The organism is Photobacterium sp. TLY01, assembly GCF_021432065.1.
Lineage (GTDB): Bacteria > Pseudomonadota > Gammaproteobacteria > Enterobacterales > Vibrionaceae > Photobacterium > Photobacterium halotolerans_A.
The window spans coordinates 576,716-634,386 of sequence record NZ_CP090365.1; the positions used below are offsets into that span (position 1 = coordinate 576,716).

Sequence of the window (57,671 nt, forward strand, 5' to 3'; positions counted from 1 at the left end):
ACAATATGGTTTCAAGTGGCACAACATTACCAGATGTATCGATCAGTTCGTTAAGTACTATCTCGGAAATAGTACCTTCGCCAATCATGTGATTGATATTGTTTTTTATTAATTCGATATCCATCAAATTTGTCCGTAAAGAAGTAGTATCCTGATTTTTTTATGATATTAAATGACTAAGAAGGTATGGGTCAACCCCGCCGCGTTTTAGTAATTGTTGTGAAGTGTGGTGGCTAATCGACTTTGTCTACTTATTTTGAGGCTTTGCAATACCTAACTTAATCCGTTATGTACTAATTTAGCAATGGTACTGACATGTTTCTGTCCAAAAGCGAGTTTGCTAGCACTTACACTACTCTAGGGAAAAATTCATGGATGAATTTTTAGGTTGTCGGCGCCGGGAGCGCCTACAACCGGCCCGGACAAGATCAACGGACAAACAGGCATTTCTGGGCACTCTTTGAGCCAGCAAAGAGTGTCTGGCGCGCGTCACACCGTGGCGAGGGAAGCACTAAACTCAAGCGCGACATACCTTCAAGCCTCACGCAAACCTCCAGCCACAGCACCCCAAAAATTACAAGAAACCCACTTCTCTAGGGAATCATTTGGTTTGAAACTCGTTATTGCACCGAAACGAGTTAGGGCAATTACTCGTCATCAAATATACGGTCAGGTTTTCTCTTATTTTTGCGAATGCTAACACTGTCTGGATGACAGAACTGACCATGCAGTTATATACAGTTATGATAAACCCTTGCCTTGCGTGATTTCCGTCACAAACCAATAGTTGTAGTAAATCTGCCAGATGTATCTTGCATTTTCACTGTGTTCCCCTTCATTTTGTCATCTGCCTAATATCCCATCAAAATGCTATTTTTATGCCTTGTTTCTACGTGGTTTTTATCCCTGTTAGGTGTTGCTGCTGTCAAGGGCAGTAATAGAAGAGGCGATGAGTATGCGCTATGAGTTAATTGAATCACACAGGTTATCGCTGAGTGATTTACATCGGGTTCTCAGCCCAGACAGTGCGATGTGGCACATTCGGGGCGAATTCGGTATTCAGGTTAAAGGTGTCGATGGGCTGCCGTTGCAAGACGGAAAATCACGTGATGACATCCTTCGCAAAATTCAGAGTGGAGATCTGCTTGTGCTGGGGGACAGAGGCGACTTGTATGATGCTTCAGGTAATCTGAAATCGCATTTACCTTTCGGATTTTCCAGTCGAATTCGGTCTTTGCAGAGAACTGCACGGACAACCCGGCATGTTAAGGCGAATTACGCTCCCTTCGACCCAGATACAAATATTTACGAGGCGGTATCTGAGGTCGCCTCGCGTGCTGTGGGCGCCGGTAAGCAGTTCGTAAACGACTTTGTCAGGCACCAGGCTGCCCAATTAGGCGAACACCTGGCTGATGAAGGTGTCATTGTTGCCACCAGCACGGAAACTGGGGAAGTATTGAGTCCAAAGGAGGTCTCACAAGTTTATATCGACAGTGCTCATAAGGCGGTTCAAATTGATGGGGAACTGGAGCAGGAGGGGGCTGATTTCCTGAAGCGGCATGAGAGCTATCATGCCATAGTTCCCATTTTTAGTCTGGCCGCGAGTGGCGGGAAAGGGGTTTTCAAATTAGCAACCAATCCGGGGATGCTGAAAGATCTCGTCACGGCGGCGATCCGCGATGCCCGGAGTGTGGAAGAAGCAATTGGCCAGTTGGGTATGGAACATGCTAAACAACGGCTTGGTATTACCAACCACCCGGATTATATCAACCGGTATCACGGGCCAGATTGTATTGGCCTGGATAAAGACTGCATGTTGGTAGAAATCGAAAGTAAGGCAACCTCTGGCCCTAGCAAGGCTGTAGCAGTCAATACGAGTAATATGAAGCAAGGGTCTTCGGCTAAAAATAGACTTCGTGGTAGCACCATAAAAAGAAAGCGAAGAAAAGTTGGCATTCCATCCAATCGACAAGGTGGCCCATACACCCAATCTGAAATCGGCTTATGGGCTGAAATTGAAGATCTCGAAGGCAATAAGCGGCATTTAGTTGTTAATACAGATATCACATCTGGGAATGTTCGTGTTTATGAACAGGATGCCATGGGCAACATAGTTGATACAATTGATAATTTCCAGATTGAACATTACGACGAATCTCGGGAAATGATCAAGGAAAGCTTTAGGAACCGATAACATGAAACAACCAACAATCGAATCGATTAATGACTGGATAGAAGATAGCTATGAGTCATTAGCACGCAAAGACCGTCTTGCACAGGAAGGGTTCCGGGAAAAACATAATCTTCCTTTGGAGGGTTTGTACAGAACAAAGGGAGAATATTATCAAGATATCGCTATATGTCAGGCACTGCTCGGCGACAAAGACAAAGCCCGTGAAGCACTCTATCTGTCCGTAGAATACGGCATCGTTCCATACCGTATGGCATATGACGAACATTGCGACTTGCGACATCAAACAGCGAAGCCAGGGCAAAATCATTATATGAGTCTGCCAGAAACAACGGCTCAACTTTATGCGATGGCAGCTTTGGATGATGAAGGATTCAATAAAGACAATTTACGCTTCGTACGTCTGATGGAATCAATTGAAAATGATACCGAATCTTTAGAAATGGTTCAGACAGTCCGGGCGCTATGCTTCATGATGGATGAAGACAAAGATGCTGCTGCTGAAGCAGTCTTGAAAATTGCTCTTGACCACAGTCAAGTCCACCCAGTGAAAGGTGGCTGGCGGGCAAGAACTTATGTCATTAATCTGGGACTTTGGGGTATCGTCCGGAAAGAACAAAATACCTTTGATGAAGCTTTGGGTCTGCTGTTGAAAAATTATGAAAAGGAATCAAAAGGTGAAATGCGTGATATGCCTGGGGCTTATGTATGCCTGATTGCTGTAGGCCTAATTAAATTGGCCCGTCGCTATGGCTTGACGTATGAAGACAAACATCCTCTGATTCCATCAGCTTTGCTTTGAGGTGTTTATTGCTTAGCTTGAGCTTTTTTGTCTGTAGTGGCAAAGATAATTTGACCACTCTGGATGCTCTATGATTCGTAACTCGACAATGTCCAAAAACCAGTTTCGAAACCAAAGAAACCCACATCCCCAGGGAAAAATTCAGGACGAATTTTCAGGTTGTCGGCGCCGGGAGCGCCTACAACCGGCCCGGACAACAGCAATTGACAAACAGGCATTTCTGGGCACTCTTTGTGCCCGCAAAGAGTGTCTGGCGCGCATACTAAAATGCTGAAATTGGCACGGAACGTAAGCGCGACATACCTTCAAGCCTCACGCAAACCTCCAGCCACAGCACCTCAACAATCACAAGAAACCCACTCCCCCAGGGAAAAATTCAGGACGAATTTTTAGGTTGTCGGCGCTGGGAGCGCCTACAACCGGCCCGGGCAACAGCAACGGACAAACAGGCATTTCTGGGCACTCTTTGAGCCAGCAAAGAGTGTCTGGCGCGCATACTAATATGCTGAAATTGGCACGGAACGTAAGCGCGACATACCTTCATGTCTTACTTAAAGCACCAACCACAGCCCCCAGAAATCACATAAAACCATTTCCCCAGGGAAAAATTCAGGACGAATTTTTAGGTTGTCGGCGCCGGGAGCGCCTACAACCGTCCCGGACAACAGCAACGGACAAACAGGCATTTCTGGGCACTCTTTGAGCCAGCAAAGAGTGTCTGGCGCGCGCCACACCATGGCGAGGGAAGCACTGAACCCAAGCGCGACATACCAGACAGACTTTAAAGAGAACACACCCCACTTCCCGAACCTAATATTGATCACCCAGAATGATCCGTATAACCTGAACTGAAACAACACTCTAAGAATCATTATGAGCACAAGTAAGCCCATTACCCGAAAAGAAAAAGGCTCGACGATTGAGCGTGTCTTACGGATTTTATCCTTTATTTCCGAGCACGAAGGCCAGTACGATCAGAATGAACTGGCTGAGGCGATGGATCTCCCCAAACTGGCGACTGCGAAACTGCTGGCCCAGTTAAAGGATCTTGGCATTCTGCGCGAAAACATGCTGAGAAAAGTCATTGCCGGACCCGAGTTCAGACAAATGGCGCTGGCCGTGCTGCGCAACAAGGTGTTTGAGTCACAGCGCCTGAAAGTGCTGGAAAGGCTCTCGGCGCTGATTGGCGAAACCTGTGGCATCTCTGTGCCGAACGGCATCGAAATGCTGTACTTTGAGCGGGTTCAGACCAACTGGCCTTTGCAGATCAGCCTGCCGGTCGGCAGCTCAGTGCCGCTGGCGGCGACAGCGTCCGGCAAATTGTATCTGGCGACCTTGCCCGACAGTGTGCGCCGGGTGATTCTGGATAACATTGCGCTGGAAGTCTTCACCGAGCATACCCTGGTTGATAAAGCACAGCTTGAGCATGAGCTGGCTGTTATCCGTGAACTGGATTATGGCCGGGATAATGGCGAATTCATTGATGGTATGGCTGCGGTTTCCGTGCCGATTGCCCGCGATGGCTTGCTGCTGGGGTTCCTGTTCTGTCACAGCCCGGTTGTCCGTCACTCCCTGCTGGATCTGGAAACCTTTGTGCCGCTGATGCAAGAAGCTGCAGATGAGATTATGGCGATGATGCTGACCGGCGATTAGCCGGCAGCAGCCTGAGCTGTGATCAGGTCAGTTCGCGAATATAGCCCTGCAACTGATCCCGGGTCCGTTCGAGATCCGGCAAATACGTCAGTAACTGGTCCAGAGATTTGCGTGTTTTCGGGCAGTGGCAAAACAGGGATGCCAGAAATTTGCCGTCGGCAGATTTGACCGGAATCGCCACCGCCACCAGTCCGTCGATAAATTCTTCGTTATCCACACTCACCTGACGTCCGCGGATGACTTTTAATTCCTGCTCCAGGGCATCGTGGTCGGTATGGGTATTCTTGGCCAGCTTGGTCATCTCCAGCTGGCCGATAATGCGTTCTCGCTGCGTCTTGGGCAGCGAGCTCAGAAACAACTTACCGCTGGCGGTTGCCCAGATCGGGGTTTTCATCCCGATGGGGAGGACAATCTGCAGCGGCCAGTTGGTCTGAATCCGTTCGTGGTACACCATGTCATGGCCGTCCGGAATCGCAATCCCACAGGTTTCTTTCACGCGCCGCGACAAGCCGTGCAATATTGCCTGAAGTTGTGCTTTCCGCTCATTGTTACTGTTCAGGTTGAGGGCAATACGCTTGAGTTCGGCACCGGGGTACACGTTGCCGCGTTCATCGGCCGTCAGAAACGTTTCGTCATCGAGTTGCTGAACCAGACGGTGATAGGTGGGTTTTGGGATCTCAGAATGGAAAATCAGCTCCGGCAGCGGAACCGGCTGTTCCTGTCTGGCGCTTTGGGTAATGATTTCCACAATGCGACTGACGGCGTTGGCTTTGTTTTCCATGAGCTGAATCCTGTTTCTGCTGTTTTCAGCGATTATAGCGGGTATGCGCATACGCTAAAAGTTTGATTTTACAGCGAGCCAGAGAAAAAGCTGTCTGCTTTGCCGCTGAACGGAGCGGGCAGCACAAAGGTGCAGCCAGAAAGTGGTTGCTCACTTCTGTCTTGCTCCGACATGCCATACCAGCCCGTGGTGACAAACAGCATGTCGAGCCTGTCTCCGCCAAAGGTGCACCGGGTCGCGTGTTTAACCGGCAATTCTTCCAGGTGAATGCAATGGCCTTGCGGGTTGTAGACACTGACCGCGCCTTTGTTCCAGTGGCACACATAAAGGTTCCCGTGTGCATCTGTGGTCAGTCCGTCGGGCAGGCCTTCTTGTTCCGGCAACTGAATCAAGACACGTTTATTCAGCACAGCAGTCCAGTCATCACTCATCTGCAGCTCAATTACCTGCCCGCGGAACATGTTGGCCACGTAGGCGCGTTTCAATGTGGCGTTAAACGCGATGCCATTGGCCACGGCATAGTCGCTATCGATCTGGCTGATGCGATGGGTGCCTGCCTCATACCGGTACAGACAGCCATCGGCTTGCTCCAAATGGGCTTCATTCATCGAGCCAAACCAGAGATCGCCGTTCGGGCAGTTGACTGCATCGTTCAGCCGGATGCCGGGCAGCCCTTCGGTCGGGTCGGCGATAAACTCAAAGCCAGTGAAATCTGCCTGGCAGCGGTATAAACCGGTTTTGGTGGCGGCGAGCCAGCCCGAGCGCGCTGGGGCAATGGCCGTGACTGCAACCGGCACTTCGGTGGCGCGATGGGTTTTTGTTGCCAGAGAATACTGGTGGATGCGGTGATCTTCGGTATCGACCCAGAACAGGGTCTGCGCTGAAGCCAGCCAGATTGGCGACTCGCCAATTTCGCAAGGGATGTGACAGAGGGTTTGAATGAAGGGATTGTTCATGATTAATCTCTCATAATGATATTTTATGTATCAATATAGATTAATTGTTGCGCATGTGAACAGATGGTGTTGCAAAAACAAAACCCTGCTCACAGAGCAGGGTTTGGGTGGTCATGTTGCGTTTGAACGCATTACCAGCGGTAATTCAGGGTGGCAATCACACTGCGCTCTTCACCGTAGTAACAGTAGTAGTCACAGCTGGACACATAGGTTTCGTCAAACAGGTTGTTGACGTTCAGCTGAGCCTGCCATTGGTTGTTGATGTTATAGCGCGCAACGGCATCTACCAGGGTATAGGACGGCACGGTTCGATTGCTGCTGGCCGGGTTGTCGACGGTTTCACCGTTATAACGAACACCACCGCCCAGCGTCAGGCCTTGTAACAGCTCTGTGGTGAAGTCATAGTCCAGCCAGGCTGATGCGGCGTGACGCGGTATCAGAGCGGCTCGCTGTTCTTTGCCTTTACCATAGGTTTCGTCGGTCCGTGCATCGGTATAGGTGTAGCTGGCAGTCAGTTTCAGGTTATCTGTCAGGTAACCAATACCTTCGACTTCCACACCCTGCGAGGTCGCCTCACCGGTTTGGGTTTTTACATAGGTAGCCGGATTCGTCACCAGCGCGTTTTTCTGTGTAATGTCGAACAAGGCAAGGTTCAGATAACCATCAATAAATTCTGGTGTGTATTTTACACCCACTTCGGTTTGCTGACCTTCAAGCGGTTTGTAAAGTTTGCCAGTCGCAGGATCCACTGTGGTCAGGACTTCAAATGATTCTGAGTAACTGACGTAAGGCGCGAAACCATTGCTGGCCAGATACATCAGACCGCCGTTCAGAGAGAGCTGGCTATCATCCCGCTTCTCTTTTGTACCGGACGTTTTATTGTTGTTCTCGGTTTTCACATAATCGTAGCGTCCGCCAAGCAGCATGACCCACTGTCCATCAAGCTTGATTTGGTGTTGTGCGTACAGACCCGCCTGCTCTTTACCAATGGTGCGTGAAGTCAGCGTACTTGGATCCACTGGCGTGAAGTTACCCGGTGTGTGATTGAAAATATCAATCGGACCACCAAAGGCGTAATCGTCTTTTTCTTTACCTTCGTTTTTATGGGTTTGGAGATCAAGACCCAGCAACAGTGTTTGTTCGGTACGGTCGGTGTAGAAGCGGCCGACAGTTTGTGTATCCAGACTGAAGCTGTCAACAGAGCCATCACGGTAGACCAAGCCTCGGTTATAAACGTTCGGGTCTATGATATTTCCATTCGAGTCAACTGCAGGTGCTGAGAAGACATAAGAACTGCGAAGCAGCATATCAATATGCCCGTAATTGGCATTTTGTTTCAGTGTCCAGGTATCGTTGAACTCGTGTTCAAGGGCATATCCAAGCGAGAATTGCGTTTTTTCATTGATGTCGTAACCGGGCTCACCCAAATTCGTGCTTGGATCCAGTTTGCCTTGCGGGGTATCGATCAGGCTACCATAAGCAGGGAAGAAGCCGTTGGTTGGCACGCCTTCATCGTCAATGATACTGGCTAATAAGGTCAGCGTGGTTCGGTCAGACAGATCCAGCGCTAAGCTGGGAGCCAGGTAATAACGTTGGTTGTATGTACCATCCAGCACCCCATCGCGCTCGTTGGCCATAGCGACAATCCGGTAACGCGCATCACCGTTTTCGTTGGCATAGTCAGAAATATCAATCCCGATTTGTTTGTGCGAGCGATTGCCAACCTGCAGATCGATTTCGCCTTGTGGCGTGTCGGTCGGACGCTTGCTGACCGCATTGATAACACCGCCCGGAGGTGCTTCACCGTACAGAATCGAAGCCGGGCCTTTGAGTACCTCGACACGCTCTATGCCGAAAGGTTCGAGCATCCAGCCGTAATAACCATCTTTAAACAAACGGTTACCATCGAGATAAGTGGCAGCATCAAAGCCACGCACTTTAATCCAGTCTGTGTCGTTGTCTGCGCCATAGGGTTGTGATGTCACACCAGCTCGGTAACGCAGGGCTTCGTCAACTTTCTGAACCTGACGAATTTCCAGTTCATCGCGGTCAACAACAGCTGCTGAACGCGGTGTTTCTTCTAAAGGTGTTTCCACTTTCAGTGCTGAAGCAGTCACCACCATGGTCTCAGGCTCAACATCCTGTACGCCGTTTGTTGTTTCATCGGCGAATGCCGGTAGGGCAACAGCAAATAAGGAAATCGGCAGAATACTTTTGTGGCAGATCTGTTTGATTGCCAGCCCAAGCGCACTTGGACTCGGCTTGAATAATTGTGTCATAACGCGGATACCCAAACGAATGTAAAACAAATACGAAGTAATAATTATTGTTATTTGCAATTATACTTACCGACTTCCCAGGGTATGTGATCTTAATCACCTTTTTGATGCGATGAGACAATTCTGCAGAATAAAAAAACATCCAGTATCATATTTTTGCTACAAAATACTGGACTTGATGCATAGGGAAATTGATGAGTTGCCGGAGGGATATTCCAGTTAATTAAACGACATAATTATTCAATTAGTTTAACTTGGTGTGCATTTTTGGGGTGTTTACCACATGTAATGCTGAAAAAATTCATACTTTGATGACAAAGTGTTCACAATTGGTATCGCTATCATTATATTGGTCCGACATACGAAGTAAACGGACTTGTCAGTTATGAATTTATCCATTGCAAGGAAGCTCAGAGTCAGCTTTTTCTTGTTGACTGCATTATTTTTAGCCGCAGCAATTATTCTTTATTTCCAGATCAATAAAGTGGAAAGCCATGCTTATTCACTCTTGAATGTGGATATTCCCACTGTGGATGCCAGCCGTTCAATCCAGCAAAATGCCGAATTCTCCTTGTCCAGTCTCCGGGCTTATATGCTGGCGGCAGATGAAGCGCGGCAGGAACGTTACCGTCAACAACTTGACGATGCGTTTACCAAAGTAGATGAAGAAGTCGCCCGTTTACAAGCGCATCTGAGTGAAGCGCAATTTCAGTTAGTGCAAGCCGACTGGGAAGCGCTGAAAGCCAGTGAAACAGCGGTGGCCGCCATGAGCCACACACCGGAAAACCTGCCCGCGCATACGTTATTGCAATCGGAAGCGGCGCCGCTGGCTGAAGTAGCGCTCGATCAGCTGCAGGGCATGCTGAACGAAGAAGAAAGTAATCCTGCTGGTGACGATCGCAAGCGGCTGATGAAGCTGCTGACAGATGCTTATTCGTCGCTATCTAACGGTCTGGGTGAATTGCGTGCGTTTTTGATCAGCGCCGATCAGGACAATCTGGACAAGTTCGAAGAGTACCTGCGGCATCATAACCGGGCGGTTTCTGAAATTAACCGCAAGCAGGACAGCCTGAGCGACAGCCAGAAAAGTCTCTGGTCGCTGTTTAAAGAAATGCAGAATATGTATTTGCCGATGGCGACAGACGTTGTGATGCACCGCCAGGCGCAGGACTGGAATAAAGCCAATTACCAGATGGAAACAGAAACCCTGCTTGCTGTCGAACAGCTGGCGCAAACCATTGAAACAGTGGTTCGCGAACAGCAGGTGATTGCGGCCGAAAGTGGGGATGCGATTCGCAGCAGCGTGCAGAAAGTGGTGGTGTTGCTGATTGCCACCAGTGTGATTGCCAGCTTAAGTTCTTTGTTTATTGCCACCTGGTTGGGGCGGGATATTGGTTCGCGCTTAAGCCGTGTCGTGACACGTGCGGAGGAAATATCGCACGGTAATTTCTCAGGTAAAGCGCTGGTAAACAAAGGCGCTGATGAAATCGCCGCGTTGATTGATGCGGTGAACCGCATGTCCGTTGCTTTGTCTGGCTTAGTCACCGGGGTGTCGACCAAAGCGAACGCAGTGAATGCCAGCATGGATCAGTTGCTCGCTACCAATGCCGATACGGCAGGGGAAGTGAGCGATCAGGCGTCGCGCATTAACTCTGTAGCGACAGCGATCGAAGAAATGTCCGCCACGGCCCATGAAACAGCCCAGAATACTCAGGCTGCCTCAGACGATCTGGCTCACTCGGCTTCTCTGCTGGTGAACGGTGAGCAGGCACTGGATCAAAACCAGCAGACAGTGACAGAGCTGAATACCCTGGTGGCGCAGGCCAGCGACATGGTTCAGCAACTTAGGGCTGACAGTGATCGCATTGAACATGTGACAGAAGTGATTCAGGGGGTTGCCGAGCAAACCAACCTGCTGGCGCTGAATGCGGCGATAGAAGCGGCCCGTGCCGGTGAGTTAGGCCGCGGCTTTGCGGTTGTTGCCGATGAAGTCCGCCTGCTGGCCCAGCGTACCACTGAGTCGACCACAGAGATTAACGCGATTGTTGAAGCCCTGCAGGCGTCTACCCACCAGGTGGTCCAGGTGATTGAACAGAGTCAGTCTCTGGTTCAGGTGGGCACAGAGCATACGGCAACAGCCAATGAGATGCTCAAAGATACGGTTCGCTACATGGAGGTGGTGTCGCAGAAGGTGAGTGATATTGCGGTTGCGACTGAACAACAGTCGAATGTGTCGCAGTCTGTTGCTGAGCTGGTGCACCAGCTGTCTTCTTCTGCCGACGATGTGTCGGGCAATTGCAAGAATGCCAATCAGACCTCTCAGTCCATCAAATCCCAGGTGGATGAACTCAACAGCGCCATGCAAAAATTTGTGGTGTAGTCATTTCAGTGTTGAGTAAACGAAACCCGGCAACAGCCGGGTTTTTTAACCTTTGAAATCATCAGCGTGACATTTTTTTCTGCGAAGGAGAGTCTATCCGGGTCAGTCGCCGTCTATTCACGACGAGCACACAAACCACGCTTTGGCACTGGCCGTGATATAGGCTTCTTCGTGCCAGTCTAAGCGCTCTAAGGTTGGCGCGGTCCGGATATCACCTTTGTATTTTTCGGTCACCAGGACTCTGACTTTGCCATCAGTCGCATTCCGGACCGTGCCACGATAGGTGTAACCCAGCGTGCTGTTTCGCGGCCTTTCATACAGACAGACATTTTCACCCACACTGGTATAGATATGTTCGCTTTCTTCTGTCCAGGCCCCATTGGCTGCCGGTGCTTTGGTGGGCTCAATCAGTACAGTTGCTTCGGCGGGCGAATCAAACAGCTTACGTTCGGCAGTATACGGCTGATAACCCAGTACAATGGCCGAGTTCAACCATTCGTCATCCGGCGCGCCATCATTCTCGATCACTTTCAGCGTGACGAACGGACCGTCGAGACACAGATCTGCCCATTGATCTGTGCTGCTGATACTGGCTGAGAAGAAAGGAAATTCCTCGGCGGTATTGGTGTTGACGACGCACCAGGTGCCTGTCTCCTGATGATTCAATTGTCCCTCATTGAGATCACAGACCTGCCGGGCCAGATTCTGGAACTGTGCGATATCTTCCGCGGCCTGCTCAGGGCTGTTACTGCAATACCGATAGGTATAAGAGAAGGCGCTTTTCGGGTAATACTGCCCTTTGTCAACGACGGCACCGTTGGCGCGAACTTCATTTTCGTCAATGAAATCCTGTGCCGTGTCGTACATGCTGTAGTCACTGCTGAAACCCAGCGAAGATAAACTGCTGCATCCCGACAGCAATACAATGCCTGTAAAAGCGAAACACGCGCGTGAAAAGTGCTTTTGCATATCACCAACACCTATAACCCAAATACATAATTTTATGAAGTTAAGTATAGGTATGTACTCGAAAAAGTGAAGGAATACAGAGGCTAACAATGACGCGGTATCTTGAATAAGAAAGATGCCGCGTCAGTGGTGACCTGATGGGTGCGGAAGGGCTATTTAGCCAGCGCCTGATTCAGCCATTGATCGAAATGTGATTTCGGCAATGCGCCATTGAGGGTATCAACCAGTTTGCCTTCTCTGAACAGCATAATGGTCGGGATACTGCGAATGCGATATTGTGCCGCCAGCGCTTGTTGCGCTTCGGTATCAATTTTTACAAAACGCACCTGCCCGGTTCGTTCTGCCGCAACATCTTCGAAAATTGGCGCAAAACCCACGCATGGGTTACACCAGGGGGCCCAGAAATCAACCACAACGGGCTGTTCACTTTGCAGCACAGCCTGGAAGTTATCGGCGGTGCCTTCAAAGGGTTTTCCGTCGAGCAGTGCGTCTTTACATGCACCACAGACGGCTTTGTCATTCATGCGTTCTACGGGAATACGGTTCAGGCCCTGGCAATGCGGGCAGCGGGTCGTGATCGTTGACATCATCAATTTCCATCTGTCTCAATATGGGCTCAATGTACTGATTTTATGCCGCTCAGAAAAGAGGGAACAGGGCAATTATTGCAATAGATAAAAACGATGGTGAGATGATGAGAGGCTGGCAGTGCATGGCTAATGCAAGACAGCACATTAGCCATGATGAGATCGGTAGCATGTATTGTGGGCGCTTAGTGTAACAAACCCAGCTCTTTGGCTTCCTCAATGGTTAATCCGCATTCACGGATGTCACGCAGCATTTCAATACGGCGGCGTGCGGCAGCTTGTTGACGTTTATTAGCAGAAACTTTAGCAGATGATGCGGATTCGTCCTGCTGATCCCACTTGTTAGTGGCGTCAGCCATTTCCAGATATTCAAGTGAGTTGATAGACACAATTACCTCCTGAAAGCACTATGCGTCGAGATCAGGCATATCTTTATCAGAGCTTTCAGACAGCGTCAAAGCAAAGAAATTGCGCTTTGTGACCAAAGGCGAATTTGTGAGATGAAGTCGCGGGCAGGATAAAATACTGCTTTGACAGCGTCGATTTTCAGAGTATCTTTCGCCGTTCGAGCCGGTAAAAACACTGGCTGAATCATGCGCCATCCAAGTGCTAAAAAGCCAGTCCGGAGACTGGCTTTTGCATTTCTCAATCAGCCATAATCAGCGCAGTTGGTCAACGACTACGCGGACTGCGGCTAACATGTCCTGACCAAATGCCAGACTGCGTTCCGGCGACCAGCCATAAAAGGCATCCGGTTGCAGGTTGTGATCTTTAAACGGCATTTCAACGGTATACGCCAGACATTTAAATTGCTCACCAACCCAGGCTGTGCCCATGCTCAGATTGGCTTCGCCCGGTGCATCTTTGTCATAGCCATAGTCATCCTGAAATTCCGGTGTAATCGTCAGCAAGGCTTGTTTAAAGTTGTGTTCCAGCGTGGCGTGACGCTCGTCATAGGAAGGAATGCCTTCACAGCCAGCGACAAAATTGTATGGGATGGCTTCATCACCATGAATATCGAGGAACATATCAACGCCGGTTTCCAGCATGCGCTCCCGCACCAGGAAAACCTCCGGACTTTTCTCCATGCTGGGGGTCAGCCATTCACGGTTCAGGTTGATGCCGGCGGCATTGGTGCGCAGGTGGCCTCTGATGCTGCCATCCGGGTTCATGTTCGGCACAATGTAAAAGACGGCACGCTCTAGCAGCGCACGGCCGACAGTGTCGGTTTCATCCAGCAAGCGCTGCAGCAGCCCTTCCATGAACCACTCCGCCATGGTCTCGCCCGGATGCTGGCGCGCAATGATCCAGATCTTCTTCTTGCCTTCACCTGGCTCGCCGACCGTCAGCAGGCTGATGTCATTGTTATCGAGCGTGCTGCCCAGGGTTTCCAGTTCGCAGTTGAAGTTCATCTGAGCCTGATGCAGCAAATCCAGATGCCTGTCGTAGCTGTACGGGGCAAAGTAGGCGAAATACATGGAACGCTGTTCAGGAATCACCTTAAAGCGCAGGGTGTCACCGTCAAATTCAGCCGGAATGCGGAACCACTCTTCACGGTCATAAGATGCCACGACATCGTAATCTTTCCAGCCTTCCGGGTAGGCAGATTTCGCTAAATCCTGTAATTCGAAACCATGTTCAACCTGCGCCTGAGTTTCCAGACGAAAGTGAAACCACTGGTAAAAATCAGATTGGTTGTCTTTTTTGATTCGCAGCTGAATATCACCAGGCTGATCGGCTTTTACAACATCAATATTGCCGCTTTCGAAGTTACTGAAAATGTTCATCTCTCTAAACCTTGTAAGGTAAATGAAGGCAGAAGGTTAGCACAACTATAGCAAGAGCATAACCAGCCTGCTGTTTGCCGTGCTATTGTCAGACCGTTAAGCTAGGTGCACAGTAAAGTAACCACAGAGGTGGCAAGGTTGGGATTACATTATTCATCCCGGGCACTGATCGAAGTGCAGGGAAAAGTACTTCTGGTCAAACGGGTTGGGGAGGTATTCACGTTTCTTCCTGGCGGTCATGTTGATGCCGGAGAAGCGGCAGCACAGGCGGTTGCGAGAGAAATTCGGGAAGAAACCGGGCTCACCGCAGAGATCGGCGATCTGATCGGGATCGCTGAAAACGACTGGCAGGAAAATGGTCAGCATCAAACGGAAATCGCGCTGGTTTTTCGTGCCCGCATTGTCGGGATGGACGCGCCGGCAGCCATTGTTTCAAAAGAGCCCCATCTTGAATTTATCTGGGCAGACAAGTTACAACTGGACGCACATCAGCTTCACCCCGTTGCTCTGCGCGATATCATCTGTAATGACACGCGTCAGTATCAGGGATTTGTGGCGTCTGACTTAGCTTAAGCGGTGTTTATGACGCAAAAAGAGGGTTAAGTCACCAATAACCATTCCGCCTGGCGGCTTATTGAGCACTTGAACTTTTTTTACTTTACAGCACCGTCATCCCCACGTATGATTCGCCGCACTTACGGAGAGATGGCTGAGTGGTTGAAAGCACCGGTCTTGAAAACCGGCATACGTTAATAGCGTATCTAGGGTTCAAATCCCTATCTCTCCGCCACATTCGAAGAAACCGCTGAATTATCAGCGGTTTTTTTTCGCCTGAACTTTGGCAAGATGAGATAGGGTGAAGAAGCCTAGAAGGGGCGGACGGCGAGTCTTCAGCCGAGCGAAGCGAGACCACGTTGCCTTTAGGCAACGCCCGAAGGGGCGCGAGCTTGCTAGTGATAAATCCCCCCATGCCTTGTTTTGGCTCCGCCACATTCGAAAGCCTCGTCATCAGACGGGGACGCCTAGTCGGGGCTTTTTTTATTGGATTTCAGCTGATGTTTTCCGGGATTTGAAAATCCCTCTATACCTCATTCTGGCTCCACCACATTCGAAGAAACCGCTGAACTGTCAGCGGTTTTTTTTCGCCTGAACCTTGGCAAGATGAGACAGCAAGATGAGACAGCAAGATGAGATAGGGGTAAAGAAACCTGGACGAGATCTGCTCAGCGTTTCAGGCAGAGCCGAACCCCGATTCTCTAATCCTGTACTTCGTCTCAATAAGGGACAACGCCGACACCTGCGAATGGGTTTTACTCTATAGACAAGTCGATTTGATGACACGGGGTCCGGTCCGGGCCGCCGTGGTACGCCTGCGCCATAAACACTTGACGGATGAGTGAGTCGTCTGTGCATGTGGTTCAGGTCATGAATAACGCGGAGGCGGGTATGAGCCAGCTAGAGGCTGCATCCATTGATAAATTCAGGGTGCATTTTCAGGGGAAGGTGATCGTCCCCAAAGATGATGAATATGATGAGGTTCGGCAGATCTGGAACGCGATGATTGACCGTAAACCAGCGCTTATCGCGCGCTGTGTTTCGGCAGAATGTGTGCTTCAGGCGGTGAATTTTGCCCGTGAGCATGACCTGCTGCTGTCTGTGCGCGGCGGTGGACACAATATTGCAGGTAACGCGGTTTGTGATGGCGGGATCATGATTGACCTGTCATTGATGAAGGGTGTGCATGTGAACCCGAATACCCGAAAGGTGATGGTGGAGCCGGGCTGTACGCTGGGCGATGTGGATGCCGCGGTACAGAAATACGGCCTTGCGACTCCGTTCGGCATCAATTCAACCACGGGTGTGTCAGGCTTGACCCTGGGCGGTGGCTTTGGATGGTTAAGCCGTTTATACGGCATGACGATCGATAATTTACTTTCCGCCCATGTTGTCACTGCCAAAGGCACGCAGGTGAAAGCCAGCGAGACTGAAAACGCCGATTTATTCTGGGGCTTGCGAGGTGGTGGCGGTAACTTCGGCATTGTCACCAGTTTCGAGTTTCAGCTTCACCCGGTTGGACCGGATGTGTTGAGCGGGCTGATCGTCTTTCCGTTTGAGCAGGCCAAGTCCGTTCTGACGCAATTTGCCCGGTTTACCGAATCTATGCCAGAAGCGCTGAATGTCTGGATGGTGACCCGTAAAGCGCCGCCTTTGCCATTTTTGCCGGAAACGGTTCATGGTCGCGAGATGATCGCGCTGGCATTGTGTTATTTTGGCGACCCGGATGAGGGCGAGAAACTGATTGCGCCGCTGCGCAGTTTCGGAACACCCTACGGTGAGCACATCGGCGTACAGCCCTATGTGGCATGGCAACAGGCATTTGATCCTTTGCTTGCCCCGGGAGCAAGAAATTACTGGAAGTCGCACAACTTTACCCATTTATCGGATGATGTCCTGGAGGTGCTGATCGAGTTCGCCGGCAAGTTGCCCTCACCGCATTGCGAGATATTTATTGGCACCATTGGTGGTCAGACAGAAAAAGTCTCACCCGATGCCATGGCATACGCCAGTCGTGATGCACGCTATGTCATGAATGTTCACGGACGCTGGGAGACGGCGGCGGAAGATGAAGCCTGCATCGCCTGGGCACGGGAATTCTTCACCCAGTCACAACCATTCGCCAGTGCCGGGGCATACATTAATTTTCTGACTCAGGACGAAAGTGATCGGATTGCCTTCGCGTACGGTGAAGCCTACAAGCGTCTGGTGGCACTGAAAGCGAAATACGATCCCCACAATCTGTTCAGAATGAATCAGAATATCAAACCCGAGTAAACCAACGTTGCTGCAAGAAGAAGCATGAAGCCTGTCTGCGAGACCGCCCGAAGCGGTCTCGTTTGTCTCTTTCAGGCTCGTTTGCATCGTCTGATGAAAATTAAATCAGCATCACCAGCCCATGCAGGACAATCACCCCAGCAGTCAGTCTGCCACGTAAGGTCTGATATCCTTTAGGGTTCACTTCACCTTCTGTTTGCCGGATGAGCTTCTCGGCAAACCAGACGGCAACATAACCCAGCGCCAGTAAACCTATCGCGATAAGTGCATGTTTGTGGCCTTGCAGGATGGCCGCCCAGGCCAGCAGCACAAACAGATTACTCAATATCAGTGCGTTGCGGCTGAGTGTATGGGAGATATGGTCAATGGCATTGCCCCAGAGTATTCCGGAGAGAAAGCTCAGGATAACGGCACTGTAAGCAATGAACATCTGTTGCCCGGACAAGTTAAACAGGGGGATGTCAGCAACAGCAAGCAAGGCGGTGACGACAAACGGGATCAGCCCTAAATACCCGAGTTCTTTCATGATGGTGTTGGATTCTTGCATGAGCCAATCCTATATAACAAGCATGAGGTAAGCGCTTACCTTGTTGTATTGACTATAGCTTCTGGAAATATCTCTCGCCAAAAGCAGTGGTGTCTTTTGGCGAGAGAGCCTGAGCAGAATATGCTCAGTATTTGATTTTCGAATACTTGCCAGTGAATCATTTAATTTCAGAGTACTCAGAACAATACGTATAGTGTCGGTTTATCCTGAGTAATGATTCCCGAAATCGTCACACGTAAGTAAAAGGCGCAGTATGAATCCATTTTTATCGCAAGCTATCTTATTGGCAGAGAAGAACGTGAAAGAAGGCGGACGGCCCTTTGGCGCGGTCGTTGTCAAAGACCAACAAGTGATTGCGACAGGGGTAAACCGGATGCAGGCCGAGTGTGATCCGACGGCTCACGCGGAGCTGCTGGCGCTGCGTGAGGCGGGTAAAGCGCTCAAATCCCCCCGGCTGGATGGTTGTCAAGTATATGCCAGCGGTCAGCCCTGCCCCATGTGCTTAGCCGCGATGCGCATGTCCGGCGTGACAGAGATAGTGTTTGCTTACTCTAATGAACAGGCGGAACCCTTTGGCTTATCGACCGCCGCGATTGCCCGTGAGTTGTCTGCGCCTGTTGAACAGCAAAACTGGGCGGTGATCACGCATCAACCTGACCCGGCTGCCGTTGAAGCTGAGCACCATCTGTATCACCAGTGGCAGGCAGCTGACTCACTTCCTGATACACAGCCATGATACCGGCTGCCAGATATTCCCAGCTTCGTTCAGGCTGGATAATACTCGTACTGATTGTCTTAATCGGGCTGAACCTCAGACCCTTCCTGGTGGCTCCCGGTCCCATTCTGAACACCATTATGTCTGAGTTGGGCATGACGGTATATTCAGCGTCGCTACTGACCCTGTTACCTATGCTGCTGATGGGCGTTGGTGCATTTGTTTCTCCCGGACTTCAGGCTGCCTGGGGAACCCGGAAAGGGATGTGCATTGCCCTGATGCTCCTGTTCCTCGGAAGCTTGTTACGGACTTGGGTCCAGGACGGCGTGACGCTCATCTTCACGGCTGTGTTGTGCGGCGCGGGCGTGGCATTTGTACAGTCAGCCATGCCCGGCTTGATTAAATCCTCGTTTCCCCGTCAGGTGGCGCCCATTACAGGTGTGTATTCGGCTTGTCTGATGGTGGGTGGTGCACTGGGTGCTTACAGCATCCCGCATCTCATGGAAACTGGATTGAGCTGGCGTCAATCGTTAGGGCTACTGGCTGTACCTGTCTTTATCGCGATGCTGGTGGGCTGGCGTTATTTAGCCGGGGTACAGGCAAACCGACCGACGATGACGCAAGTTCGTGTTTTGTTGCATCGCCCCCGCACCTGGTCGTTGATGCTTGCCTTTGGCTTGATCAATGGTGGTTATTCCACACTGGTCGCCTGGCTGGCACCTTATTATCAGTCACTGGGCTGGGAACGCGCGACAAGCGCAACACTGATTGTGGTGTTGTCTGTTTGTCAGGCGCTCAGCGCCGTGGGACTGCCGGTACTGGCAAGAAAGCAAACGGACAGGCGACTGTGGCTGATACTGACGCTGGTGATGCAGGCCACTGGGTTTTGTGGCCTGGCGCTCTGGCCGAGCGAGATGGCGATGTTATGGCTCGGCATGTGCGGGGCAGGGCTGGGAGGCAGTTTTTCATTGATCATCGTGACGGCGTTAGACCACAGCAAGGCCCCTGAAGAGGCGGGCACACTGGCCGCGCTGATGCAAGGCGGCGGGTTTATGATTGCTGGCCTGACTCCCTGGATAGTTGCCTTATTCAATGATATGACAGGCTCGTTTGTGTCTGGCTGGCTGTTGCATTTGGGTCTGGTCATGATCACAGCTTGCCTTTACTGGCGGTTTAATCCGCAATATTACGATCAGGTGATGCAGCCTGTGGTTGCGGGTCAACGATGATCACAGTGCCGGACTCCGGCACAAAACCCGCAACTGGGTCTATGGACAACAGCGTCATTTCCCGGAGACTCAGCTACAGTTATTTTTACAGCAAAATTTGACGGTTCAGGCAATTGGAGAGAGGCCAGGCATGGCACGAAGAAACTTTCCTGCAGGATGTGTTCTACCGTCATTGAACTATCGCATTCATTCAATGGAGAAAAGTAATGAAAGTTCTGTATTCAACACAAGCAACATCGACTGGCGGCCGTGACGGAGCATCGGAGTCAGCGGACGGTAAACTGAAAGTAAAACTCAGTACACCTACGGAACTGGGTGGCCAGGGTGGAGACGGCACGAACCCGGAACAGTTATTTGCGGCAGGCTATTCCGCCTGTTTTATCGGCGCAATGAAATTTGTCGCGGCGCAGGACAGTATCAAATTGCCAGGCGAACCAAGTGTGACAGCACAAGTGGGTATTGGTGAAAATCCTGCCGGTGTTGGATTTGCGATTGATGTTGAATTGCACATTTCACTGCCGGGAATGGATCGCGAAGCGGCCACCCAACTGGCTGAGAAAGCCCATCAGGTCTGCCCTTACTCAAATGCAACGCGCGGCAATGTGCGGGTAGAGCTGGTGATCAAATAACAATCTTCGTACGGTAACGTATTACGATGACTTTTAAAGGGCTTCTACAGCCCTTTTTTGTTGTGCTCGCTACACAGTGAATCAGCTGAGGTTCAGTAAACCTGCGTCAGATTTGTGTTTAGATCGTATTGAAAACAGCGATGCTCAGAGAATCTCTAAATCTGGCTGACAGTGGCTCTGAAAAATAGGTTAAAGAAGCAAACGAGCGCTTTGAATATTAAAAAACCTTCAGCGTGAAAGGCTGCACTGCTACATGAATTCGGTGAATCTGAATGTTCATTATTTATTTGTGTGATTCATAGAGATGGTTTCAATTTTCTTAGCTGAAGATCGAGCTTGTAATTCTGCTCTTGAAACCGCTCTTTCTTGATCTCGTAGTGCTGAGATACTTCTTCAGACTGTAGTGGTCAAGCAAGACTAGGCATCTCATTAAGCGATTTTCGATTTCCCAGTGACCTCGGACTGCATCAGCAAAACGCTCGGGGGTTAGCACCGCAGAGCTAATGTAGTAGCGGTACTCCAGCAACTCTTTCCCAGTTGAGTCAATACGATAGCCAATAGCAACACCGATGCTTTGAAGCCCTTTCCAATCAGGGAAATCTGTCGTCAGCTCCTGCGCTGACATGACATGGTACTCGCGCGCTTCAATACGCCCATGTCTGCGCTTGATGTCACACGCTGAGCTTTTTTCGAGCAATGACGCCAATACTTTTTGTACCGCTTTAGCCAGGCTTTTTTGGGTGCCTTTGACTGCCAATAGGTAATCGCCACCTTGCTCAACTACCTGCTTGGCGATATCGGTTTGACAACTCATCGCATTGATAGAGACAAGACAACCTTTGATATCTAACAGCTTGAGCAGCTCAGGGATGGCGTTGATTTCATTGGACTTATCTTGGGTTTTAACTTGTCCCATGACAACGCCGTTGGCTGTCGCAAAAGCACTGACCATGTGGAGCGTTGATTGCCGATCTTCTCGGTTGTAGGAGCTGCGTAACACCTTGCCGTCAATAGCAATAAGCTCGCCATTCGAATGGACGTTGGTTGCCTGCATCCATTTTAAAAAGCAATCTTGAAACTGGTCAGGTTCAATGGAATAAACAACCCTGGCAATAGTGCCATGGACTGGGATGACCTGGCGAAAAAGTCCTTGTCCTGTAGTCAATCGAGGTGAGCTTCGCCAAAGTCTTCGATATCTTCCCAGCCCTCCATGCCTGCAATAGTGGCGCATACGGTCAGAAACAAAATGTCGAACAGTGGGTACGATATTTTTGCTGACTGTCGTGGGTCTTGAATAACTGAAAAGAATTGAGAAAAAGCATCGATACGCATCAGGAACTCCCGTAAAAATGGGAGTATATGATCACAGCCAGCCCTGATCGTCAAACTGATCTATTTTGTTCAAAAAACGTTCGTGATCTTGCCCTGATTAATCAGCTGGTTGACGAGTTTACTTGGGTACTGGCGTGTCTGACATGTATTCCCTCAATTCCCTGGTTAGATGATCCGACCTTGCTACGTGAGAAAATCAGCAGGGAAATTCAGGATGCTGAAAAGCGACTGCTTCTTGCAAACACAGACAGGGCCTCGTTGTTGGTGATGCGTTATTGTGTTTGTGCCGCCGTTGATGAAGCGGTTTACAGTCAGGAATGGGGGGAGAAAAGTAACTGGAGCACACACAGCCTGCTTGCTGAGTTTCATAATGAAACGTCAGGTGGTGATAAATTCTATACGATTCTGGACAGGCTGAGACAAGATCCCAAACGTTACAGACAACTGATCGAGTTTTTATACTTCCTGTTGCAGGTTGGTTTTAAAGGGAAATTCGGGCGTGTCGAACGAGGCAATGAAAAAATTGCGGATATAGCCGAAACCATCTATCAGTTGATCAAAGAAGACCGACTGCAGGATCAGGAAAAGTTACAGTTAGTCAATTTAAAAGCGGCTGTGATTAGCCGTCCTTTGAAGCGAGTGATCGCACCCAAATTGATTATTGGCGTGACACTGGCTTTACTGGTCGGGATGTACTCCGCGACGTATTGGATTATCGATTTTAAATTTAATCAACTGGTTGGCTGAGCCGTTAAGTTTACTTTGCGATCATGAAATGATTCCCGCATGAAACATCGAAGATGCGACAGCGCATGTTTTATCCGGCGACGTCGGTGACCAGTAAATATACATCTGCCGCAGGCAGGAAGTGAGTGGCTGTTTTCTTTAGGGGATTCACGATGCGGAATGTCAAATACAGCCACTTCATTTTCGAAATAGTAAAGGGTTCAGGTTTCCTGGTGAGTGGGAGTTAAAACTCGATTAGCACTGAACAAAAAACACACCCAGCTTGTTGTTATCCGGGTCCCTGAAATAAGCGGCAAACACGCCAGGCTTACGCTCGCCGGGCTCTCCTGCATCTGTCCCACCCAGCTCAAGGGCTTTTTGATAAATGGCTGTGACCATATCGGGAGAATTGGCCTGCAGGCCAATCATGCTGCCGTTACCGCTGGTGGCGGTTTGTCCGTTATGCGGGGGGCCGATGGCAATGCCCACACTTTCGTTTTGGGTTTGCCATAAGACAGAACGCTCGGTTTTCATGGTCTTTTTAGCGCCAAATAACATCAGCAGTGCGTCGTAGAAACGTTCAGCTCTGGGTAAATCATTCGTGCCTAACAGTACATGACTTATCACGCGAATTTTCCTCCTGGCCAAGTGAGAGCAGGTATCAAGTTTACGAGGTAAGTCTGGTTTAGATAGCAAACCTGTCCAGTTTATCGGCGATAAATTGTGCAACGCATCAATGAATCAGCTGATAAGTCTATCATCACGATATCACGGACCGTCTGGCGGTCAGTGTGCTCCGACGTCTGCGTCTGAACAACAAAGTAAACGGCAGGGTAAGCAAAATATTGGCGGCTAATCCCAGCATGACGCCAAACATCAGGCCATTGAGCGAAAGTGGAATGCCGGGCTTGAAATGGACGAGAGTTTTTTCTAACCAGTCAAAGCGTGCAGGTGCGAACATGTACACTGATTTTTCAATCAATGTGCCATGCTCAAAAATGATCATACCGGATTTCAGATCTTCGTACTGGCTCAGGGTTGCTTGTTTTTGTAAGGCGTCTGCTCTGACACTGGCTTCCGTATTTGCCAGATGTTGTTCAATCATCGCATTGACGTCCGGATAACCGTATTGTCTGGCGGTGTTCTCGTAGCCATTAACCTGCCATTGTGTGGCTTCAGATAATCCTGCGAGATATTGCTGATAGTGATCGGCCAGTAAAGGCACCTGAAGCGCCGCGATCAACATGATGCCAAACAGCAATTTATCAACAATTCTTCCTACCAAGGGATGTTCCTTTTTCGGTTAAAGTGGCGCAAAGCGATCTTTGGCTCACCTGGTCTGTTCCAGCCTCGTCTGTTATAGCTGATTCCCCGGCGAGATTGTTAATAGTAAAGCGTGCGCTGTGCTCATCGTCACAAGTCAGCCCGGATCGGGATTGACTGGTTTTTTGATCACGAACCCGCGCTCAATGCCCGACTGAAATCCGATTTTCTCATAAAGTTGGTGTGCCTCAGGCCGGTTTTCTCCAGAGAGCAGCATGACTTTATAGCATCCCATCTCCCAGGCCAGCGACAGCGCTTTTTCAATGACTTTCCGGCTCAGTCCCTGCCGCCTGTATGGTGCCGAGGTCACCACATGCTCAATGATGCCAAAAGGCTGACCGCCATTCGTCAGGGTCGGCACCAGGCCAAGCTGACAGGTCGATGCCAGCCTCCCATCAATCTCAGCAACAATGATTTCGGTGTGCGGACTGTTCAGTAGTTGCTGCCAGCATTCCATCGCTTGCGGGCCAGGGAGTGTGGCGTCATGCGGCCGCAGTTCTGCGTAGAGCTCAAGCAGGCCTGCTAAGTCGCTGGTCTGACAGGACCGGATAATTTCCACGGCTATTCTCCTTTACCTGAAAGCGGATCGGTAAGGCTATTGCCAGTCAGGGCTAGGGGGCGCACTGGGATGAACCGCACACAGCCCTTTCCAGTCTTCAAGATCTTGTTCTGGTTTTTCTTGTCGGAATTGTGCGTAAAGGGCGATTCCTTGCTGATCTTCCAGAATATCAACCTGAATGCCTTTTTCCCGTAACAGGTTTTCGTTCCCTGAGGCATTGGTCACATCGCCGACGACAACCCGCTGGAATCCACGCATGTATAAGAGCGTCGCGCAGATGTCGCAAGGACTCAGGCTGGTAAACAAGGTGGTCTGGCTGAAATCTATCCGGCCAGCATCGCGTATCGCAGAGGTTTCACCGTGGTTGTACGGGTGATCTTCCTGAACCAGCGTGTTGTGGCCTTTACCGACTATGTGTCCGGTCTGGTTATGGATGATCACCGCTCCAATCGGACAGCCCCCTTCGTCGTAGCTTTTTTGTGCCAGCAGGACAGCAATGCGCATGTAGTCAGCATCGGATAATTTGCTTACGAAATCCTGGTCCATGAGCACAGGCAAACTGGTCGTTGGCATATGGGCGATCGCGCAAAGCGCGGCTTCATTGATATCTGAGTGCTGATTCAGCAGGGTCGTCATAACCATCTCTCTGTTCCAAGATTGAGTTTCGAAAGTATAACTCTGATTTTGCAGATTATTTCAGTTCATTTATTGCTCATTTGCTCGGGCTCACATTATTGGACAATGCGAAAGTTTTGATGGCGAGTTTTTTGGACGCGCTGACTTTGTCACATGGAGCAATGCGCGAAAAAATGGAAGAGTACTGTGAAAGCAGGCTAGCCGGTGAGGGGCAATTAAAACACACATCGGCTTTGAATATGATTAAGTCAGGCATGGTTCGGGTATGGTTGTCATTGAAATGTTAGGGTTATATTGACGTGGCTTGATTTGTCATCATTTCAGGATGAAACGCTAAAGGGGAAGTGGACAGTATTTATGGTTTTCTCAATATTGGCAATGAAAACACACCAATGATTCTGTGCGTAAACTGAAGCTAATAAAAAGAAGGTGATTTTATTTGTTTATCTTTGTTTGCAACCTTTAAAGAAGGGAAAGTAAAGGTCTTGCATAAGTCATTAAACTTCATGTGTTTTTATTGTTTCATCTGATTTCAGTAAATGAAATGTGATATCAGGCCTGAAATGTTGGAGTTTCATGTAAATGATTGTTTTTAATGGTTAATGCTGGGGTGGTGTTTTTCTTTGTCTGAAGGTCGTTTTTATTTTTCAGTGAACAAATACATTATTTACAATGTTAAAGGTAAATAATGATTTTAAGCTTTGTTATTGGTCTAAGTTTAGTGGCTATTTTAATTTTAATGAAATTCATTCGATACATTAATCTGTATTTTGTATTTTCACCATTGTTTTATTTTGATTTCTTTGCTTGATATTCTGCTTTTCATGTTTGATGAGCTTTTTTATTCTTGTTTTTAGTGGCGTGTATATGGTGGCCTATAGTTATCAATGCGAGAACAGTTGGCTATTGACATAATTTCGCATTACTGACCACTCTACGAATATTAATAAACAGGATACAGAATGATGAAAAGGAATCTGGTGTTTATTGCACTTGCGGGTCTTTTTATAAATAACGCACATGCAAATGACCTGAATAATTTTGTAAAAATGAATGAAGAAGCCACTTTTATTGAAGGCGACAATGTAGTTCATGTCCCGGAAGCCAATGAATATTCATTGCAACAAGACTACTCTTTGGCAGAAAGGGCGGCAGCGATGGGGGCTGTAGCCGTCTCTGCCGATGGAACCCAATTTAAAGCTGATCTATCGGAAGAAACTCTGGCGCTCTTGGAGCAAGCGGTCAAAATTATGCAAGAGCAAGGATTTGACTCGAGTGTTTTCTCGACCGAGCCTCACGAAGCGACAGTGCCGGCACTTCCGAACGATGTGATATCACCACTGAAAGTAATCGGTGCGGATAATCGCGTAAAAGTGACGAATACAACGTCGGTACCGCATTTGTATAATGGCCGGATTGCTGTCAGGGCGGGAGCATACTTTGCTCACTTTATAGCCCGAAGAAAACTCTTGTCCGATAATCATCGCTCCAAGCAGCCTTTTTCAGTTTTACTTTTTGGCTTGGGGCGCCACAGTCACACTGTTTTAGCATGTTCATTACAAAACGCCTGAATAGCGCTATATTTTCAACCGCACCATCTAGGGTTATTCGTGAGCTATCTTCTTTTAAAACAACATCTAACACATAATGCTGGCTGTTCTCTATACGCCAATGCTGACGAATATAATGCCCGAGAAGCTTATGCTTTGGTGACAATGAACTCACGTAATAAGACGTTTCGACGCTACCTTTACCTTTGATAACACGATGCCGCTCCACGGCGATGATACTTCGAACCGTCGGCCACTTTTCTTTCAAATCGTCGGGTAAATTGGCCTTCAGCTGAAAAACATACCGCTCTTCTTTACGACCATGTTGCTCTTGAACAATTTCTGTAACAACTTGCTCTTTTTGTGCGTCGAATACCGCCTGAAACTGAGAAACAACGGCTTCACGAAGCTTTGGCTGGTTGTTTTTCACTTGAACGACAATGTGCGCTTTTTTCTCTGAAATTTTTTCGAGAGTTTCGCGCTGACAATGCAAAGCGTCGAGCGTGATGATACTTCCTTTTACATTAATTATATCAAGTAGTTGCCTCACAACACTGATTTCACCATTTTTGCTTTCAGTTGGCTTTTGGCTAAGGACTAAACCACGTTCAGTATCGTAGGCAGTGACGAGCTGTAAGGCGTTTTTCTTATCGCCACGATAGGCACCACGCAGTACCTTGCCATCAAAAGCGATGACTGGCTTGTTTTGAGTCGTTCGCTGGTCATTAATCCAAAGAGCGAGTGCTTCAAGTAATGACTCTGCCACCACCGAACGTAATATGCGAGCAATGGTATGTCGGCGCGGGATACCATGTGTAAACGGGCGGTACTTTCGCAACCAGTGAAGCTTCTCATCACCATAAGTTTCAATGTCTTGCCAGCCTTCACAACCTGATGTGATGGCACTGATAACAAGGAAGATGACATCAACAAGATCATGCTTTCGATTAATGTCAGAGCGGTTTTCTGTCACCACAGAAAGATATTCAATAAGGTTCAATTTCGTAGGCTAGTTAAGAGTTTACGTTTATTAGATCATAGTTTTTAACAAAGTGCGATCCCGCCCTGGGATTGCTGTGGGTTGTACGGGAACACTAATCACGAAAACACACGTGTTAACGGCTGGTCATTGTGTTTCCAATGGTTCCGGAACCTGGTATAAATCACTGAATTTTACTGCCGGTCAAAATGGTTCGTATAAGCCCTGGGGAACGACGACCTGGAAAAATGCCGTCACGACCACAGCCTGGCACAATAACGGTGATACAAATTATGACTATGCCATTATTGTTCTTAATAGCGCACCTCATGGTGGTCATTCAGGTTGGGGAACCTATTCTGACGGTACACATAGCGTAACGGGGTATCCTGGTGATAAACCGACAGGCACAATGTGGACAGATTCCGGCTCGACCTCTGCCATATCGAGCTACAGGGTTTGTTATACGCTCGATACAGCTGGCGGCCAAAGTGGCAGTGGTATTAAAGACAGTAATAATTATGTCAGAGGTATACATACCACAGGTTCTACAACGAGAAACTGCGGTACACGTTTGACCAGTACTGTTTACAATACGCTCAAAAGCTGGATTGCCAATAATCCTTAAATCATCCGAAAAGACACTTTTCATGAAGCTCAACATTGTTGGGCTTCATTATTGAGAAAATGACATGAAAAAATGCATTGCGATTGTACTTTTTATGATGATACAAGCCTGTTCCACAACAGATAATTGGAAGCGAGTGATGATTTTGGGGAGTGCTGAAGCAAACGATCCGGTACTTGCTCAAGTTCAGTTGCTTGAAAAAAATGGTGAGGTTAAAGATGTCACAGTACTCGAATCATTTCCGGTTCAGATATGGCTAACCGCTTCTGATGAAACAATAGATGCGTTGCAAAATATGCCTCGAAAAACGGTTTCAGACCAATGAGTATTTTCTGATTCTTCCTGTGTAATGGAAAGTGGCAATACAAACAAGTCATTGCAGTACAGTGTAACGCCACCTCCATTGCGATATTTCAGGCAATCTTTTTCTGTATCTTATTTACCTGCTCTGACAATACTGCCATATCGGTTTGTTTATTACCTTTTGCAACGCTAATCCACTGAAGTCCGGTTTCGTCTGCGTGCTCGAATTCAATCTGCAGCTCATATTTACGTGCAGTGGCTAAAGCGGCCAGCGCGCCAGTGATAAACCCGAACGGCATGAATATCCAAGCGATCCCTGAAGGCTCTATGAACCCTATGACGCTGGAAACGATCATGCCGATAATGAGTACTCTGAGCAGGTGATCTTTCAGTGTATTTACTTTTACTCTCGCATTTTTAATTCTTGATAATCTGTATTGATCGCTTCCATAAGTGAAATACTGACTACATATTGAAAATTTTTGGGCAGAGTCCATTTTTGTCTCTTTTTCTTTATTGTTGATTGATGACGGCGAACGGACGGGGAAATAAACCATGATGGCAGTTTCGGTACGTCCCCGTTTACTTGAAATCAGTTATTGACGTGCATGAGAACCGCAAAAATGTAAGCGCCCAGTATGATGGCCCAGAACCTGACGAGTGCATGGCTGATTTTTCCTTTTGGATTGGCTGCACAAAGCCATAGTGAACGAACGGCAAATATGCCAAATGCTGAAAGAATAAAAGAAAAGAAGACGGTGTGAATTGCGACATGATTGAAATACATCAAACCCGACTTAACCAGAAAAAGCAGCGCAAGGCTTACCCCGATACTGACCACTAGTGTTAGGGCAAGTCCGCCTAAACTGACCAAAACGACGGCTTTCCAGACAGCAATCTGACCGTTCCAGGCTTGCTTAATAAACATCTTGTTTCCCGTGCAATGGATGTCAACCCGAGTAAATAATCCATAATTTGGCCGCATTATCCTGATTTATTGCAACTTTTCATGTATTTCGTGCTGAATGGTTTCATTTTTGTGCGCTTACGCAACATGTTGCTTTTTTTGGGGGGTGGGGGATAAATGTCCGGCGGGCCATCATACACCGCAAGGACATCTTCTTTGTTCGTGATAATCGGGACAAGTCGCCTGCAGCGCAAAACCTGTTTTATTCATCCCAAACGGTGTGCCCACTTTCCCTTGTTTTCTCGTTCGCAATTTTCTTCGGTGTCATACGCGATCTGGGCAGACGGCTTGCTCAGGCGGATGCCAATCGTTGCTAGTTTTGTCACGATGAAGGCGTCGAGCCCAGGTTTGCCTGCCTCATAAAAATGTGACAGGTTCGTATTGGTATCGAATACGCAAACCACTTTCAGGCTTTCGGGAAAGTGCGAATAATCGACCAGATGGGTCAGCCACTGAAAGCCGGGGTAAGCCGCCAGCGCATGGTCACACACTTCGGTCAGTACGATTCTGATTTGATTGTCCGTTTTTTTATCGGTCTTTCGCATGTTTGTCTCGTTGAGGGCGGTAAGTTGGATGTTTTGTTTACCGCACTGTTTGCCGGAAGGACGATACGTTAACGTTTTGAACAGCACAATAAAAGTGCCAGTAGGGTTTCAGTTGTCCGGTTTCTCGTAGCTGGCGATGAGGGTCGTGGCCCGGACCGACGGCGTAAAATAGTGTTGTTTTACCGTGAGATACTCTTTGTCGTGAAAGAATTGATTTTTCATGTCTTCACTGGGAAAGCGAATTGAGAAAACACGATTGATGGATGCGGATACCTGCGAAATCAATACTTCTGAGACTTTAAAATCGTAGCCAAAGCTGCCGTGATAGCGCGATAAAATGGGGGCTATTTCGCGTCTGTATTGTGCGTAAATTTCATCATTCGCGACATCAAGCGCGAGCAGCATTTCAAAAGACATGGGATTTCCTTTTCTGTGTGTGTCTGAAACCCTAGAGTAATCCTTCGGGAAAGCATAGCCGGTTGAGTGAAGATTCAGAGTTTGCTCAAGGAATACCTTGGGCATTATCCGGAATGTGAACAGGACCGGCTGTGTCTTGATGAAAGCAGCGGCTGTTCCGTTGGAAACGATTGCTCATGATCCGTTGCGTACTCATAGCTTGCTCCTATCTGAACAATCCGTGATTTCAATTACCCTGCCTGAACAACTTTAGGTACTCTTTATCTAATTTAAATCAGTTGGTTAGCAGTTTATGAATCAGAAGACAGCATTAGTGGTGGAAGGCGGTGCGATGCGGGGTATTTTTGCCAGCGGGGTACTGGATGCCTTTATGGACGACAACTATAACCCTTACGATCTGGCCATTGGTGTTTCAGCGGGCGCATCGAACTTGCTGGGGTATCTGGCAAATCAGCCCAAGCGCAGTTATCGCGTGATTACGCAGTTAGCAACCGACAAGCGGTTTTACAATCCTGCTCGTTTTCTGAAAGGTGGCAATTTGGTGGATGTGCGGTGGCTGATCGATGAATCATTGCGGCTTTATCCACTTGATCAGCACAAACTGTTCGGGAAAACTGCGCTGATTGCTGCAGCCACCAATATCAACACGGGCACGGCTGATTATTACAACGTGAGCCCATCTAACGTCAGCGATGTGATGGAAGCGACCAGCGCGCTGCCGATCGCCTATAAAGCGACACCCTGTTTTGCTGGTGGCTGTTATACCGATGGTGGCGTAGCAGATTCGATCCCGGTGCGGGAGGCCTACCGCCGCGGTGCAAGGGATATCACAGTGATTTTGTCACATCCGCTCAGCTATCAGATGAAACCGGCAAAATACCCCTGGATGATGAAAAAAGTCTTTGCCCGTCAGCCACAGATAGCTTCGGCCATGATCAAACGTGCTGATAACTATAACGCTTCGCTGGAATTCATCCGTCAACCGCCGGCAGATGCCACAATTCGGGTCATTGCGCCACCTGAGAACTTTAGCGTGAAGCGTTTGACCATGCGTAAATCCGCCCTGGATGAAGGCTATCAGATGGGCCTCAAAGAAGGCATGCTGCATATTCATCGCCGGAAGTCACTGAATGGGGCGCATGATGAAAACTGTCAGTTTTGCCTGTGAGAAGCAGTTTCATCACAATCAAGGCTAAAAAATCATGTAACTGAGAGTTACATATGGTCTTTTTCACCCGAATGATTTCAAATTGAGTGTAAATGACTCAATCACATGTTTACCTGAGGAAAATGATGTTCCCTTTAGTTTCAACATCTTGGCTGGCAAGGAAAAGCGGATCGCCAAATCTGGTGATTCTGGATGCTTCCATGAAAAGCGTGACGGGTGATCATGCCGATTTTTCCTCACGGCAGTATATCCCCGGCGCCATCGTGTTTGATCTTGAGCGGCAGTTTTCTGATGTTGCTTGTTCGCTGCCTCATACCGCACCGGATTATGAAGCATTTCAGCGAGAAGTCTCCAAACTGGGGATTGAGTCGGATTCTGTGATTGTCATTTACGATGCAAAAGGTATTTACTCAGCGCCTCGGGCCTGGTGGCTGTTTAAGCTGATGGGGCACGAGCAGGTCTATGTGCTGGACGGCGGTTTGCCCAAGTGGATCGCTGAAGGCAGGGCTGTCGTCGCTTCTCCTGTCATTCCTGAGAGTGGAAACGGTGGCAACAACGGTTGGCAGGGGGAGTATCGAACCACGTGGATTGCTGACTGGCGAGCACTGGCAGCAAAAGCCGGTCTGCCGGGGCATCATGTTATCGATGTGCGTTCCGCTGGGCGGTTTTCTGGTCAACAGCCAGAGCCACGTCCAGAACTGAGAAGCGGGCATATTCCCCATGCGATAAACCTTCCGTTCGCCTGTTTCATTGAAGACGGTCAGTATAAAGATCCAGATAAATTACAGGCGTTATTTTCCCAAAAGCAGGTGTTCGCCGATGACCGGCTGTACTTCAGCTGTGGCTCCGGCGTAACTGCCTGCATTGGACTGTTGGCCGCTTATCTGTGCGGGTACAGAAACCTGTCGGTTTATGATGGCTCCTGGGCGGAGTGGGGGCAGCGAACCGATTTACCCGTTGCCTAGAGTCTCGGTTCGCTGATGATGGCGTTTAAGAGATGACCTGATAAGCCTGGATTTTAGGCAGTTTCAGGGAGATCAGGGTGGTGAGGGCGAGAAAGACGAAAGACACCCACAGGCAGGCGGACAGGCCAGCCACCTGAAAGACCCAGCCTGAGAGCACTGTGCCGATTAAACGGCCCATAGCATTGGCCATGTAGTAGAAGCCGACATCTAATGAGACGCCATCGTCTTTGGCGTAGCTGACGATCAGGTATGAGTGCAGCGACGAATTAATCGCAAAGATGGCGCCAAAGAGCATCAGCCCACCAATGATCACCAGCTCCGGCTGCCATTGGATTTGCACCCCGTAAGCGATACCTGCGGTAATGACAGCCAGCAGCAGCGCCCAGCGCGTTGCGGCTTGTCCGTCCGGCACTTTGCCCTGCGCCTTGCCAGTCAGCTTGGGGGCGAAGCCCTGCACAAAGCCATACGCCATCACCCAGGCTGCCATGAAGCCGCCGACCGCACTGTGATTCCAGCCAAACACCGAGCCTAGATACACAGGCAGCGCAACCACAAACCAGACATCCCGCGCCCCGAACAGGAACATGCGGGCAGCAGAAAGGATGTTGACGCTTTCAGATTTCGAGAACATCTCGGCAAATTTGGGCTTGTTTTTCGCTTTGCCCATATCGGCTTTCAGCGTCAGGAGACTGCTGATGAACACCAGTGCCAGCACACCCGCCATGGTCAGCACTGCATTCTGGAAACCCATGATACTGAGCAGTAAACCGCCGAGGAAGAAACCGGCACCTTTGAGGGTGTTTTTTGACCCTGTCATCAGTGCAACCCACTGGTACAGCGCACTTTGCTTGTTGTCCGGCACCAGTGTTTTGATGGCGCTTTTGGCACTCATCTTGTTGAGATCTTTAGCGATTCCCGATAGTGCCTGTGCGGCCATGACCCAAGGGATCGTCAGCATCGGGTTGGGCACGGCCAGCATCAGCAGGGCAACAATCTGCATGCCAAGACCAATGTTCATGGTCCGGTTCAGACCCAGCCGGGCGCCCAGCCAGCCGCCGACCAGGTTAGTGACCACGCCGAAAAATTCATAGAAGAGAAAGAGGGAGGCGATGGCCAGAGTGGAATAACCCAGCTCGTAAAAATAGAGCACGACCAGCATACGCAGCGCGCCGTCGGTCACAGTGAAATTCCAGTAATTGAAGGTCACCAGCATATACTGACGGACCGGCTGGCTGAATTGCGCGAAATATTTAGCAAACATAGACACGACACTCGTATTGTTCGCCGTTTCGACTGCCCGCTGCGATGTAAAACCAAAGCATGTGCAGGCTGGCGAGAAACGGCGAAACACTGTTTATGATTGTGACGCTACCTGGCGGATGTAGTCGACCTGGACCGGTTTGGTAAAGGCGCCCGGACGCAGCGCCTGAACGGCTTCGATAATACGTGACAACGGCCAGCCCATTTCCAGCAGCAGGTGCGCGGCAAGTAAACCGGTGCGGCCAGAGCCTCCCATGCAATGCAGGGCGATCTTGCCCCCTTCTGCAATAATTTTATGCAATTGCGGGCTGGCTGCCTGCCAATGTGTCGCAAATTCGCGATCAGGCGCGGCATCATCTTCGATGGGGGTGTGTGCCCACAGCATGCCAGACTGTTCAACAAGCTGGCCCAAATCAGCCACGTCTTTGTCTGTCATTTCCTGCGCATTGATGGCGGTCACGACAGCGCGTACCCCCTGTGCTTTCAGCTGATTCAGGCTGTCTGCCAGAGCAACGCCTTTGGTGCCGGGGCAGGGTGTCAGTACCAGTGCGCTGGTCTCGGTGACGGGTAAAGTCCAGGTTGGATGTGTCATTGTCATGGCTCCCTTATGCTTGTCCGACTTTACGCACCAGTTCCGCCGTGCGGGTGGCGTAACCCATTTCGTTGTCATACCAGGCATAGATTTTCACCATGCGTTTGCCAACCACCATGGTCGATAACGCATCGACGATGGTTGAGCGCTGATCGCCTTTATAGTCGATCGACACCAGCGGGCGGTCTTCATAGCCTAAAATACCCTGCAGTTCGCCCTGGGAAGCGTCTTTCAGCAGCTGATTGACTTCTTCGGCGGTGGTGTCGCGTTTGACGTCGAAAATGATGTCGGTCAGCGACGCATTGGCCAGCGGGACACGCACGGCATGGCCGTTAATTTTGCCTTTCAGTTCCGGGAAGATCTCCACGATAGCCGAGGCCGATCCTGTGGTGGTCGGGATCAGGCTCATGCCACAGGCACGGGCGCGGCGCAGATCTTTGTGTGGTGCATCCAGAATGGTTTGGGTATTGGTTAAATCATGAATCGTGGTAAAAATTGACTGCTCAATCCCCAGTTTTTCATGGATCACTTTGACCACAGGGGCGATACAGTTGGTGGTACAGGAGGCCGCTGTGACAATGCGGTGTTGTTCAGGGTCGAAGATATGATCATTCACGCCCACCACAATATTGGCGATGCCTGCTTCTTTCACCGGTGCTGACACGACGACACGCTTCACACCCTGCGCCAGATATTGATTCAGATACTCGGTGTTGCGGTGTTTGCCTGTGGCTTCGATGACCACGTCGCAAGCAGACCAGTCGACGGCATCAATCGCTTTTTCCTGCGTGGCCGCGATGGCTTTGCCATTGATGACAATGTGATTGTCTTCTGCCTTCACTTCATGGTGCCAGCGACCCTGCACGGAATCGAATTCCAGCAGATGGGCCAGGGTTGCGGCATCACCGGCAACATCGTTAATCTGGACAAATTCCAGCTCTGGCCAGTCAAACGCTGCGCGCAGTGCCAGACGGCCGATGCGGCCAAAACCATTAATCCCTACTTTGATCGTCATATTTCGCTCTTCCTGCATTATTGGCAACAAACGGGTCGTTGTTTTATTGCCATGAGTCGTTCACTGTCCTGTTGGTATTCCTGCTCTAAGCAGTTTGAATCCACCAGTCCGTAAATTTGTTTTCGCATCCAGCCGGGCAGATCCTCGGTTAACCGGTAGAACACCCATTGGCCCTGCCTGACATCAACCAGTAATCCGCTGGCGCGCATCACAGCCAGGTGGCGCGACATTTTCGGTTGGCTGACCTGCAGGGCTTCTGTCAGTTCGGCCACACACAGGCACTGTTCTTTCACAATGAGCCGTAAGCAACGCACACGGGTTTCATCTGCCAGCAGTTTAAAAAATTGATGAGGGAGCATGCTTATAACCATATTCGAATTTCCGTATATCTTAGTCTGATGAAGCGTTCGGTCAATCCCTGTGAAGCGGATGTCATCAAATCTTCATATTGGCGGACTGGTTCACTGGGTAACTGGGAGACTGGCTGTATGCAAGGATTGAGCGGGGGCAGGCAAAGACGGCGTGAGACAGGATGTCCCGGAAAGAAAAGCCCGCTGGTGTCAGCGGGCTAAAGTGGGGTTACATTTCTAAATCACTTTTCTCAACAGAGTTGACGGTACAGACCGACAGAACCCCTGGCACGGTAGCCAGACAATTGATGATGATGGCATTTTCACTGTCTACATCAGTGCCTGACATGTCGGCGGTCGAAGTGATCAGTACGTCTGTCAGCACGCCAGCAAGCAGGTTAACGACACCTTCGGTGCTGACAGCGAGCAAGGACGCTGCAGAGACGTGATAAGTCACGTTGCTGTTATCCACCTGCAGCTTGGTACCATCGGAATAGTAGGCATGGGTTGAGACCGTGAAAATATCTGAACCCAGTAACTCAATGGCCAGACTGCCTGAGTGATCCGATTCGATCCGAACACGCAGTAACTCCGCAGGACCAACCGTCAGGGTTGCCGTATCCGAGCTACCCTCATAGTTCGCGCTAATCGTTGCAGATCCTTCGGAGACGCCCTGCGCCAGACCGTCAGCAGTGATGGTTGCGACACTGGTATCGCTGCTCACCCAGCTCACCAGATCCGTGACATCCTGAGTGGACGCGTCCGTGAAGGTGGCTGTGGCGGTGAACTGCTGGGTCAAACCGTTGGCGATGGTTGCCGTTGATGGCGTGATTGCCAGTGAGTTGACCGTTGCAGCTGTGACTTCCAGGGGGACGGCCGGGCTGGTTTGGCCCTGATAGCTGGCTGTGATCTGTGTTGTGCCCATTGCTAACGATTGCGCCAGACCTGAGGGATTGATGCTGGCGACACTGGTGTCCGAACTCACCCAATTGACCAGATGAGTCACATCCTGGGTGCTGGCATCGGAGAAGGTTGCTGTGGCAGTAAACTGCTGGGTGGTGCCATTGGCAATACTGGCGGTACCCGGGCTGACAGCAATGGAGCTGACGGTTGCCGGCGTGACCGAGAGCGGAATCTCAGCGCTGTCGACGCCCTGATAATGGGCGGTCACGACTGTGCTTCCTTCTGCCAATGCATGGGCTAAACCTGTGGCCGACAGGGTGGCGACACTGGTATCACCACTTTTCCAGCTCACCTGATCCGTCACATCCAGGATGCTGCCATCAGAGAACTTGGCGGTGGCAGTAAACTGCTGGGTGGTGCCGTTGGCAATACTGGCCGTTTCCGGTGCAATGGTGACAGACAGCACGGTGGCTTCAGTGATCGTCAGATTTGCGTTGTTGCTGACTGTCCCGCCAAAGCTGGCCGTGATCACGGCAGATCCCGTCGCGAGTGTACTGACAACCCCGGTTCCGGACACGGTCGCGACAGCGGTATCGCTGCTGCTCCATGTTGCTTGCGCACTGACATCCTGCGAGGTGTTGTTATCAAAATGCGCGATGGCGGTATAGGCCCGGCTGGTGCCTTTGGCCAGACTCAGGTTAGCGGGTGTTACTTGCACTGAATCAACTGTAGCCGCTGTCACTGTGAGATTCACAGGCGCACTGGTTGTGCCACCGAAACTGGCGGTTATACCGCTAGACCCTGCGGCAACGCCTTCCGCTAATCCTGAGGCTGAGATGGTGGCGGCAGCTGTGTTGTCGCTGTTCCAGGTCACCTGTGCGGTTAAATCTTGTGTTGAACCGTCGGAGAAGTGGCCTGTGGCAGTAAACTGCTGTTGTGTGCCTTGTACCAAGGATGCCGTGGCAGGCGAGAGATGAATTGAACTCAGTGTGGCTGTGGTCACTGTCACCGCTGCCTGATTGCTGTTCACCCCTTCAAACTGACCGGTGACCGTTGCTGACCCGGAGGCCTTGGCGGAAGCCATACCGTTGGCGTCCACCTCGACCGTACTGGCATCTGTGGTATTCCAGGTAGTCTGGCTGGTGACATCTTCACGGCTGCCATCGTGATAGTAAGCCAGCGCGGTAAATTGCACCTGAGTGCCTGCCGCTGCTGATGTCTGTCCGGGAGTGATTTGCAGCTGACTGACTGTATGGCCGCCCGTCACCGTAATCACGATGCTGCCACCACTGACCCCGGCATAACTGCAGGAAATGGTGGTTTCACCGGCGGCAATAGCCTGGATCATCCCTTTGCCACTGATGATGGCCACTGACTCATCGCTGCTGGTGCATTGTGCGTCCTGAGTGACCTCTTTTTTATCGCCGTCAGCGTGAATGGCATTCACGGTAAAACTCAGGGAACTGCCTGCTTCGGCTGTATTCGCGCTGGGGATGATCTCCAGATTGCGGACTGTTTTACCGCCCTTATCTACGGCGCTGGTGTTGTTCTCTTTCTGGCTGGGCAGACCGCTCCCTTCTCCGCCGCAACCTGCCAGGGTCAGCGTCATGAGAAAAATACTCAGCCAGAGTGTGAAATACCGGCAAATGTTGTTCTTCATTGGATTGCCTTCCTTGTAAACTGAGGAGAAGTCAGTACAACGCGTCGGTTCATGGCACGGTTAGCCGGGGTGTCATTACTGACCAGCGGCTTGGTTTCGCCAAACGCTTCGTAGCTGATACGGTCAGGGGTAATTCCCTGTTGTTCAAAATACTGCACAACACTTTGCGCCCTGCGTTCAGACAGCTTCATGTTGTAGTCTTCCGAGCCAACATCGTCGGTATGGGTCTCCACGCGCAGCATGGCTTCCGGATACTGATTCAGGTGATTCAGCATCGGCTGGAATGTGGAGGTCATATCGGGGCGGAGTTTGGCTGAATTGAATTCGAAAATGGCATTGGACTGAGTCCCATCCACCTGCAGGGTAAAGGCTTCCTGAGTGACAGGCGGTGGAACAGGTGCCGGTTCGGGCTCAACCACGGCCACAGGCTGCGGATCATTGCCTGAAAACCGATAGCTGATGCCCAGCATCAGGGTGTGAAGATCGGCGCCAGCCGTGCCATCGTCGCCGACATTATTGGCAAACTGATAGCTGAGCCCGGTTCGCCAGCGCGGTGTAAAGTCCCAGTCAACGCCGACACCGACAATGGGGGAGAAGCCATCTTCGTCGTTCGAGACAGTGCCTGCAATTTCTTTCCCATCGCTGGAGACATGCCAGGCCATCACGCCGGCTTTACCGACCACAGACACCACATCCGAGACCGGATAGCGGTAGCCCAGAGAGGCTGACAGTCCCAACACATCCCCTTCATAATCGGCGCCAACTGAAGGGTCATCCAGCGCCGGATAAGTGGCATCGAACTGGCCGTAATAGTCGTAGGCCACTTCCAGCTCCCAGCGCGGAGTCCAGGCGTAGTTATAGAAAATCCCTGCACCAGGCGCATCATCATCACAGCTGATGTGATGGCTTTCACAGGCACCATCAGCAAACGTGTAACTGGCGCGGAGCCCGGCCCGGTGCTCAGAAGCATTCGCGAGAGAGATACATAAAGTACTTAGTACAACACATGAAAGGGAAAATTTTGTGCTCTGATTCATTACCTATCCATCCTCAGTCCTTGAAAACGCTACAAAGAGCTACCCAGCCTCAGAAACTTCTTGTTATCCAGGTATGCTTTAAGTCAAATTAGTACACAGATCACAAAATAGCTAAATAAGTTGCACAGATATCATGACTTGATGGGACGGATTTTTAGTCTTAGCCGTTCATGCCAGGCGGAAGTGGTGATGAATCGGGCTTCTGGAATGATTTATGCCTGTGTGCCAGAACACATCCGGGCGAAGAAACAAAAACACCCCGCCAGGTGAACCCGCGGGGTGTTGGAGGGGGGGGATTGGAAGACGGATCAGTGCATGGCGTCGTGGTTCATGCCTTCGTGATCCATATCGTCATGATCCATACCTTCATGGTTCATTTGGCCGTGGTCCATGTCTTGCCCGGTTTGCATCATGTAGTCGGCTTTTTCTACTTTCACTTGTACGTCCACTTGACCGGCGTGCTGAAAATAAAGTGTCAGGGGAAAACTGTCTCCCAGCTTAGGCACTGAGGTCAGATTAAACATCATGATGTGGTAACCGCCGGGCTTTAGCAGCTGTGTTTCACCGGCAGGGATCTGAATGTCGTCCACTTTGCGCATCTTCATCATGCCGTTTTCATGTGCGTGTTCATGAAGTTCGACTTTTTCAGCAATGGGCGATTCTGCACGCAGCAGGACATCTGCCTGATCGCCGTGGTTATCTACTGAGAAAAAAGCCGCTGCGACTGAAGACATCGGCGGGACTTCTTTGGACCAGGGATGATCAATGTGCAGCTTGCCAGACTCAAATTCGTGGGCTGTTGCCAGGCCGGAGGTGAAGACGGAAGCGGCCAGCAGCAAAGCGTGTAATGGTTTCATGGTGTTCTCCAATGGGGTTAAAGCAATCAAAAATTCAAACGAAATGTGATGATGTGCTGAACGTCGGAGGAGAGTGTTTTGGCCCAAACAGTTCATAGAGTTTGTTGTTCGCACTGAGCCAGAACATACGGCGCAGACCGGAAAAAATCGCCACAGATGCCAGCATGATCGGCACAATATGACTTGTGTCGTAATGGATGGGCTGTAATGGCGTGAGCAAGGGGCAGTGATTTTGCCATTGTGTGTGCGGCGACCCGTCTTGCTGATTCACCCAATCGGTGGCAGAGACCCATTGCAGGCCATGCACCGTACAGATCAGAATTTTATCCCCGGTCAAGCCGCTCGGAGTGCCCTGATGGAAAGCCGGATTGATCACCACGACAGCCGACAGCACATTCAGCCATAGCAATGACGCCAGAACGATCGTGATCATTCCAGCGCGATTGCGGGTTGAAGTAAACGTCGGAGTCATGGTGTTTTGTCTGTTTCTGAGAAGCTGAAATCATAGCAGATGAGAATAACATTCGGTAACAGATTCGCGGTAAGTGCTTGAAAAAATCCGGCTGAACACCGATTTTCTGTGTGTTGAGCCGGGTTGCCGCGTCTTGAGTATCTGGTTGTTTTTTCATGGGAAGAGTGCTTGAATAACGGCACTTACCTACCGGAGGCAAAGGAATGAAGGTTGCGATTCTGGACGATTATCAGGATGTTGTCCGTACCTTGCCCTGTTACGCGCTGCTCAGTGAATACGATGTGACTGTGTACACATCGCCGCCTGCTGATCAGACTCAGCTGATCGACAGACTGAAAGATAAAGATGTCCTGGTGCTGATCCGTGAACGCACTGTCATTGATGACGCCTTACTTGCCCATCTCCCCCGACTGAAACTGATCAGCCAGACCGGCAAGATCAGTAATCATTTGGATCTTGAAGCCTGCACCCGCCGCAAGGTGGCTGTCGCGGAAGGCGTCGGCTCACCGGTCGCGCCTACGGAATTATGCTGGGCGCTGATCATGGCGGCCAGCCGGCAATTGCTGCCTTATTGTCAGCATCTGCAGGTGGGAGAATGGCAGCAATCCGGGCTGCCACAGTTAGGTCGCAGCCTGAATGGCAGAACATTGGGGATCTGGGGCTTTGGTAAAATCGGCCAGCGTATTGCCCGGATTGCAGACGTGTTTGAGATGAAGGTGCTGGTCTGGGGCAGTGAACATTCCCGCGCGCAGGCAGTCGCTCAAGGGTATCAGGCAGCGCCGTCGAAAGCGGTGTTTTTCGCTCAGTCTGACATCGTATCGCTGCATTTACGGCTCAATGAACACACCCGAGGCTGTGTGACGGCCGGCGATCTGGCACTGATGAAAGCCGATGCACTGTTTGTGAATACCAGCCGTGCGGAACTGGTGGCACCCGGCGCGCTGGTGGCCGCTCTTGAGCGGGGAAGGCCGGGTTATGCCGCCGTGGATGTTTACGAGACTGAGCCGGCTTTACCTGCTGACGAGCCACTGTTAACCATGCCGAACGTGTTATGTTCGCCGCACCTGGGCTTTGTCGAACAGGACAGTTACACCCTGTACTTTGAAACGGCTCTGGCCAATGTGGTGAGTTACAGCAAAGGCCAGCCAGCCGGTCTTGCGAATGCCGTGGTATTGAACACTGAACCTCATCAATAACAATGGAATGAAAAGGAACCGAAGATGCCTAAAGAGCGGGTCGTATTGATTACCGGATCCAGCCGGGGAATTGGCGCAGCGACAGCGATTCAGCTGGCCTCTCAGGGGGTGAATATCTGCGTGAATTATCGCTCTGAGCACGAAGCGGCAGAGCAGATTGTGCACCGGGCGCGTCAATATGGCGTGAATGCCATAGCGGTACAGGCGGATGTGTCTCAGGAACAGGAGGTGATGCGGCTGTTTGCCACCCTGGATAATGAACTGGGGCCGATAACCGGGCTGGTGAATAACGCCGGAATTCTGATGCAGCAGATGCCGGTGTTACAAATGTCAGCAGCGCGGATCAATGCCGTGATGCAGACCAATGTCACCAGCTGTTTTCTGTGTTGCCGGGAAGCGATTCGCCGGATGGCCTATTCGCAAGGCGGCCAGGGCGGCTCGATTGTCAATGTTTCTTCAGCGGCTTCCCGTACCGGCGCCCCCTTTGAATATGTCGATTATGCGGCCTCGAAAGGGGCGATGGACACCCTGACCCGCGGCCTGTCACTGGAAGTGGCCAGTGAAGGCGTTCGGGTGAACGGGGTTCGTCCCGGCTTTATTTACACCGATATGCACGCCTCAGGTGGCGAGCCGAACCGGATTGAACGGCTGAAATCAGCGATCCCGATGCAGCGCGGCGGTACAGCCGAAGAAGTCTCCGAAGCGATCTGCTGGTTATTGTCGGATCAGGCGTCGTATTCGACCGGATCCTTTATCGATCTGGCAGGCGGCCGTTAAGCACTATCGTGACCGGCCGATACCTGTTCCCAGCGGGACTGACCGCAGCCGGTAACTATGGCTGACTGCGGTACTTGCGCTCCGGCCGGCCGACACTGCCATAAGAGACTTCAGCACTCAGCTCATCGGTGCTGACCAGATACTCCAGATATCGGCGCGCGGTTGTCCGGCTGGCGCCGATTTCCTGACCGACCTGTTCCGCGTTGAGGTTCACATTCGGATCGGTGAACACGCTTCGGATCTTGTCCAGCGTCAGGCCATCAATGCCTTTCGGTAAGCGTGAGGCCGTAACTGGCGGCGTTTGCGGTGCGGGTTGATCTGCGGCAGAGATGGGCTGCAGCAGGCCATCGACATCACTTTGCACCAGCGATTGCATGTCAGACAACTTGTCCAGATGAGCGCTGAAATTGAATAGCGCCGATTGCAGTCTTTCAAACACCACGGGTTTTAAAATGTAATCAAATATCCCGCTGCGCATCGCGGTGCGCAAGGTCTCAACTTCCGTGGCCGCCGTGACCAGAATCACGTCGGTATGGCAGCTTTCAGCACGCAGTTCCCTGAGCAGTTCCAGCCCGGTGCCGGTCGGAAACTGATTGTCCAATAACAGTAACTGTGGCTGGAACACGTCAATCAAATCTCTGGCTTCATCCAGGCCGTGGGCGATGCCGACAACCTGAAAGCCCGGTGTTTTTTCGACGAAGCGACGCTGTATTTCCGCATTTTGCGGATCATCTTCTGCAATGACGACAGTAATGGGTGCTGTCATTGTTGTTCCTCTTGTCCGTGTCTTGTGGCTTTGTCTGAACGACGCAGTGATTTGGGAATGTATACCGTAAAACGACTGCCGGACGGCTCTGCGGGTTCGACGGTAATCATGCCGCCGAGATGTTCTGTCAGTTGTTTGACTAAATGCAGTCCGATGCCGTGTCCTTCAACGTCCTTGGTGGTGTACCCACGGGTAAAAATTTTATCTTGTTCCCCTTCGGCAATGCCCGGCCCCTGATCATTGACCTCGAAGATCAGCTCCTTGCCTAAGTCGCTCATACTGAGCAGCACCTTACCGCCTGAGCCATGGTGCCTGAGCGTTGCTTCCAGCGCATTGTCGATCAGATTCCCTAGTATGCTGACCAATTGCTCGCGGGGCAGAGAAGCGGGAATGTCCGACATCTGGCTGTCGTCGTCAATGGCCAGTTCCAGGTTCAGCTCTCTGGCCCGGTTGTATTTACCGAGCAGGCAACCGGCCAGAATACTGTCCGAGGTCGCTTTCATGATGGTCTGAATAAAGCTCTGATGGCTGGAGGTTTCCTGCCCGATCACTTTCAGTGCCTGTTCAACCGCACCAATCTGAATCAGGCCGGCGATGGTGTGCAGCTTATTGTTGTATTCATGGGACTGGCTGCGCAGGCTGTCGGCATATTGCTGAATGCGGGTCAGCTTGCGGCTGACCAGGTCGACTTCGTTTTTCAGCCGGAAACTGGAGACCACGCCAGTGACGACCCCGTCCTGCACCATGGGAAAACGGTTGGCGATCAGGTTGCGATCATGCAGCCAGATTTCCTGATCAAAATGGTGCTCGCCGCTTTCCAGCACATCCAGCATACCGTTGTCGGGTAAGACATCATGGATATGACGACCTATGTATGTCTCGTCAGCGGGCAATTGCAGCGTTTTGATGGCGGCATGGTTAAAGGTGGTGATGATACCGTGCTGATTAATGGCGACTATGCCTTCACGCACAGTTTCCAGCGTGGCATTGCGTTCGTGAAACAGCCGGCCGATTTGCTCAGGCTCCAAATCAAAAATGGCTTTTCGGAAATGATTGGCAAACCAGAGCGCCATGATCACGCTGAACAGAAAGGCCAGTGTGCTGGCGACAATCATGGACAGCTGATGGCGGCTGACAATCGCATCGACTTCGGTCAGCAGATAGCCGACGGAAACGATGCCGATAATTTGCGTCCCATCCGAGCTGAAAATCGGGGCTTTGCCGCGCATCGACCAGCCAATACTGCCTTTATCCAGCGCGACGTATGCTTTGCCGTTCAGCAGCGCCTGGCTGTTATCGTCACTGTCGTCATCCGACATCGATTTGCCGATACGCTGGGGGTTGAGGTGGGCGAGCCGAATGCCCTGGCTGTCACCAATCACCACAAATCTTGCCTGGGCAGCCTGAGCCATTTTCAGGCTGAGTGGCTGTAAAAAGGCGGTGTCTCTGTCTGAGACGGCGCGAATCACATCCGGTGAGGTGGCGATGGTTTTCGCGACCCGAATCGCCTGCTGACCAATCTGTTCATGTAACACATTGTCGAGATAGCGAATGGTAAAGTGGCCGAGCGCCCCTGCTTGCAGGATCGCGATAAAACCCAGAATTAAAACCATCCGGGTTTTGAGTCGAAAATGACGCAAAGACAACAACTTAGTCATGTGGGAAGGTGTTCCGTCTACCTTTGTAACATCTGTGAAACAGTGTACCGTCAGTGGCGCCGAAATGCTGTGAACAATATGAACTTAATGCATTTTACGCCCGTTATTCACATTATTTTTACAATCTTTTCATGTTTCTGAACCTGGCATACCTTGACTGAGTAGCGAACCAATAACAGAACCTGAGGCCGCAGGCGGACATGATGTTTTCGCCATCGCGGTCAATCAGGTCGGGCGATGGACCCCAATCTAATCACGAGGAAAAGGTATGCTTACTCAGTTAATGACCCGCAAACGTGTCTCCGTACTTGCTGCACTGATGGCTTCTGCACTGAGCATGAGTGCTCAGGCAAAAGTGGACACCATTCACTTTCTGGTTCCTGGCGGTGCCGGTGGCGGTTGGGACAGTACCGCACGCGGTACCGGTGAAGTCTTGAAAAAGTCTGAACTGGTTGACACCATTTCTTACGAGAACATGTCCGGTGGCGGCGGCGGTAAAGCCATTGCGTACCTGATTAAAACCGCTGAGCAATCCACGGATACCCTGATGGTGAACTCGACCCCGATTGTGATTCGCTCCCTGTCAAAAGTGTTCCCTCAGTCATTCCGTGACCTGACCCCGGTCGCCGCCACTGTGGGTGACTATGCCGCGTTTGTGGTACCTGCCAAATCTAAATACACCAGCTTCACCGACATCGTGAACGATTACAAAAAAGATCCCAGCAGTATCACAGTCGCGGGCGGCTCTGCCCGTGGCAGCATGGATCACCTGGTCGCCGCACTGGCGTTCAAAGCCGGAGGTGGCGAGCCGCGTCGTCTGAAATATCTGGCCTATGATGCTGGTGGTAAAGCCATGGCCGGTCTGCTGTCTGGCGAAACCACAGTGCTGTCAACCGGTCTGAGTGAAGCGCTGACACTGGCAGATGCAGGTGAAATCCGCATTCTGGCAATGACGGGTGATCAGCGCTCTCCATCTGCCCCTGACGTACCGACGCTGCAGGAGCTGGGCTATGACGCGACTTTCGTTAACTGGCGTGGCTTCTTTGCTGCACCGGGTATCAGCGATGAAAAAGCCGATGAGTTTGCCGAGGTACTGGGTGAAATGTACAACACGGATCAGTGGAAAACCGTGCGTGACCGCTACGGCTGGACTGAAATCTACAAACCTCGCAAAGAGTTCGTTGCCTTCCTGTCCCAGCAGGAAAAAGAGATCGGCGATCTGATGCGTGAACTGGGCTTCCTGAAGTAATCCTGTCTGCATGACCTGTTGCGCACCGCCTGTCTGGGTGGTGCGCGTCGTAACAAACCGGCCTGAGACTCAGGCCGGGTCAAACCGATAGTGGTGAGGATGACCATGACAATCACGAAAGATCATATCGGTGGATTAGTGTTTCTGTGCTTTTCCATCCTTTACGGTTACTACGGCAGCGGCATTGAGATGTTCCCCGGCGATGAATATCAGCCGTTCAATGCGAAATCTCTGCCGCTGACACTGGCCGGGCTTGGCATCGTGCTGGCGTTGTGCCAGTTGGTGACGGCCAGCCGCAGCCAGGAAGACAAACTGGATTTACGGGGATTGGATTTTGTTCTGATCACCAAACTGCTGCTGCTGATGCTGATTTTTGCCGCTTCCCTCGAATGGATTGGCTTTATGTTGTCGACCGTGGTTTTTCTGATGGGAGGCTACTGGTTGCTGGGTGAACGCCGTCCCAGGGTTCTGCTGGTGGCGTCTGTGCCATTCGCCGTGTGCTTCTGGTTTTTACTGACGCAGTTGCTTGACATCTACTTGGCCCCTGGCCGGCTGATCACAAGTATTTTCGGGGGTTAATGATGTTCGATGGAATGATGACCGGATTGTCAACGGCTGTGATGCCGTTCAATCTGATGATGGTGGTGGTGGGCTGCTTTGCCGGCACATTTATTGGCATGTTGCCGGGTCTGGGCCCGATTTCTGCCATTGCACTGATGATCCCGATTACTTATGGTCTTGATCCTTCTTCAGGTATTATCCTGATGGCCGGTGTGTACTACGGTGCCGTTTTTGGCGGGTCAACCTCATCTATTCTGATCAATGCACCGGGCTGTTCAAGCACAGTGGTCACTGCCTTTGACGGTTTCCCGTTGGCGCAGAAAAACCAGGCGGGTAAAGCGCTGGCACTGGCCGCGTATTCCTCTTTCACGGGCGGCACAGTTGGTGCCATCATTTTGCTGTTTGCCGCGCCCGCTCTGGCGAAAGTCTCACTGAGTTTCCAGTCCAGCGACTATTTTGCACTGATGATTCTGGGTCTGACTGCGGTGGCCGCATTCTCCGGCAAAGGCCAGGTACTCAAAGCCCTGATGATGACCGTTTTCGGCCTGATGATCTCGACCGTTGGTAACGACGTCATGACGGGCGTGCCGCGCTTTACCTTCGATAATGTCGATCTGATTGACGGGATCAGCTTCCTGCTGCTGGCCATGGCCACGTTCGCACTGACCGAAGTGGTGATGACAGTGCTGCGGGGTGAGCACAGGCATGAAGATGCGCAGATGGACATGAATAATCTGGGCAGCATGAAACTCAGCAAGGAAGAAGTGAAGCATGTGGCACCGACGGTCGCGCGTTCTTCCGTCTTTGGTTTCCTGGTCGGCGTATTGCCGGGCGCCGGGGCGACCATTGCGTCTTTCCTGAGTTACGGCATGGAGCGGAATCTGGCGCCGAAAGCAGAGAAAGAAAAATTCGGCAAAGGTGCGTTACGGGGCCTGGCTGCGCCTGAGTCAGCAAATAACGCAGCCTCTACCGGATCCTTCGTCCCCTTGCTGACGTTGGGAATTCCCGGTTCGGGTACAACCGCTATTATGCTGGGTGCCTTGATTGCATACGGTATTCAGCCGGGTCCGCGCCTGTTCCTGGATAATCCGGATGTGTTCTGGTCGGTGATCATCTCGATGTACTTCGGCAACCTGGTGCTGCTGATTCTGAATCTGCCGCTGATCCCGTATATCTCCCGGCTGCTGGTGATTCCGCGTCCGATCCTGATCCCGCTGATTCTGTTCTTCTCCATCACAGGCGTGTATCTGGTGAGCTTCAATGCCTTTGATATTCAGATGATGGTGTTGATCACTGTGATTGCGACTTTCCTGAAATTGCTCAATTTCCCAATGGCGCCGATGCTGCTGGGATTCATTCTGGGCGACATACTGGAGAAAAACCTCAGCCGTTCGCTGACGCTGTCTGATGGTTCATTCGCTTTCCTGGTGGAGCGTCCACTGACACTCACCATCATGGTACTGGCCGTACTGGCGTTGTTGATGCCACTGTTCAGTACCTGGCGTGATAAGCGCAAGGCTGCGGCCAAAGCGCAGGCACAACAGGCGTGAGTTGAAGCCGGATAAAACAGGATCAATGAGAGCAAATAAGGGCAGGGTTCGTGTGAACGCTGCCCTTTCTGATTGGCGGCAGCAGTTGCAGCGTCCGGGATGCAAGGGATCATTTTGCCATTTGCTGCTTTCGCCACGCCCGTGGAGACATCTGATGCGCTCGCGTAAATGCCCGGGTGAAGGCACTGGCTTCGCTGTAGCCGAGCAATCGGGCGATTTGACTATGCGATAAGTTCTCCTGCAACAGCATACGTTTGGCGACGCTGTGTCGCACCTCTTTAACGAGCTGTTTAAATGTCAGGTGTTCTTTTGCCAACCGGTTTTGCAGCGTGCGATGATGCACTTTCATCATTTTGCTAATACTTTCAATATTGCAATGCTGGCTGGTGAGTGTATTGAAAATCAGCTGCTTGACCGATTCAGAAAATAATTGATTCCGGGGGAATGCCACGGGCAGATCAAGCAGTTGCCGGTATGCCGCACTGTATTTTCCGGCATCAAAGTGCACATTTTGTTTGTAGCGCATCGGCTTTTTCAGCAGCAAAGCATCGTAATCCTGGTTAAACAGTACCGGGCAATTGAAAAATCGCTCAATTTCACTCACCCGCCTGGCTGACGCTTGCATCAGGGCTACATATTCAATGTGATTCGGCCCGACAATCTGATTCACGACTTTTCCGGTTTGCGCCAGCGTAAACAGTGAATGCTCGCTATCGTTGAACGACAAATTGGCATAGCTGCATCGCTTGATGACAAAATAATCGCCCTCAATAAAGTGATCCCAGTAAGTGACCTCGCTGAAGTAAGCGCGGTATTGTGATGCGTTTTGTAAGGCGACTTCCAGGCACGGGGACGATGTCAGTAAATTCAGCATCGGAATGTTGATCGTGCTGAAGTGCGTGTCGACTAGGGCCAGGGCAGGATGCTGCACATCAAGGTACACTGCGAGCCGGGATAATATTCTTACAAAGAGATCGTAAGGGATAAGCCGATCCATCTGATTCTCAATGCTGCTATCGAGCTGAAATTGCGCATAAAACGCTTCGCAATCGAGGTTCTTCCTCTCCAGCAGTTCACTTACACCAAACAATAACCGGGCTGAGGTATGTGGTGTTCTGCGATTCATGGTTGACCTTTTCAGACACAATTTTAGAACATTATATTTACATCTTATGTCCAAGTGTCAAGTTTCTCCCGCTCAAACGCTTTATATTGAGTGCTCCCATGAAATTTTGCGGAAGGAACCCGATGACACGAATCAACCCCACGAACTTATTGCGTTCATTTTCTCTGCTGGCACTGTGCTGCCTGAGCCAGACAGCCAGTGCTGCAACAACCTCACCTGCAATGGTTGGTTTTCCCCCGGCAGCTGATTCTCAAGTCACTTTTAAAAACTACCGGCAACAGGGAAAAAGCGACTGGGCTTATAACAACATCAGCGCTGTGTATAACACTGTGATGATGCCTCGCGGGCAAGGTGTCTATCCGCTGCCGAGTGTTGCATTGTTGTCGGATGAAGACAAAGCGAACATTCAGCGCGTGTTTGAAGGTAATCAGTCTGATAGCGTGATAATCATGAAAGACGGGAAAATCGCGCTTGAATCGTATTTTGGTCAGGCGGGTCCCTCCCGTCACCATATCTGGTTTTCCATGACCAAGTCATTGACCAGCGCTGCCTTCGGCATTTTGGTGGAGCAGGGTAAAGTGTCTCTGGACGCATCTCCTGCCGATTATATCCCTGAACTCAAAGGCACGGGTTTTGAGCGGGTGACGGTGCAAAACGTACTGAATCACTCAACCGGGATTGACCTGAAAGAAACCTACACCGATCTGAACAGCCCGTTCCTCAAGTATTATGCGCCTGCTTTAAATCTGGCCTATATACCCGGCGGCCGGGATGCCCAGCCAGAAAACACGCCAGTGTACGGTGTTTATGATTTCATCGCCCATTACATCCAGCCGGACAGCAAGGTGACACCGGGGGAGGTGTTTGACTACAACTCGGCCAATGCCGATGTACTGGGCTGGATCATTGCGCGTGTCAGCGGCATGCCGCTCAATGAATTTATCGAGCAGCATATCTGGCAAAAGCTGGGTACAGAGCACGACGCCTTGATGGCGGTTGATCGCGCTTATATGCCGGTCGCAACGGGGGGTATGGTCACCACGCTGAGAGATATGGCCCGGTTTGGCCAAATGATCATGCAGGGCGGCACTTTCAACGGTCAGCAGGTGATCAGCAAAGACTGGATCAGTCAGATCACTCAGATCAGCGAGAAGCAGAAACAAAAAATGGCGGCCAATCCGAAATATCAGGATGCAGGCTGGCAGGCTTATCACAACATGTGGTGGATTTTGGATGCCCAGAACGGCGAGTTCGCTGCGACAGGCATTCATGGTCAAACGCTGTATATCAACACCCGGAACAAAGTGGTGGCGGCTTTCTTCTCACATCATGAAACCGCTTCAAACCCTTTCAGCGCACGATTTAAGGACAAGCTCTCTGTGGTGAGGCAGATCGCTAATAAAATTTAGCAAGGCTGTGAGAGCCGGATCAATGAGCGCAATAAAAGCCGCGCGATCAGCTGATCGTGCGGCTTTCACTTTGATGACTTCTGGTGTCAGGCCAGAACCCATGGCGGGCTATCAGAAACTGAATGCGACTTTAGCTTCCACCGAACGCTCAGCGCCAAACCAGCAGTTGCTCTGATCGAAGCAGGTGTAGTACTGCTTGTCGAACAGGTTTGAGGCACTGACGGTGGCACTCACATTGCTCAGGCTGGTGCTCAGTTCACCTAAATCATAGCGGGCAGACAGATCAACCAAGGTGTAATCAGGGACTTTGGCGCTGTTTTGCGCATCGATTTCAGACTCGCCGACATAACGCACACCCGCGCCTAAAACAGTACCGCTCAACAGGCCGTTGTAGATGTAATAGTTAGTCCACAGCGAGGCCATCTGCTCGGGTACCCATACCGGGGTTTTGCCTTCGATGCCGGTATTGTCCTGCGTTACTTCTGCATCGGTATAGGTGTAGTTCAGCGCAATATCCAGATTGTCCGTCAGCAGCCAGAAGCTTTCGAACTCCAGCCCCCGGGTTCGGACCTCACCCGTCTGGATCTTGTCATAAGCGCTGCCATTGGGATCCCGGGTGACCACGTTCTGTTTGGTCAGCTGGTAGGCCGCCAGGCTGGCGGACTGAGTCTGATCGGCAGACTGGTATTTGATACCGGCTTCCCATTGCTGGCCTTCAGACGGGTCGAACACCTTGCCGAATCTGTCCTGCCCGGCGACCGGCTCAAAACTTTCTGAATAGCTGACATAAGGTGAGAAACCGTAGGCCAGATTGTAGAGCGCGCCGATGCGGCCGGAGAAACTGTCCTGCTCAATATCACCGGATTTCACACCGTCGGTTTTCTGGTCAAGTTCGTAATGATCGAACCGTCCGCCCGCCAGCACAATCAGCTTGTTCCAGCGGATCTGATCCTGCAGATACACACCCAGCTGAGAGGTATTGATGTTGTGCTTGGCTCTGTAGTTAAAGCCAGGGTTGCTCGGGTTAATCTGATCATTGTCCGGATTGAACATATCAATGCCCGGCGCACTGTAATCCAGTGTGTCCTGGTACAGCACGGAAGCGTCCATGTGCTGGTAGTCCAGGCCAATCAGCACATTGTGCTCGGCTGCACCCCAGTAAAGTGTGCCGGAGAGCTGGTTGTCCAGGGCCAGGAAGCCTAACTCCTCATCGGTCTGATAGGCGTTACGGCTGAGTGTCCGGTTGTCTGCGGCGAGCGCACCATTGTAGGTGTTGGTCTGATGCAGGCTGGCGTCGCTGTATCTCAGGTTATGCAGTAACGTCCAGTCGTCATTAAAATCATGCAGCACTTTGTAGCCGACCATCAAGACTTCACGTTCGAAATCATTCCAGTTTTTATCGCCTGTAAAAGTCTCAGGGGTCAGCTGGCCTTCCGGGTTCGGCAATACAGAACCCTTTGCCGGCACTGTAGTATAGATGCCTGCGCTCGGGTCATTCTGGTAATACAGGTTGAAATTGATCAGCGTGTCATCAGAGGCCTGCCAGTCGATGGAAGGGGCAATCATATAGCGTTCATCTTCCGCCGTACTGGCCTGACTGTCTCTTTGCCGGGCCAGAGCAAGCAGACGATAGCTGACATCGCTGTTCCCTAACTGACCCGTAGTATCCAGATTGGCTTGCATCAGATTGTTGGTACCTGTGCTGATTTCAATCTCCGTTTGCCGGGTTTTCTGCGGGGTTTTCGCAATCAGGTTCACCATGCCACCCGGTGGGATATTGCCGTACAACACCGAAGTCGGACCTTTAAAGACTTCAACCTGCTCCACGGCAAAGGCATCCACCTGGCCTTGCAGGTTCCAGCCGCTGAGGTAGGGCAGCTGCAGACCGTCATAGAAATTCTGATAATTGATAAAGCCCCGGATATTGAACAGGTCCAGCCGGGTGACCGCCCCGCCGCGCAGCTCGGTATTCACTCCAGGCGCATAGCGTAGTGCTTCACTGACGGAGCTGGCCCCGCGCAGGTCCAGTGTTTCACGGTCAATTACCGAGATAGCCTGCGGAGTTTCTTCGGGTGTCAGTGCAGTTTTGGTGGCCGTGTTACGGTAGGTTTCCCCTAACACAGTGATGGTGTCATCTGCACGGGGTGTCTGATTGTCTGCCTGGGCGATAGCCGATACGCTGAACGTTGAGGCTATGGAGATAGCCAGCCATGAAGGCGCGAAAGTGCGATAGATCAAAAGGAACCTCTGCTGCAATATGTGAATGCTAATTGTTATCAATTGCATTCTAAGGATTTTGCAGCGGGAAAATTAACAATTTGGTGCATCTTGAGATCGGGAGGCGTGATCTTTCAGACAGGCGCAACCGGCAGCCAATATGCCATGCTGTGCGCAGGGTTGGTCACATCAAACTGTGGCGGGTAAATCTCCAGCTCATAGCCGTCAATGCCCTGATAACCGGACTCAGGCAGCCAGGCGGCAATGAACCAGTGGAGTACTTTGTCCAGCTGGTCGATAGGTCCGGAATAGGGGATCACGGCGTAAAGCTGTTCCGGGACACTCAGGCACTGAGCGTGCGCTGCAATCAGCGGGTCTGTTTCCGCCATTTGTTCAGCCGTTATGCCGGCCCAGTAAGTTAATTCATCGCCCGGCTGGCTTTGCGTATCGATCACACCGATCTGGCTTTGTGTGTCTGTCCCGGTAAATTGCTGATGAAACTGCTGCCAGATAGCGGGGACTGTTTCCGTGTAATCGGGATGATCGGCAAACAGGCCATGAATCTGGCCACTCACGCCGCAGAGCTGAAAAGCAGGGCGGCGCTCAAGCCGGATTTGTAACAGGCGCTGTGAGATCTCAGGGGCTAACGTTACTGGTCGGGTTGATTGCAAAGGCGTTCTGAGGCCGGTCAGCAGGCCGCGTTTTTTATAGCTGCCGGGAGAACAGCCGAACATCTGCCGGAAAGCACGGATAAAACTGATTTCAGAGTTAAAGCCGCAGGCGAGCGCGATGTCGAGAATTCTGTCATTGCCCGATAACAGTTGTTCTGCAGCACGGCTGAGTTTCAGCTCGCGGACGTACTGCGCCAGCGTCAGCCCGGTTTCATTGTTAAACACCCGCTGAAGCTGCCAGCGTGACCAGCAGCTTTGTTCTGCCAGCTCAGCCACACTCAACGGTTGATCCAGATGAGTGTGGATGTAATCCAGTACCCGCTGAATACGCGTAAAATGATGCGGTTTGGGTGACGGACTCGGACTGGCAGGTGTTTTCATGACGACGGTTCAGTGTCTTTGTGATTCCATAATGGCTGTTGATAGTATCACTGAAGCGCCTTACCCGGTAGTTGAGCAGCCGGTCGCTGAGCAGCTTGTCTTTAAAGCCTGAAACGGGTCAGCTTTCAGTTGCTGAGCGCTTGCATATCAGACTGACAGTGAATTGACCTTTGACATTCTATTGGCAAGCGCCGAAGGTGTACGAAGTAGAATGAATTCATCAAGCTATCCCCGCTTTCTGATCTTCCATCAGGTCATCGGGACAGACAGGGTGACATTGCAGGCAACAGGTGACACGGATCAATGACAGTCAATAACTCCGACAATGACACGCACGCACATGAGCTGCCTTTATTTCTGACAGGGCCGGTTTTGCGCCGTTGTAATGCCAGAGTCATCACGCTGTGGATGGTGACATCCGCACCGCTTGAAGGCCGGTTTCAGCTTTTTCAGGGCAAAGAGGCATCCCCATTTTTCGAGGCTGATTTCACCGACGAACAGCAGATTCGGATTGGGCAGTCTGCCTGGGTGGTGATGGCTCAGTTTTCCGGCGAATTTCCGCTGGATACCGAGCTGGCCTATGAGATTGACACCCCGCAGGGCGCGCTGACCACGTTGCTGCCTGAGCTGTGCTATCCCGGCGAGGATCGGCTGACCCTGACGATCAAATCCCGTGCCGACTATATTCAGCATGGCTCCTGCCGGAATCCGCATTTTCCCGGCAAAGACAGCCTGGTGGCGGCGGATGAAAAAGTCGCGACGCTGCCGCTGGAGGAGCGTCCGGCATTACTCATGATGAGTGGCGATCAGATCTATGCCGATCATGTGGCCGGGCCGACCTTAGATGCGATCAGTCAGGTAATCGACTTGCTCGGATTGCCCGACGAAACCTTCACTGATGCCCCTTATGCCTCGTTATCGGCGTTACGTGCCAGTCATCACCAGCTCTATGGCCGGGATCAGGTTCTGCCGGTGTACGAGCCGACCGGCAACTGGCTGTCAGATACCCGCATCATGCGCTGGCTGCCGGCCCGGCAGCGTCCGGTGTTCACCGCCAATGAGTGTGAAAACCATCTGATTGGCCTGAGTGAATTTCTGGCGATGTACCTGCTGGTCTGGTCACCGAATGTCTGGCAACTGGTGGATATTGATCGTCTGGAGAAACAAGGCTTTCAGTGCGGCGAACAGGTGCTGGCAGATAGATGGCAGCAATTGTGGCAACAGGAAAAATCGGAAATTGAGGGATTCATCAGCGGGCTGGTGAACGTCCAGCGCCTGGTCGCCCATATTCCCACTTATATGATCTTTGACGATCATGACGTCACGGACGACTGGAACCTGACTGTCGGCTGGGAGCAGGCGGCCTATCAGCATGCTTTTTCAAAGCGCATTATCGGTAACAGCTTGTTCGGCTACTGGCTCTGTCAGGGCTGGGGCAATGACCCGGCGCAGTTTGACGAGGCTTTTATAACTAAGGCCCGCTCCTATTTTTCAGCGCCGGATCAGGCCGCTCACGATGCCATGATCGATCATCTGTATGATTTTGAGCACTGGCACTATCAGGTCGAGACAAAACCCAAGATGCTGGTGCTCGATACCCGGACCCGTCGCTGGCATTCAGAATCGAAAATGAACAAGCCCTCCGGTCTGATGAACTGGGAAGCCCTGACAGAGATGCAGCAGGCCCTGATTCACGAACCGGCGGTGATCATCGTGTCACCGGCGCCTATCTTTGGCGTGAAGTTCATCGAAACCCTGCAGCGCATCATGACTATCATCGGCAAACCTCTGGTGGTGGATGCAGAGAACTGGATGGCCCATCCAGGGGCCGCCAATACCTTGCTCAGCATCTTTACCCATACCAAAACACCCACCCATTTTGTGATCATTTCCGGCGATGTCCATTATTCGTTTGCTTATGATGTTCAGCTGCGCTTTCGCCGTAATAGTCCAAATATTTACCAGATCACAGCGAGCGGGATTAAAAATACCTTCCCGGAAAAACTGTTACGGGTTTGTGAACGAATGGACCGGGTATTGTACAGCCCGCATTCTCCCCTCAACTGGTTTACCAAACGTAAACGTATGAAAATCTATAAGCGGGATCCGGACACCCCGGGGCACGGTCGTTTGGTCAACAGCAGTTGTATTGGCGAGCTGTGGCTGAAAGATGACGGTCAGCCTGAGCGCATTGCGATTCTGACTGCGGAAGGGCAAACCATCGGCTTTCCGCCCACCCGGCAGGAACAGAAACGGCATTCAGAAACGGGTGAAAAAGCAGCAGCCAGTCCTGACAATTCCTAACCATAGTCGGGTGCTTCACAATTTTTTAACACAGAGGCGCGGCGTTGTTGACATAGGTCAAACGTCCGTTTAATTCTATGCTTCAAATGAAAAGACAAGCGTGAAGTTTGTCCTGATAAAACGTCGTGTAGAACTCAATACAAGGATAACACCATGTTGAACCTTGCCGCTGCCCTACAGCGAAATGCTGTGTCTAAACCTGATAAAGTCGCCATTATTTGTGGTGATGTTCAGATCACTTATGCTCAGTTCAATGCCATGGCCAGCCAGATCGCCAATGGCCTGAAAGCCAAAGGTATTCAGCCGGGTGACCGGGTGGCGCTCAGTTGTCCGAACCTGCCGTTCTTCCCGCTGGTGTATTATGGTATTCAGAAGGCGGGCGCGGTCACTGTGCCGCTCAATGTCCTGTTGCGCGAACGCGAAATTAAATTTCACCTGGAAGATTCAGCGGCAAAGTTCTATTTCTGTTTTGAGGGTGTGGAAGGGTTACCTATGGCGCAGGCCGGGGTAGCTGCGTTTGAACAGGTCGAGAGCTGTGAGCACATGGTGGTGATGACAGCCGATCAGTCACTGACGGATTATCAGGGGTTACCAACCCTGACAGCTTTCATGAAGGATCAGTCCCCTGTGTGTGATTACACCGCCCGTGAAGCGGATGACACGGCGGTGATCCTCTATACCTCAGGCACGACGGGCCAGCCGAAAGGCGCGGAGCTGACGCACAGCAATCAGTACACCAATGCCCTGGTGGCGCAAAATCTGATGGAAATGCGTGGCGACGACGTTCACTTGCTGACCCTGCCGCTGTTCCATACCTTCGGCCAGACCGTCAACATGAATGCGCCTGTCAGCCTGGGTTGTACCATGGTGATGGTGCCCCGTTTTGATCCGGCACTGGTGAAAGGGCTGATTGAAAAACACAAAGTCACTCTATTTGCCGGCGTACCGACTATGTATATCGGGATGAACCTGTGCAAAGCCGACAACGATGTGTCTTCGCTGCGTATCGGCGTCAGTGGCGGCGCGTCATTGCCGGTCGAAGTGCTGCGCACCTTTGAAGAAAAATTTAACGTCCCGATTCTGGAAGGGTACGGCCTGTCGGAAACCAGCCCGATCGCCAGTTTCAACCATCTGGACATGCCCCGGATTCCGGGCTCAGTCGGCCAGCCGATTCAGGGCGTTGAGGTGCGCGTGGTCGATGACAAAGGTCAGCAACAGCCTCAGG

General features: G+C 51.0%; 53 protein-coding genes, 1 tRNA gene and 2 pseudogenes (2 of these 56 running past the window's edge). 23 read left to right on the top strand and 33 right to left on the bottom strand.

Going from position 1 to position 57,671, the window contains the following annotated elements:
• On the bottom strand, window positions 1-124 hold the 5' end (the start) of the coding sequence (locus LN341_RS18095) for an ATP-binding protein (protein WP_234206492.1). 2,375 nt of this gene lie to the left of the window's left edge; the window shows 124 of its 2,499 coding nt (coding positions 1-124); its start codon is at window positions 122-124; the stop codon falls past the left edge of the window.
• Between the two features lie 831 nt (window positions 125-955).
• Here LN341_RS18095 and LN341_RS18100 point away from each other — a divergent pair.
• The 3 genes from LN341_RS18100 to LN341_RS18110 all read left to right on the top strand — a co-directional run bounded on the left by LN341_RS18100 (window position 956) and on the right by LN341_RS18110 (window position 4,646).
• Entirely contained in the window at window positions 956-2,194 is a 1,239-nt protein-coding gene (locus LN341_RS18100; RefSeq protein ID WP_234206494.1) for a hypothetical protein, read from the top strand.
• Between the two features lies 1 nt (window position 2,195).
• Window positions 2,196-2,993, top strand: a complete 798-nt coding sequence (locus LN341_RS18105) for an immunity 49 family protein (protein ID WP_234206495.1) — start codon at window positions 2,196-2,198, stop codon at window positions 2,991-2,993.
• An 873-nt stretch (window positions 2,994-3,866) separates the two neighbouring features.
• Window positions 3,867-4,646, top strand: a complete 780-nt coding sequence (locus LN341_RS18110) for an IclR family transcriptional regulator (protein ID WP_234206497.1) — start codon at window positions 3,867-3,869, stop codon at window positions 4,644-4,646.
• Window positions 4,647-4,668: 22 nt separating this feature from the next.
• Here LN341_RS18110 and LN341_RS18115 read toward each other — a convergent pair whose 3' ends face one another.
• From LN341_RS18115 to LN341_RS18125, 3 genes are all read right to left on the bottom strand, one after another.
• Entirely contained in the window at window positions 4,669-5,427 is a 759-nt protein-coding gene (locus LN341_RS18115; RefSeq protein WP_234206499.1) for an IclR family transcriptional regulator, read from the bottom strand.
• Between the two features lie 68 nt (window positions 5,428-5,495).
• Window positions 5,496-6,383, bottom strand: a complete 888-nt coding sequence (locus LN341_RS18120) for an SMP-30/gluconolactonase/LRE family protein (RefSeq protein WP_234206500.1) — start codon at window positions 6,381-6,383, stop codon at window positions 5,496-5,498.
• Window positions 6,384-6,514: 131 nt separating this feature from the next.
• Window positions 6,515-8,662 (bottom strand): TonB-dependent siderophore receptor, encoded by a 2,148-nt coding sequence (locus LN341_RS18125; protein ID WP_370643789.1) that lies wholly within the window; start codon window positions 8,660-8,662, stop codon window positions 6,515-6,517.
• Between the two features lie 385 nt (window positions 8,663-9,047).
• Between LN341_RS18125 and LN341_RS18130 the strand changes: the two genes are divergently transcribed.
• Window positions 9,048-11,042: a methyl-accepting chemotaxis protein gene (locus LN341_RS18130; RefSeq protein ID WP_234206501.1), complete on the top strand. Its 1,995-nt coding sequence runs from the start codon at window positions 9,048-9,050 to the stop codon at window positions 11,040-11,042.
• 117 nt (window positions 11,043-11,159) lie between these two features.
• On the opposite strand, the gene LN341_RS18135 is transcribed toward LN341_RS18130, so the two are convergent.
• The 4 genes from LN341_RS18135 to LN341_RS18150 form a co-directional block, all read right to left on the bottom strand.
• Window positions 11,160-12,011 (bottom strand): hypothetical protein, encoded by an 852-nt coding sequence (locus LN341_RS18135; protein ID WP_046220077.1) that lies wholly within the window; start codon window positions 12,009-12,011, stop codon window positions 11,160-11,162.
• Between the two features lie 152 nt (window positions 12,012-12,163).
• Window positions 12,164-12,598 carry a thioredoxin TrxC gene (gene trxC / locus LN341_RS18140; RefSeq protein WP_046220076.1) on the bottom strand — a complete coding sequence of 145 codons (435 nt, stop codon included), beginning with the start codon at window positions 12,596-12,598 and terminating at the stop codon, window positions 12,164-12,166.
• 185 nt (window positions 12,599-12,783) lie between these two features.
• Window positions 12,784-12,987, bottom strand: coding sequence for a hypothetical protein (locus tag LN341_RS18145; protein WP_046220075.1), 204 nt, complete (start codon window positions 12,985-12,987; stop codon window positions 12,784-12,786).
• 270 nt (window positions 12,988-13,257) lie between these two features.
• Complete coding sequence (locus LN341_RS18150) at window positions 13,258-14,385, bottom strand: M14-type cytosolic carboxypeptidase (protein WP_046220073.1); 1,128 nt, start codon at window positions 14,383-14,385, stop codon at window positions 13,258-13,260.
• Window positions 14,386-14,523: 138 nt separating this feature from the next.
• Between LN341_RS18150 and LN341_RS18155 the strand changes: the two genes are divergently transcribed.
• The 3 genes from LN341_RS18155 (at window position 14,524) to LN341_RS18165 (ending at window position 17,217) form a co-directional block, all read left to right on the top strand.
• A complete protein-coding gene (locus tag LN341_RS18155; protein ID WP_234206502.1) occupies window positions 14,524-14,958 on the top strand; it encodes an NUDIX domain-containing protein in 435 nt (144 codons plus the stop codon).
• 126 nt (window positions 14,959-15,084) lie between these two features.
• Window positions 15,085-15,175 (top strand) — tRNA-Ser (locus LN341_RS18160).
• Between the two features lie 656 nt (window positions 15,176-15,831).
• Entirely contained in the window at window positions 15,832-17,217 is a 1,386-nt protein-coding gene (locus LN341_RS18165; RefSeq protein WP_234206503.1) for an FAD-binding oxidoreductase, read from the top strand.
• Window positions 17,218-17,317: 100 nt separating this feature from the next.
• Here LN341_RS18165 and LN341_RS18170 read toward each other — a convergent pair whose 3' ends face one another.
• On the bottom strand, window positions 17,318-17,764 hold the full coding sequence (locus LN341_RS18170; RefSeq protein WP_234206504.1) for a DUF3429 domain-containing protein: 447 nt from the start codon (window positions 17,762-17,764) through the stop codon (window positions 17,318-17,320).
• Window positions 17,765-18,017: 253 nt separating this feature from the next.
• Between LN341_RS18170 and LN341_RS18175 the strand changes: the two genes are divergently transcribed.
• The 3 genes from LN341_RS18175 to LN341_RS18185 all read left to right on the top strand — a co-directional run bounded on the left by LN341_RS18175 (window position 18,018) and on the right by LN341_RS18185 (window position 20,337).
• The gene (locus LN341_RS18175; protein WP_234206505.1) at window positions 18,018-18,500 is read left to right on the top strand and encodes a nucleoside deaminase; all 483 of its coding nucleotides are present in this window, start codon (window positions 18,018-18,020) and stop codon (window positions 18,498-18,500) included.
• Entirely contained in the window at window positions 18,497-19,708 is a 1,212-nt protein-coding gene (locus LN341_RS18180; RefSeq protein ID WP_234206506.1) for a cyanate transporter, read from the top strand. The genes LN341_RS18175 and LN341_RS18180 overlap by 4 nt, the downstream gene beginning before the upstream one ends.
• Window positions 19,709-19,914: 206 nt before the next feature.
• On the top strand, window positions 19,915-20,337 hold the full coding sequence (locus LN341_RS18185; RefSeq protein WP_046220066.1) for an organic hydroperoxide resistance protein: 423 nt from the start codon (window positions 19,915-19,917) through the stop codon (window positions 20,335-20,337).
• Between the two features lie 296 nt (window positions 20,338-20,633).
• On the opposite strand, the pseudogene LN341_RS18190 reads toward LN341_RS18185, so the two are convergent.
• Window positions 20,634-20,735 (bottom strand): annotated as a pseudogene (locus tag LN341_RS18190) (IS481 family transposase); the annotation flags it as partial.
• A gap of 32 nt (window positions 20,736-20,767) precedes the next feature.
• Window positions 20,768-21,669, bottom strand: a pseudogene (locus tag LN341_RS18195) (ISAs1 family transposase); the annotation flags it as partial.
• Window positions 21,670-21,696: 27 nt separating this feature from the next.
• Between LN341_RS18195 and icmH the strand changes: the two are divergent.
• On the top strand, window positions 21,697-22,416 hold the full coding sequence (gene icmH / locus LN341_RS18200) for a type IVB secretion system protein IcmH/DotU (RefSeq protein WP_234206507.1): 720 nt from the start codon (window positions 21,697-21,699) through the stop codon (window positions 22,414-22,416).
• Window positions 22,417-22,650: 234 nt separating this feature from the next.
• On the opposite strand, the gene LN341_RS18205 is transcribed toward icmH, so the two are convergent.
• The 5 genes from LN341_RS18205 to LN341_RS18225 form a co-directional block, all read right to left on the bottom strand.
• Window positions 22,651-23,022 carry a VOC family protein gene (locus tag LN341_RS18205; RefSeq protein ID WP_234206508.1) on the bottom strand — a complete coding sequence of 124 codons (372 nt, stop codon included), beginning with the start codon at window positions 23,020-23,022 and terminating at the stop codon, window positions 22,651-22,653.
• A gap of 133 nt (window positions 23,023-23,155) precedes the next feature.
• Complete coding sequence (locus LN341_RS18210) at window positions 23,156-23,680, bottom strand: DUF2937 family protein (RefSeq protein WP_234206509.1); 525 nt, start codon at window positions 23,678-23,680, stop codon at window positions 23,156-23,158.
• A gap of 135 nt (window positions 23,681-23,815) precedes the next feature.
• Window positions 23,816-24,277 (bottom strand): GNAT family N-acetyltransferase, encoded by a 462-nt coding sequence (locus LN341_RS18215; protein WP_234206510.1) that lies wholly within the window; start codon window positions 24,275-24,277, stop codon window positions 23,816-23,818.
• A gap of 36 nt (window positions 24,278-24,313) precedes the next feature.
• A complete protein-coding gene (locus tag LN341_RS18220; protein ID WP_234206511.1) occupies window positions 24,314-24,919 on the bottom strand; it encodes a nucleoside deaminase in 606 nt (201 codons plus the stop codon).
• Between the two features lie 1,443 nt (window positions 24,920-26,362).
• Window positions 26,363-27,463, bottom strand: a complete 1,101-nt coding sequence (locus LN341_RS18225; RefSeq protein WP_234204133.1) for an ISAs1 family transposase — start codon at window positions 27,461-27,463, stop codon at window positions 26,363-26,365.
• A 52-nt stretch (window positions 27,464-27,515) separates the two neighbouring features.
• On the opposite strand from LN341_RS18225, the gene LN341_RS18230 reads away from it, so the two are divergent.
• Both LN341_RS18230 and LN341_RS18235 read left to right on the top strand, forming a co-directional pair.
• Window positions 27,516-28,070, top strand: a complete 555-nt coding sequence (locus tag LN341_RS18230) for a serine protease (RefSeq protein ID WP_255783151.1) — start codon at window positions 27,516-27,518, stop codon at window positions 28,068-28,070.
• Between the two features lie 64 nt (window positions 28,071-28,134).
• On the top strand, window positions 28,135-28,395 hold the full coding sequence (locus tag LN341_RS18235; RefSeq protein ID WP_046220048.1) for a hypothetical protein: 261 nt from the start codon (window positions 28,135-28,137) through the stop codon (window positions 28,393-28,395).
• Window positions 28,396-28,483: 88 nt separating this feature from the next.
• On the opposite strand, the gene LN341_RS18240 is transcribed toward LN341_RS18235, so the two are convergent.
• The 4 genes from LN341_RS18240 to LN341_RS18255 all read right to left on the bottom strand — a co-directional run bounded on the left by LN341_RS18240 (window position 28,484) and on the right by LN341_RS18255 (window position 30,302).
• The gene (locus tag LN341_RS18240) at window positions 28,484-28,870 is read right to left on the bottom strand and encodes a hypothetical protein (protein WP_234206513.1); all 387 of its coding nucleotides are present in this window, start codon (window positions 28,868-28,870) and stop codon (window positions 28,484-28,486) included.
• A 95-nt stretch (window positions 28,871-28,965) separates the two neighbouring features.
• Window positions 28,966-29,301, bottom strand: a complete 336-nt coding sequence (locus LN341_RS18245; RefSeq protein ID WP_144409021.1) for a hypothetical protein — start codon at window positions 29,299-29,301, stop codon at window positions 28,966-28,968.
• A 245-nt stretch (window positions 29,302-29,546) separates the two neighbouring features.
• Window positions 29,547-29,885, bottom strand: a complete 339-nt coding sequence (locus tag LN341_RS18250) for a Fis family transcriptional regulator (RefSeq protein ID WP_234206514.1) — start codon at window positions 29,883-29,885, stop codon at window positions 29,547-29,549.
• Between the two features lie 108 nt (window positions 29,886-29,993).
• Window positions 29,994-30,302: a DUF1330 domain-containing protein gene (locus LN341_RS18255; protein WP_046220045.1), complete on the bottom strand. Its 309-nt coding sequence runs from the start codon at window positions 30,300-30,302 to the stop codon at window positions 29,994-29,996.
• Between the two features lie 292 nt (window positions 30,303-30,594).
• On the opposite strand from LN341_RS18255, the gene LN341_RS18260 reads away from it, so the two are divergent.
• Both LN341_RS18260 and LN341_RS18265 read left to right on the top strand, forming a co-directional pair.
• Window positions 30,595-31,470 (top strand): patatin family protein, encoded by an 876-nt coding sequence (locus LN341_RS18260; protein ID WP_234206515.1) that lies wholly within the window; start codon window positions 30,595-30,597, stop codon window positions 31,468-31,470.
• 125 nt (window positions 31,471-31,595) lie between these two features.
• Window positions 31,596-32,435 (top strand): sulfurtransferase, encoded by an 840-nt coding sequence (locus LN341_RS18265; RefSeq protein ID WP_255783155.1) that lies wholly within the window; start codon window positions 31,596-31,598, stop codon window positions 32,433-32,435.
• 25 nt (window positions 32,436-32,460) lie between these two features.
• Here the strand turns inward: LN341_RS18265 and arsJ are convergent, their stop codons facing one another.
• From arsJ to LN341_RS18305, 8 genes are all read right to left on the bottom strand, one after another.
• On the bottom strand, window positions 32,461-33,696 hold the full coding sequence (arsJ, locus tag LN341_RS18270; RefSeq protein ID WP_046220042.1) for an organoarsenical effux MFS transporter ArsJ: 1,236 nt from the start codon (window positions 33,694-33,696) through the stop codon (window positions 32,461-32,463).
• Between the two features lie 93 nt (window positions 33,697-33,789).
• A complete protein-coding gene (locus LN341_RS18275; protein WP_234206517.1) occupies window positions 33,790-34,287 on the bottom strand; it encodes a cyclin-dependent kinase inhibitor 3 family protein in 498 nt (165 codons plus the stop codon).
• 13 nt (window positions 34,288-34,300) lie between these two features.
• Window positions 34,301-35,302 carry an ArsJ-associated glyceraldehyde-3-phosphate dehydrogenase gene (locus tag LN341_RS18280; protein ID WP_046220040.1) on the bottom strand — a complete coding sequence of 334 codons (1,002 nt, stop codon included), beginning with the start codon at window positions 35,300-35,302 and terminating at the stop codon, window positions 34,301-34,303.
• Window positions 35,303-35,319: 17 nt separating this feature from the next.
• Window positions 35,320-35,661, bottom strand: a complete 342-nt coding sequence (locus LN341_RS18285) for a helix-turn-helix transcriptional regulator (RefSeq protein ID WP_046220039.1) — start codon at window positions 35,659-35,661, stop codon at window positions 35,320-35,322.
• A gap of 220 nt (window positions 35,662-35,881) precedes the next feature.
• Complete coding sequence (locus tag LN341_RS18290; protein ID WP_234206518.1) at window positions 35,882-38,215, bottom strand: Ig-like domain-containing protein; 2,334 nt, start codon at window positions 38,213-38,215, stop codon at window positions 35,882-35,884.
• Window positions 38,212-39,252 carry an OmpA family protein gene (locus tag LN341_RS18295; protein WP_046220038.1) on the bottom strand — a complete coding sequence of 347 codons (1,041 nt, stop codon included), beginning with the start codon at window positions 39,250-39,252 and terminating at the stop codon, window positions 38,212-38,214. Before LN341_RS18295 ends, LN341_RS18290 begins: the two co-directional genes overlap by 4 nt.
• 308 nt (window positions 39,253-39,560) lie before the next feature.
• Window positions 39,561-40,109 (bottom strand): copper chaperone PCu(A)C, encoded by a 549-nt coding sequence (locus LN341_RS18300; protein ID WP_234206519.1) that lies wholly within the window; start codon window positions 40,107-40,109, stop codon window positions 39,561-39,563.
• 34 nt (window positions 40,110-40,143) lie between these two features.
• On the bottom strand, window positions 40,144-40,581 hold the full coding sequence (locus LN341_RS18305) for a hypothetical protein (RefSeq protein WP_234206520.1): 438 nt from the start codon (window positions 40,579-40,581) through the stop codon (window positions 40,144-40,146).
• 203 nt (window positions 40,582-40,784) lie between these two features.
• Between LN341_RS18305 and LN341_RS18310 the strand changes: the two genes are divergently transcribed.
• Window positions 40,785-41,777, top strand: coding sequence for a D-2-hydroxyacid dehydrogenase family protein (locus tag LN341_RS18310; protein ID WP_234206521.1), 993 nt, complete (start codon window positions 40,785-40,787; stop codon window positions 41,775-41,777).
• Between the two features lie 24 nt (window positions 41,778-41,801).
• Window positions 41,802-42,554: an SDR family oxidoreductase gene (locus LN341_RS18315; RefSeq protein ID WP_046220035.1), complete on the top strand. Its 753-nt coding sequence runs from the start codon at window positions 41,802-41,804 to the stop codon at window positions 42,552-42,554.
• A gap of 55 nt (window positions 42,555-42,609) precedes the next feature.
• Here the strand turns inward: LN341_RS18315 and LN341_RS18320 are convergent, their stop codons facing one another.
• On the bottom strand, window positions 42,610-43,320 hold the full coding sequence (locus tag LN341_RS18320) for a response regulator (RefSeq protein WP_234206522.1): 711 nt from the start codon (window positions 43,318-43,320) through the stop codon (window positions 42,610-42,612).
• Window positions 43,317-44,978 carry a sensor histidine kinase gene (locus LN341_RS18325; RefSeq protein ID WP_046220033.1) on the bottom strand — a complete coding sequence of 554 codons (1,662 nt, stop codon included), beginning with the start codon at window positions 44,976-44,978 and terminating at the stop codon, window positions 43,317-43,319. The genes LN341_RS18320 and LN341_RS18325 overlap by 4 nt, the downstream gene beginning before the upstream one ends.
• Window positions 44,979-45,246: 268 nt before the next feature.
• Between LN341_RS18325 and LN341_RS18330 the strand changes: the two genes are divergently transcribed.
• From LN341_RS18330 to LN341_RS18340, 3 genes are all read left to right on the top strand, one after another.
• The gene (locus LN341_RS18330) at window positions 45,247-46,227 is read left to right on the top strand and encodes a tripartite tricarboxylate transporter substrate binding protein (protein ID WP_046220032.1); all 981 of its coding nucleotides are present in this window, start codon (window positions 45,247-45,249) and stop codon (window positions 46,225-46,227) included.
• A gap of 105 nt (window positions 46,228-46,332) precedes the next feature.
• Window positions 46,333-46,806 carry a tripartite tricarboxylate transporter TctB family protein gene (locus LN341_RS18335; protein ID WP_234206523.1) on the top strand — a complete coding sequence of 158 codons (474 nt, stop codon included), beginning with the start codon at window positions 46,333-46,335 and terminating at the stop codon, window positions 46,804-46,806.
• A gap of 2 nt (window positions 46,807-46,808) precedes the next feature.
• Entirely contained in the window at window positions 46,809-48,338 is a 1,530-nt protein-coding gene (locus tag LN341_RS18340) for a tripartite tricarboxylate transporter permease (RefSeq protein ID WP_046220109.1), read from the top strand.
• A gap of 109 nt (window positions 48,339-48,447) precedes the next feature.
• Here the strand turns inward: LN341_RS18340 and LN341_RS18345 are convergent, their stop codons facing one another.
• Window positions 48,448-49,464, bottom strand: a complete 1,017-nt coding sequence (locus tag LN341_RS18345; protein ID WP_234206524.1) for an AraC family transcriptional regulator — start codon at window positions 49,462-49,464, stop codon at window positions 48,448-48,450.
• Window positions 49,465-49,586: 122 nt separating this feature from the next.
• Here LN341_RS18345 and LN341_RS18350 point away from each other — a divergent pair, with 122 nt between their 5' ends.
• The gene (locus LN341_RS18350; protein WP_234206525.1) at window positions 49,587-50,873 is read left to right on the top strand and encodes a serine hydrolase; all 1,287 of its coding nucleotides are present in this window, start codon (window positions 49,587-49,589) and stop codon (window positions 50,871-50,873) included.
• A 111-nt stretch (window positions 50,874-50,984) separates the two neighbouring features.
• On the opposite strand, the gene LN341_RS18355 is transcribed toward LN341_RS18350, so the two are convergent.
• Window positions 50,985-53,159: a TonB-dependent siderophore receptor gene (locus tag LN341_RS18355; protein WP_370643792.1), complete on the bottom strand. Its 2,175-nt coding sequence runs from the start codon at window positions 53,157-53,159 to the stop codon at window positions 50,985-50,987.
• Window positions 53,160-53,224: 65 nt separating this feature from the next.
• Window positions 53,225-54,142: an AraC family transcriptional regulator gene (locus LN341_RS18360; protein ID WP_234206527.1), complete on the bottom strand. Its 918-nt coding sequence runs from the start codon at window positions 54,140-54,142 to the stop codon at window positions 53,225-53,227.
• A 303-nt stretch (window positions 54,143-54,445) separates the two neighbouring features.
• On the opposite strand from LN341_RS18360, the gene LN341_RS18365 reads away from it, so the two are divergent.
• Both LN341_RS18365 and LN341_RS18370 read left to right on the top strand, forming a co-directional pair.
• Window positions 54,446-56,446: an alkaline phosphatase D family protein gene (locus tag LN341_RS18365; protein ID WP_234206528.1), complete on the top strand. Its 2,001-nt coding sequence runs from the start codon at window positions 54,446-54,448 to the stop codon at window positions 56,444-56,446.
• A gap of 153 nt (window positions 56,447-56,599) precedes the next feature.
• Window positions 56,600-57,671 carry the 5' portion of a long-chain fatty acid--CoA ligase gene (locus LN341_RS18370; protein ID WP_234206529.1) on the top strand. 482 nt of this gene lie beyond the right edge of the window, so the window shows 1,072 of its 1,554 coding nt (coding positions 1-1,072); it begins with the start codon at window positions 56,600-56,602; the stop codon falls past the right edge of the window.

Bases quoted from the DNA above. Each gene is read 5' to 3' on its own strand.
- LN341_RS18130 (WP_234206501.1), top strand. From the start codon at position 9,048: ATGAATTTATCCATTGCAAGGAAGCTCAGAGTCAGCTTTTTCTTGTTG.
- LN341_RS18165 (WP_234206503.1), top strand. From the start codon at position 15,832: ATGAGCCAGCTAGAGGCTGCATCCATTGATAAATTCAGGGTGCATTTT.
- LN341_RS18175 (WP_234206505.1), top strand. From the start codon at position 18,018: ATGAATCCATTTTTATCGCAAGCTATCTTATTGGCAGAGAAGAACGTG.
- LN341_RS18220 (WP_234206511.1), bottom strand. From the start codon at position 24,919: ATGGTTATGACGACCCTGCTGAATCAGCACTCAGATATCAATGAAGCC.
- LN341_RS18115 (WP_234206499.1), bottom strand. From the start codon at position 5,427: ATGGAAAACAAAGCCAACGCCGTCAGTCGCATTGTGGAAATCATTACC.
- LN341_RS18310 (WP_234206521.1), top strand. From the start codon at position 40,785: ATGAAGGTTGCGATTCTGGACGATTATCAGGATGTTGTCCGTACCTTG.
- LN341_RS18180 (WP_234206506.1), top strand. From the start codon at position 18,497: ATGATACCGGCTGCCAGATATTCCCAGCTTCGTTCAGGCTGGATAATA.
- LN341_RS18340 (WP_046220109.1), top strand. From the start codon at position 46,809: ATGTTCGATGGAATGATGACCGGATTGTCAACGGCTGTGATGCCGTTC.
- LN341_RS18250 (WP_234206514.1), bottom strand. From the start codon at position 29,885: ATGCGAAAGACCGATAAAAAAACGGACAATCAAATCAGAATCGTACTG.
- LN341_RS18135 (WP_046220077.1), bottom strand. From the start codon at position 12,011: ATGCAAAAGCACTTTTCACGCGCGTGTTTCGCTTTTACAGGCATTGTA.
- LN341_RS18345 (WP_234206524.1), bottom strand. From the start codon at position 49,464: ATGAATCGCAGAACACCACATACCTCAGCCCGGTTATTGTTTGGTGTA.
- LN341_RS18100 (WP_234206494.1), top strand. From the start codon at position 956: ATGCGCTATGAGTTAATTGAATCACACAGGTTATCGCTGAGTGATTTA.
- LN341_RS18315 (WP_046220035.1), top strand. From the start codon at position 41,802: ATGCCTAAAGAGCGGGTCGTATTGATTACCGGATCCAGCCGGGGAATT.
- icmH (WP_234206507.1), top strand. From the start codon at position 21,697: ATGATCACAGCCAGCCCTGATCGTCAAACTGATCTATTTTGTTCAAAA.
- LN341_RS18350 (WP_234206525.1), top strand. From the start codon at position 49,587: ATGACACGAATCAACCCCACGAACTTATTGCGTTCATTTTCTCTGCTG.
- LN341_RS18110 (WP_234206497.1), top strand. From the start codon at position 3,867: ATGAGCACAAGTAAGCCCATTACCCGAAAAGAAAAAGGCTCGACGATT.
- LN341_RS18265 (WP_255783155.1), top strand. From the start codon at position 31,596: ATGTTCCCTTTAGTTTCAACATCTTGGCTGGCAAGGAAAAGCGGATCG.
- LN341_RS18365 (WP_234206528.1), top strand. From the start codon at position 54,446: ATGACAGTCAATAACTCCGACAATGACACGCACGCACATGAGCTGCCT.
- LN341_RS18330 (WP_046220032.1), top strand. From the start codon at position 45,247: ATGCTTACTCAGTTAATGACCCGCAAACGTGTCTCCGTACTTGCTGCA.
- LN341_RS18125 (WP_370643789.1), bottom strand. From the start codon at position 8,662: ATGACACAATTATTCAAGCCGAGTCCAAGTGCGCTTGGGCTGGCAATC.
- trxC (WP_046220076.1), bottom strand. From the start codon at position 12,598: ATGTCAACGATCACGACCCGCTGCCCGCATTGCCAGGGCCTGAACCGT.
- LN341_RS18305 (WP_234206520.1), bottom strand. From the start codon at position 40,581: ATGACTCCGACGTTTACTTCAACCCGCAATCGCGCTGGAATGATCACG.
- LN341_RS18320 (WP_234206522.1), bottom strand. From the start codon at position 43,320: ATGACAGCACCCATTACTGTCGTCATTGCAGAAGATGATCCGCAAAAT.
- LN341_RS18355 (WP_370643792.1), bottom strand. From the start codon at position 53,159: ATGCAATTGATAACAATTAGCATTCACATATTGCAGCAGAGGTTCCTT.
- LN341_RS18150 (WP_046220073.1), bottom strand. From the start codon at position 14,385: ATGAACATTTTCAGTAACTTCGAAAGCGGCAATATTGATGTTGTAAAA.
- LN341_RS18290 (WP_234206518.1), bottom strand. From the start codon at position 38,215: ATGAAGAACAACATTTGCCGGTATTTCACACTCTGGCTGAGTATTTTT.
- LN341_RS18120 (WP_234206500.1), bottom strand. From the start codon at position 6,383: ATGAACAATCCCTTCATTCAAACCCTCTGTCACATCCCTTGCGAAATT.
- LN341_RS18170 (WP_234206504.1), bottom strand. From the start codon at position 17,764: ATGCAAGAATCCAACACCATCATGAAAGAACTCGGGTATTTAGGGCTG.
- LN341_RS18325 (WP_046220033.1), bottom strand. From the start codon at position 44,978: ATGACTAAGTTGTTGTCTTTGCGTCATTTTCGACTCAAAACCCGGATG.
- LN341_RS18295 (WP_046220038.1), bottom strand. From the start codon at position 39,252: ATGAATCAGAGCACAAAATTTTCCCTTTCATGTGTTGTACTAAGTACT.
- LN341_RS18185 (WP_046220066.1), top strand. From the start codon at position 19,915: ATGAAAGTTCTGTATTCAACACAAGCAACATCGACTGGCGGCCGTGAC.
- LN341_RS18300 (WP_234206519.1), bottom strand. From the start codon at position 40,109: ATGAAACCATTACACGCTTTGCTGCTGGCCGCTTCCGTCTTCACCTCC.
- LN341_RS18255 (WP_046220045.1), bottom strand. From the start codon at position 30,302: ATGTCTTTTGAAATGCTGCTCGCGCTTGATGTCGCGAATGATGAAATT.
- LN341_RS18275 (WP_234206517.1), bottom strand. From the start codon at position 34,287: ATGACACATCCAACCTGGACTTTACCCGTCACCGAGACCAGCGCACTG.
- LN341_RS18360 (WP_234206527.1), bottom strand. From the start codon at position 54,142: ATGAAAACACCTGCCAGTCCGAGTCCGTCACCCAAACCGCATCATTTT.
- LN341_RS18280 (WP_046220040.1), bottom strand. From the start codon at position 35,302: ATGACGATCAAAGTAGGGATTAATGGTTTTGGCCGCATCGGCCGTCTG.
- arsJ (WP_046220042.1), bottom strand. From the start codon at position 33,696: ATGTTTGCTAAATATTTCGCGCAATTCAGCCAGCCGGTCCGTCAGTAT.
- LN341_RS18245 (WP_144409021.1), bottom strand. From the start codon at position 29,301: ATGTTTATTAAGCAAGCCTGGAACGGTCAGATTGCTGTCTGGAAAGCC.
- LN341_RS18260 (WP_234206515.1), top strand. From the start codon at position 30,595: ATGAATCAGAAGACAGCATTAGTGGTGGAAGGCGGTGCGATGCGGGGT.
- LN341_RS18105 (WP_234206495.1), top strand. From the start codon at position 2,196: ATGAAACAACCAACAATCGAATCGATTAATGACTGGATAGAAGATAGC.
- LN341_RS18285 (WP_046220039.1), bottom strand. From the start codon at position 35,661: ATGCTCCCTCATCAATTTTTTAAACTGCTGGCAGATGAAACCCGTGTG.
- LN341_RS18335 (WP_234206523.1), top strand. From the start codon at position 46,333: ATGACAATCACGAAAGATCATATCGGTGGATTAGTGTTTCTGTGCTTT.
- LN341_RS18240 (WP_234206513.1), bottom strand. From the start codon at position 28,870: ATGGACTCTGCCCAAAAATTTTCAATATGTAGTCAGTATTTCACTTAT.
- LN341_RS18235 (WP_046220048.1), top strand. From the start codon at position 28,135: ATGAAAAAATGCATTGCGATTGTACTTTTTATGATGATACAAGCCTGT.